Source organism: Acidovorax sp. (assembly GCF_046314175.1).
GTDB lineage: Bacteria > Pseudomonadota > Gammaproteobacteria > Burkholderiales > Burkholderiaceae_C > Acidovorax.
Map to the genome: position 1 here is coordinate 1 of NZ_JBKBXG010000048.1, position 42,022 is coordinate 42,022.

Sequence of the window (42,022 nt, forward strand, 5' to 3'; positions counted from 1 at the left end):
TCGGTTATTCATCGGGCCAGGCGCAGGCCGCCATCGAGCGCATTGCCGCAGAGACCCTGCCCCAGGGCATCACGTTCGAGTGGACCGAGCTGACCTACCAGGAAATCCTGGCGGGCAACTCTGCCGTGCTGGTGTTCCCGCTGGCCATCCTGCTGGTGTTCCTGGTGCTGGCCGCGCAGTACGAAAGCCTCACGCTGCCCATCGCCATCATCCTGATCGTGCCCATGGGCCTGCTGGCGGCGATGACGGGGGTGTGGCTGAGCAACGGCGACAACAACGTGTTCACGCAGATCGGGCTCATCGTGCTGGTGGGGCTATCGGCCAAGAACGCGATCCTGATCGTGGAGTTTGCGCGCGAGCTGGAGTTTGCCGGGCGCACCCCCGTGCAGGCCGCCATCGAGGCCAGCCGCCTGCGGCTGCGCCCCATCCTGATGACGTCGCTGGCCTTTGTGATGGGCGTGCTGCCCCTGGTGCTGTCCACCGGTGCCGGCGCAGAAATGCGCAGCGCCATGGGCGTGGCGGTGTTCGCCGGGATGATCGGGGTGACGGCCTTCGGCCTGTTCCTCACGCCCGTGTTCTATGTGCTGCTGCGCAAGTTGGCAGGCAACCGCCCGCTGGTAGAGCATGGCACGCATGTGGCGCCCATCTCGCATGCACCGGGCACCGGTGGCACCGCCCACCCCGTGCTGGCCGCGCCGCGCAAGGAGCACGAATGATGCGTACGACCACAACCCCCTTTGTAGCTCTGGGTGCTCGCACCACGCTGCCGAACGCAGCGGGCGGAGCGATCCGGGCAGGAGATCAGCCATGACCGATTTGCTTTTGAAAAACTCCGCTGACGCTGCCCCGGCAACGCGCAAGCGCAGCCTGCTGGCGCCCCTGGCCGCCGCCCTGGTTCTGGCCGGCTGCATGACCCAGCCCGTGGTCCCCGCGCCGCATGCAGGTGTGCCTGTACCCACCAGCTTTACCGCCGGTGGGGACGAACTGCCCATGGCACCCTGGACGGTCGCAGCCCCCGCTGAGGCACAGCCGCGCGGTGAGTGGTGGCTGGGCTTTCGGGACCCGGTGCTCGCCGATCTGATCACGCGCGCTGGCAACGCCAACACCAGCATCCAGCAGGCCGTAGCCCGCTTGGCTGAAGCGCGGACCTTGCTGCGCTCTGCAGACGCCGCCCGCTCCGTGCAGGTGGGCGCCTCAGCGGGCGTGACGCGCCAGGGCGGTTCCAACACCACTGGCAGCAGCGCGCCCGCTACGCTGGGCACGGCAGGGCTCAACGCGTCGTACGAGCTGGACCTGTTTGGCCGCCTTTCGCAAACCAGCGACGCCGCGCGCCTGGACGCCGACACGCGCGAAGCCCTGCTGCAAAGCACGCGCCTCATGGTGCAGGCCGACGTGGCGCAAACCTATCTGCAACTGCGCGCCGTGCAGGCCGAACAGGTGCTGGTGCAAGAGAGCCTGGCCGCGTATGAAGGAACGCTGCGCCTCACACAGCGCCGCCTGCAGGCAGGCGACGTGGCCGAGCTGGATGTGGCCCGCGTGCAGACCGAAGTGGCGGCCACCGAATCCGACGCCCTGGCCTTGCAGCGCCAGCAAGCCCTGCTGACCAACGCCTTGGCCGTGCTGGCGGGCGAGGTGGCCAGTGGCTTTGTGTTGCCCCCCGCCACGGGCGACGCCGCGCTGCCGGTCATCCCGCCCGGCGTGCCCGGCACCGTGCTGGCCCGCCGCCCAGATGTGTCTGCCGCACAAACCGCCGTGCTGGCCGCGCAGGCCCGCGTGGGCGTGGCGCAGAAGGCGTGGTTTCCGGCCGTCACGCTCACCGGCAACGCGGGGCATGCGTCGCCCGAGTTGGGCGATCTGTTCAAGTGGTCGGCCCGTGCCTGGGGTGTGAGTGCGCTGCTATCGTTGCCGATCTTTGATGGCGGCCAGCGCGATGCGCAGATCGAGGGTGCCAAGGCCCGCCTGGAGGCCGCGCTGGCCGACCACCGGGGGCAGGTGCTCAACGCTTTTCGTGACGTGGAGGATCAGCTGACCTCGCTGCGTTTGCTATCTGGCCAGGCCGAGGCACAGGGGCGGGCGGTGACGGCTGCGCGGCGCGCTACGCAGTTGTCGGATGTGCGGTATCGCAATGGCTTGGTGAGCCAGCTGGAGTTGCTGGACGCGCGCCGCAGCGAGCTGCGCAACCGGCGGCAGGAGCTGCAGGTGCGGACGGCGCAGTATGTGGCGACGGTGGGGTTGATTCGGGCGCTCGGAGGAGGGTGGGGGGATCAGCCTGCGGTGAAGGTGGCGCAGGTGGCCCAGTAGTTTTTGGGTGATTTTGGCTGCTAGCGCTTATCTATAAAGCGTTTGCAGCTATTGTTTTTGTAGGTTCAGATATCCATCTCTCCGTTCGGGCTGAGCCTGCCGAAGCCTGGGCTTGTGTGCTGATCTGGCCGCGTGCCTTTGCAAAAGGCGCATGCCGGGCGACTCCCGGCCTCCGCCCTCAACACAAGCATACTTTTCAAACCAGCACGCCCAGGCTGCGACAGGCTCAGCCCGAACGGGTGGATCAAGAACTACTCACTATAAAAAAAATAGCTGCTACCGCTTATCCCACAAGCGCCAGCCGCCAAAATGTTTAGAAATCCCTCTCCATCACCCCTTCAACCACCCCCTCAACCTCCCCACCCCTTCCTCCAGCCTCCCCACATCCCGGCTCGCAAAACACCACCGCAACCACCCCTGTGCCTCACCCCCAAACGCACTGCCCGGCGCCAGCCCCAGCCCCGCCTCGCGCACCAGCCGCTTGGCCAGCGGCAGGCACTCGTCATGCCCCTCAATGCGGAAAAACGCATACATGCCCCCCAGCGGCGTTGCCACCGACACTCCCGGCACATCCGCCAGCAACGGCACCAGCGTGTCGCGGCAGGTCTTGAGGTGCGCCACCAGCGCAGGCGTCACCTCATCTGTGCGCTGCAGCGCCACCGTGGCGCCGCGCTGCACAAACACGGGTGCGCACGAGGTGTTGAACTCGATCAACTTGCCCACTGCGTGCGTCAGCGAAGGCGGCAGCACCAGCCAGCCCAGTCGCCAGCCGGTCATCAAAAAGCTCTTGGAAAAGCTGTGCGTCACGATCAGCCGGTCTTCCGGCTCGGCAACATCCAGAAAGCTGGGCGCTGCACCGTTGGCCGTGTCGCCTGCGTAGTACAGCCGCTCGTACACCTCGTCCGCCAAGATCCAGGTGCCCGTACGGCGGCAGTGCGCCAGGATGATGGCTTGCTCCTCGCGCGTCAGCGTCCAGCCGGTGGGGTTGTTGGGCGCGTTGACGACCAGCAGTCGCGTGCCGGGTGTGATGGCGGCCAGCAACGCATCCATGTCCAGCCGCCACGCGCCGTGTGCGTCGGCCACCAGCGGCACGGTGCGCACCTGCGCGCCTAGAATGCGCGGCTGCGCCACCAGGTTGGGCCACACGGGGGTGACCAGCACCACCTCGTCGCCCGCGTCCACCAGCGCCTGCACGGCCACCATCAGGCCGTTCACGCCGCCGGACGTGACCGCAATGCGGTCAAACCACGCATCGGTGTGCTGCTGCGGGTGCAGGCCGTGCATGTAGCCGGCGATGGCGTGGCGCAGCTCGGGCAGGCCCAGGTTGTGGGCGTAAAAGGTTTCGCCTTTTTGTAGCGAAGCAATGGCCGCCTCGCGGATGAAATCGGGCGTCACCTCGTCGCTCTCGCCAAACCAGAACTTCAGCACATCGCTGCGCCCCAGGCCTTCGTTGGCCACCTCGCGGATGCGCGACTCTTCGAGGCTTTGGACTACTTCTCGCATGCAATCTCCTTGCGTCAACAACCTTCCCATCATCGCAGCGATTCTCCAATCTGCTGACGCCGCTACGACTGATAGAAGGCTGCGTAGCAGGCCCGGCGAGCAGACACCGTGGAGCAGGCTTTGCCTGGCCACGGGCGTTGTCCACCGGCGGGGGAAGGGCGCCGAGGGCGACTCAGGGGGATTGGGTCGCTGCAGGCGTATAGTCGTTTTTTTGATTTTTTTGGCTGACCCCCGACGCACATGACCTATCCCAATACCCAGCTCTTCATCGCAGGCCAGTGGCAAGACGCCGCCGAAGGCAAGACCCTCGCCGTATTCAACCCCTCCACCGGCAAAGAAATCGGCCGCGTGGCCCACGCCACCAAGGTCGATCTGGACCGCGCGCTGGATGCCGCACAGAAGGGCTTTGAAGCCTGGCGCGACATGCCCGCCGCCGAGCGCGCCAAGACCATGCGCCGCGCCGCTGCGCTGATGCGCGAACGCGCCGAGGCCATCGCCGCCATCATGGTGCAAGAGCAGGGCAAGCCCCTGGCCGAAGCCAAGGTCGAAACCATGGCCTCGGCCGACATCATCGAATGGTTTGCTGACGAGTCGCTGCGCGTGTATGGCCGCATCGTGCCCTCGCGCAACCTCAAGGCCACGCAGATGGTGCTCAAGGACCCCGTGGGCCCCGTGGCTGCGTTCACGCCGTGGAACTTCCCCATCAACCAGGTGGTGCGCAAGCTGGCCGCCGCGCTGGGTGCAGGTTGCTCCATCCTGGTGAAGGCACCCGAGGAAACCCCCGCCAGCCCCGCCGAGCTGATCCGCGCGTTTGCGGATGCGGGTGTGCCCGCAGGCACCTTGGGCCTGGTGTACGGCGACCCGGCGGAAATCTCCAACTACCTGATCCCGCACCCCATCATCCGCAAGGTCACCTTCACTGGCTCCACACCTGTGGGCAAGCAGCTGGCCGCGCTGGCTGGCAAGCACATGAAGCGCGTGACGATGGAGCTGGGCGGCCATGCCCCGGTCATCATTGCGGAAGACGCCGACCTGGAACTGGCCATCAAGATCGGCAGCGGTGCCAAGTTTCGCAACGCGGGCCAGGTCTGCATTTCGCCTACGCGCTACCTGGTGCACGAAAGCATCCGAGCGGAGTTTGTGGCCGCGTTCGGCAAATATGCGGCGGGCCTGAAGGTGGGCGACGGCCTGACCGCCGGCACGCAGATGGGCCCGCTGGCCAACCCCCGCCGCATCACCGCCATGGCCGACCTGATGGCCGACGCTGTGCAGCAGGGCGCCAAGCTGGTGACAGGTGGCGAGCGCATCGGCACTGAGGGCAACTTCTTCCAGCCCACCGTGCTCGACAACGTGCCCCTGTCGGCCCGCATCGTCAACGAAGAACCCTTCGGCCCCGTGGCCGCGATTCGTGGCTTCGAAAAGATCGAAGACGCCATTGCAGAAGCCAACCGCCTGCCGTTCGGCCTGGCCGGCTATGCGTTTACCTCGTCGCTGAAGAATGCACACCTGCTGGCCCAGCGCCTGGAAGTGGGCATGCTCTGGATCAACCAGGCCGCTGCACCGGCAGCCGAGCTGCCATTTGGCGGCCTGAAGGACTCGGGCTACGGCTCGGAAGGTGGCCCAGAGGCCATCGAGGCGCATCTGAATACGCGCCTAGTGTCAATCATGAACGTGTGATGGTGTGACGGCAGGCGCCACTGGGCGGAGCGTGCAACGCGCGCTGCCCGTGGCGCTTGCTTTTGGCGTTTGCCTTTTCGCTGACTAGCTAGCACCGTGTAGGTCGGCTCGTTGGCGGTTTCGTAGTGTTGGTCGGCTGCTTGCGGCCAGGAGCAGCCGGTCACCGCACACGAAAGCGGACGTTGAACGATGAAACTCACCTGTCCAACCACGTCACTGAGTGCAGTGCGACTCAAATCGCATGGCCCGGTTAGGCGTGACTTGCATTGCTACTGCGCCCGATGCGTTTGTTCCGCCTGCCAGTCATCGAACGTGTATGTCCGCTCCTGAGTGTTCTCGACCCAGCTCGACACACGCCGCTCTTGGTCGTAGTTGAACCGCTTCCGGTAGGCCAGTGACCAAGAAAAGGAGACTGTGGCCCAGCCAACGACGCCCAGCAAAACCGGGACAGCTAGCAGCCACAACAGCGGCCAGCGGAACGAGCCAGAAAAGCCCGCGTAAGCTAGGTATACCGGCATCCCGAACAGGGCGAGAAGCCCAACGAACCCCGTGAGGTCGCCGATCCCTTGAAGCGCGTACCCAATTGGCGTGCATCGCTGCTTCCCGATGCGTTCCACCTCGTCGGACCACATCCGCGGAATGAACATAGCCTCTCTTCGCTTAAAGTAATTTAAACGGCATAACCTGCGGGATATTCTGTACCGTGCGGGTTGGTCTGGACATTGAATCCTCCTGGAAGGAGGCTTGCAGCCTGAGTTTGCAAGCGCCAGACTGTTCAAAAAATTCAGGCAAACCCGGCAAGCATCTCCTCTGCAAACTATAGCTTGCCATTGGGCAGGGACCGGGCACTTAGACAGCGCGGTTTGGACTGTAAGCCAGTGGGTAGTGAATCAACGGCAGCTTTGGGGTAGTTTTTTCCAACGGCGGCTTCGGGCCCAAAGCTGCCTTTGTGCAAAGCCGCCAACCATCGCGAATTGGTTCCACAAACCGTACGCGTCTATCTGACTTGCAGCGCTGCACGCACTCTTCACACGCTGTGACAGCGCTTCAACAGGGAGATCTATCCCCCGCCAGAGGCCTTGCACACAGGGCGCTAGCATTCCCTTCATTCCGGAGGTGCCCGCCCATGCTGCTTTTGCGATTGTCTGCCCCCTTGCTGGCCCTGGCCTGTGTGTTGCCTGCCGCCGCAGGCATGGAAAAAGAAAGCCACAGCACCCGTGGTGGGCTGTTCTTTGCCATGCTGACGCCAGACGTGGAGCGGGTGATGGTGCGGTTCGACGACAAGGCCCAGCTGCAGCAGCTGGCGCAGCACTGCAACACGGGCAAGGCGGTGTTTGCGCTGCAGGCGGGGGGCAAGTACCAGTGCAAGGCAGAAGTGTCTAAGACCCCTTCAGGCGCTGACGACTGGGAGGGCGCAGGCGTCACGGTGCAGGGCCCTGTCCGAGAGAGTGACCGCCGGGAATACGCGCTGTTCTCAATCTCGCCGCCCGCCACGCCGCGGTGGGAGGTGCGCAAGTTGGATACCGAAGGGCGCAACGCGCTGCACACCTTTCTGCAATCAGATAAGCGCCGCTTTGGCGGGCTGCTGCGCCAGTTGAAGCTGGACGACGCCACGGCGATTCGCCAGCCGCAAGGTGTTGCAGGTGCTGCCGGTGCTCCACTTGCACCGCGTGCTCAAGGCGGACGTGAGACGCTGGTAGTGCCCGGCAAGCGGGTGCGCGATGCGGATGCGTTCTATGACGCGCAACGGCACCATGTGTTTGTGCGCAATCAGGGTGCTTACGCCTACATGGGCGAGGTGCCCGGCGCGCCCGCCAGCTATGTCGACATTGATGGCAACGACCTGCCCGGGCTGGTGGTGGGTGAAGGGTGCGACGGCTGGTGCATCAGCTTGTGGGGCCTGACGGGCGGGTTGCGGCAGGTGGGCACGTTTGGCGGGCACTGAGCTTCCTCGTACGCTTGATTCGCCATGAGCGACAGATAAACGGGCATGGCCTGCCCGTCAGCGCTGCTTGGGCGGGTCGTACACACAGCGAAATCCGATGTACACCGCATAAAAGTCCGCAGCCTTCCAGGCCTCGACATCCGCGCGCATCTGCGATGCGGGGTACCACCAGGACCCACCCATCGTGCGGCGCTCGTCGCCGCGCGCATCGGCCGCCCATTCCCACACGTTGGCGCCCATGTCGTGCAGACCGTTCACCCCGGCAGCCGTGGCGGTGACCGGCGCGGCGCGCGGCCAGGGGTCAGTGTCGCTGGTGTTTGCGCCCTGGGGGCTGTGGCCGGTGGTCCAGGGGTAGGTGGTGCCGCGCATCCAGGGGGCTGGCGGTTGGCGGCGCAGCTCGGTGAACCCGGCGGCGCGCCACTCAGCAGCGGTGGGCAGGCGGCCGTTGGCCCATTGGCAATAGGCCTGGGCTTCGGCGTGTGTGATGTGCACGGCGGGCAGTTGGTCGCTATCGGGCGGCGTTCCGTCAGGGCGCTGCCAGGTCCAGCCCGGCCGCCGCTGCCAGCCGCCCGCATATTCAAACCCGCCGCCTTCGCGCTCGGCGCGGGTGGTGGCGCGGTTGGCCTGCGTGTAACGGGCGAACTGGGCGATGGTGACTTCGGTCTTGTCGATGCGAAGGCCGCCCAGGTCATCCAGCACCACGTGCGTGTCCGTTTGTGCCGTCGCACACAACGCCCAGAAGGTCATGCCGAAAGCGGCAGCCCATCGTTGAATTTGCATATCCTCGGCTCCTGTGGGTTGAAGTCTGCCACCTGAAGGCAGGACTGAGGGCCGCAGTATCGGAGGTCTCCAATGTCTTTTTGCGGCGGTGGGCAATTCTTACTTTGCGCAAGGTAGGGGTGCACGCGGCTCGGACCTCGTGGCGACGGCTGGGCACGCTGCAGCGGGGGATACTTCGCCAACAGATTTCACCTTGAAGGGACTGCCCGTGCTTTTGATCGTCACTGGGGCCACGTTTTGCTCTCGACCGCCGGGCCTCGCTTCGCCGACGTCATGCGGCTTGCTTTTTGACAACCCGGGCTGCGCATGTCCGTGACCTTTCGGTTTTACCTTGGCGCGTTTCTGGCCCTGTGCGGAAGCGCTTGTGTTTACCTTGGCGCGTTGGCCAACGTCGTAGCCCTTGGGGGAACCTGGGGAGATACATTCTTTCTTCCCGGAATTGCATTGATCGGCCTCGCGCCAGTCCCTGTAAGAGACGTCACGCTGCAAACGTGGCAAGCCGTTCTTCTGCGTGGGCTGCGTTGTCTTTCGCTCCCCGTATTCCTGCTCAGCATCGTCACGCTTGCGCCAGCCCTCTGGTCCACAGTCGAAGCACCAGGTGACGAGGTCTACGGTGTATGGGACGCAGCGGTTTTGGCAGCGTCATGGCTTCTTGCGATGGTGTGGCCGGAGGCAATGCGGCTTGTGAAGCACTGCCTTCGTACCTGCTGAGGCTATATAGTCAACGCGCCTGCCCCTCCAGGCACTTATTTCAACGGCTTACCCACGGGTTGCCGGGCTCCATTTGCAAGATTCAGACCGTGAGAATGCGTTTGTTCGATATCTCAACGCCAGCCGTGATCGTGCTTGGCCTGTCTGCTGTAGCGTCGGCCGCAGTGATTGCAACCATCTGGCGCAAGCGCGACCCGCCTTTTCTGAAATGTGCCACCACGCTGGTGGCATTGACTCCGGTAGTGGGGCCACTGGTCGCGTGGTGGGTGGTCAGCTTTCCTGAGCCGATGCACCCTGACCTCCAGGCCAAAGGCAAGAGAACGGTCAACGAGTATTCCGTTCCTCGTGAATTCATCCGCGAAAAGGTGAGGCGGGACAGGGGTGGTGATGAGGCTTAGCGATGTTGCCACCGCTGGCGATTCTGTCGGGTTTTCCGCTTGACCAGGGCTGAATGTTTCTGACGGTCATTTTTACTTCTGGACATCGACCGTTTTCCACGGTCTATTGGGTCTTTTCTTGATGGGTACTGGCTCATATGTCGTGCATCGGAGCCATAAGCCTGCTGTCTAACTGCGAGATTCCATGGATGCGCTGATAGACCTTTTGATGCTGCTGATTTTTCACTGGCGGTTGGGCCTGTCCGTCCTCGGTACGCTGGCTGTAGCTATTTTCCTTGCAGCCTGGATCCCGTGGTTCACGGGAGCGTTTGGACTTGCCATGGTGATCGCCTCAGCCGGAGCTGGGGTGTGGTGGGAAGCGGGGGCGGACCGACGGCGTATGGCGCGCATCGCGGCTGGGAAGTAAAGCGCTGCGCTCGCAATAAAAGCCCCGGGTCATGGCGCGCCGAGGCTTGTTTTGATTCGGGATTTGATATTTTTTTGATAGCTGGAAGCGCTTGCTATAAAAGCGGTAGAGACTGTTTTATATGAAATTTTGATGCCGCAACGCACCCGGAGAATCCCGGCCGGTTGCGGCGGTCCGGTCAAAACCGGTATGTCGAAGTCAGCGTATACGTCCGCGCCTGCCCATAGAAGCAATCGCCCCGTGCCAGGCACTGGGTGATGTGCACCTTGTCCGTCAGGTTGACCACGTTGAAGGCCACGCGCCAGTCGCCTGCGTCATACGCCACCATGGCGTCAGCCAGCGTGGCGGCCGGGGTGCTGATGGCGGTGGTGCCGCTCCATTGCGATCCTGTGTAGCGCACGCCCGCGCCCACCGTCCACCCGCCGCGGCCTTCGCTGGCGAAGCGGTGGCTCAGCCAGGCTGATGCGGTGTGCTTGGGCACGCTGGCCACGGGTTGGCCTTGGTCGCCGGTGTTGCTACGGGCGATCTTGGCGTCGGTAAAGGCGTAACCCACCGTGAAGTCCCAGTTGCGCGCCAGGCTGGCTTGCACCTCGGCCTCGAAGCCTTTGACTTTGACCTCGCCGATCTGCAGGCTGTTGATCGGGTTACCGGGGTCGGTGGTCTTGCGGTTCTTTTCGCGCAGCTGGTAGACAGCGGCAAAGGCGTTGATGCCCTGGCCGGGCGGTTGCCACTTCACACCGGCCTCCCACTGCTCGCCGCGCTGGGGTTTGTAGGCTGCGCCGTAGGCATCCACACCGCCCAATGGCTGGAACGATTCAGAGTAGCCCGCATACGGTGCCCAGCCGCCGTCCATCTGGTAGGTGACGCCAGCGCGTTTGGTCCAGGCCTTGTCGTCCACGGCTGCGGCGGGGCGGCCCTCGGTGTCGGTTTTGGCACTGTCGTGGCGCAGGCCCAGCGTGGCGGTCCAGCGGTCCCACTTGATCTGGTCCTGCACGTAAAAGCCCAGTTGCTTTTGCTCTACGCTGGGTTGGCGCACCAGTTGCGATGCCGTGGGCGGAGTGAAGTTGCCGTAGACGGGGTTGTAGACGTCGATGGATGAAGTGACAGAGCTCCAGGACAGTTGCCCCGTGTGGTTGCGCTGGATGTCGACGCCCGCAAGCAGGGTGTGGCTGGTGTCGCCCGCCTTGAGCTTGCCTTCAAGCTGTGTGTCGATCAGCAGCATGCGGCCAGTGTTGAATTGCCACACCGCATCGCGCACCACCGTGCGGCCGTCGCTGTTGAAAACGGGGCGGGCAGGGCGGCCCGTAGCCGCGTTGGCCCTAAAGCTGGTGTAGATGGTGCGGTAGTCCACCTCGCTCACCGTGCGGCGCAGGTTCTGGCGCACGGTCCAGTCCGCGTTCAGGCTGTGGCTGAAGAGGTAGCCCCACGAGTTGTTGGTGGTGTCAAACGCGTCCCAGCCGGGCTCGCTGATGAAGGTGTTGCGCGGGATCTGGCCGTACTGGCTGGGCAGCTGCGTGCCTTGCCAGGGGAAGAAGCCAATGAGTGAGCCGCTCTTGTCCTTTTGGTGCAGGGCCTGCAGCGTCAGCGAGGTGTTGGCATTGGGCTTCCATGTCAGCGATGGCATCAGCACCATGCGGTCGTCGCTCACATGGTCCACCTGCGAGCCGCTGTCGCGTCCCACGGCCACCAGGCGGTAGAGCCAGTGGCCGTCCTGGTCGAGCGCGCCGGTCAGGTCGGCGGCAATCTGCTTGCGGCTGTTGTTACCCAGTTGCACCTGCACTTCGCGCAGCGTTTCGGCCTGCGGGCGTTTGCTGGTGAGGTTGAGCACGCCACCCACGCTGCCCTGGCCATACAGCACCGACGTGGGGCCGCGCAGAAACTCCACCCTCTCCAGTGTGTACGGGTCGGGGCGGCTGGTGTTGTAGGTGCCGTAGGTGCGCAGCAGCCCGTCCTGGTACTGGCTGACGGTGCCGCCGCGGGCGTTGAAGCTGTCCACGCGGCTGTCGAAGTAGTTGGACACCGCACCCGCCGTGTACGCCGTGACCTGGCGCAGCGTCTGCACGCCCTGCGCTTCCATCTGGTCGCGCGTGATCACGCTAATGGCCTGGGGTGTTTCGATGAGGGGCGTGTCGGTTTTGGTGGCGCTGAGCGCACGCTTGGCCACAAAGCCGGTGACCGGCGCGGTGGGGTTTTGCTGCTCGGCACCTGACGTGACGGTGACGGGCGCCAGGGCCCGTTCAGCCGTGGGTTCCTCCGAGCCGGGCGTGGTGACGGATTGCTGTGCGGTTGCCGCGCCGCACAGGGCCAGCAACGCCGCATGCGCGATGGCGGTGCGGCAAAGGGTGGTGCCAGATGTCATGGTGGTGGTTCCAGGTTTTGAGAAAGAAAAAGGTGTTCAGGGACGCGCTGGTCAGCGGGTGCAGCGGTGGCGTCAGAACGCATAGTCCAGCGCCACCTGCAACGCACGCGGCTGGCCGGGTGTTACCGCGCCAAAGCCGGCAGCGGTGGCCGTGCCGTCCAGGTAGTAGCGGCGGTTGCTCACGTTCTTCAGGTTGGCCTGCAGCCGCACGCCACCTGCAAACTGGTAGCCCACGGCCAGGTCGAATACCGTGTAGCCGGGCAGGCGCCATTGGTTGTCGTTGGCTGTGAACTTGTCGCCCTGGTGCACCAGGCCGCCGCCCACCCACAGGCCCGGCAGCTGGGCTATGCGGTATTGCGTCCACAGCGATGCGGTGCGGCGCGTAGCCAGCGCAACACGGTTGCCCACGTTGGCGCCCGCCGTGGTGTCAGACAGCACCTTGGGGTCCATGAAGCTGGCCTGGGCCGTCACCGTCCAGCCCGGCGTGATGCGGCCCTGCAGCTCCAGCTCGATGCCCTTGATGCGCTGGCGCGCGGTCAGCACCGAATAGCCGGGGTGCTGCGGGTCGGTGGCGGGCGCGTTGGTCAGCTGCAGGTCAAACGCCGACACGGTGGTCATCAGGCGCTGGTTCAGCCATTCCTGCTTCCAGCCCACTTCCAGTTGTTTGCCTTCAGACGGCGGTGCAGCGCGGTCGCCCCACAGCAGCGTGCCGGTGTTGGCCTGGAACGACCGCGCGTAGCTGGCGTACACCATGCTGCCCGGGCGCAGCTCCCAGCTCAGCGCGGCGCTGGGCTGGGTCTGGCTCAGGTCGGTGACGGGCGTGGTGTACGCGTCCTTGAGACGGTCGTGGCGCAGGCCCAGCAGCAGGCCGAAGTCGCCCAGCACCATGCGGTCTTGCACAAACACGCCGGCGTTGCGGGCATCGGACGAGAGCCGGCCCACGCCGGTGGAGGCCACGGGTGGCACCAGGCCTGTGACGGGGTTGTAGAGGTCAACGGCGCCCAGGTTGCCCGTGGTGCGCGCGCCATAAAAGCCCGCAATGGCGCGCCAGTCCAGGCCCGCCAGCACCGTGTGCTTGACCGGGCCGGTTTGCAGCTGCGCACGGAGTTCGGCCAAGGCCGTGTCCGACGTGTATTTTTGCCCCGGCGCCATCCAGTAGGTGCGCGCCACGCGGCCATTGGTTACCGGGCCCATGGGCGACACGATGTTGACGTTGCGAAAGGTCTCGTTGCGCGACAGGTGCACGCGGGCTTCCAGCTGGTCCGAAAGACGGTGCTGCAGCTCGGTGGAATAAAAGCGCAGGTGTCCGTCGGTGTTCAGCCAGGGCTCGCCGTAAAACGCGCCCACCGGCAACACGTCGGCGCTGCGTGGATTCTTGGGGTCGGGCACTGCCAGACCTGACGTAGAGGTGCCGTCGATGCTTTGGGTCTCGGCCTGCGCGCGCCAGACGGTGTCGGGCGTGATCTGCCACTCCAGGCTGCCTGCAATGCCTTGCTTGCGAGGGGTGTTGCCATCCACAAAACTGCCGCCCCGGCTGGCGCCGCCGTCCAGGCGGTAGCGCAGCGTGCCATCGGTGTTGAGCGGGCCGGTCAGGTCAAACTCGGCACTGCGCCAGCCGTGGCTGCCGGCGCCAATCTTCACGGTGCGCAGCGGATCGGCCTGGGGCCGCTTGCTCTCGTAGTTGACGAGGCCCCCAGGCGCCACCTGGCCAAACTCCAGCGCGGCAGGGCCCTTGATGACTTCGACGCGTTCGATGTTGAACAGCGGTGGGTCCAGCAGGTGGACGAACTTGGCGCCGTCACGCAAGAAGTTGAAGGTGTTGTTGGCCCACAGCCCGCGGATGGTGAACTGCGAGTACGAGCCGTAGTACTCGCTGCGCGTGGACACGCCCGACGCATTGCGCAGCACGTCGCGTTCGGTGGTGGCCATCTGCTGGCCCAGCAGTTCGTTGTCGATCATGCTGACCGAGCGGGGCGTCTCCAGCACTGACAGCCCCAGGCGGGAGCTGCTCTGCGCGCGCCGCGCGGGCGTGGCGGCTTCGCCTGCCGTGGAGTCGATGACATCGACCTGGCGCAAGGAGGGGGCGGTTGCGGGCGTGTCGGCGGGGGCGGGCGCGGGCGCTGCGTTGGTCTGGGCCAAGGCAGCGCCGCACACTGTGAGCAGTGCTGCTTGGGCTACAGCGGTGCGCAGAAGATTTGGATGAATCATGGTGCTATGTTTTTGGTAGCTATGAGCGTTTGTTCAGTAAGCGCTAGAGGCCAATTGGGTGTATGAAATGGACTGCGCAAGCGGGCGCACCCAGCCAGCACCTGGCACGGAGCGGGTCAGAGAGCGCGTGGCAGCGCTGCCCGCTTCGACCGTCCGCAACCGGCTGCAACAGTCCAGTGGCTGATACGGGGTGCGGATCGGTAGAAGCGTTGGCCTTGGTGGCCTGCGGATCAGTGGGCCTTGGGCGGCTCGGGCAGGGCGGGCGACGCCATGCCGTCGGCCAGCACAAACGTGAGCGTGGTCACGTAGCTGGCTTCGCCGTACTTCTCGCCCTGCGCTTCGCCGGGGGTCTTGTCGCTGTGCTTCACTTCGGCCACGTACTGGCCCTTCCACGGCGTGACAAAGGTCACGGTGCCGTCTTCACCCGCCTCGGCCTCGCGCGTCCAGCCCGACGGGGCGGCCAGCTGCACCTTGGCCTTGGGCAGCGGCGCGCCCTTGTAGACCACCTTCAGCTCGCCGGGCTTGCCGGTGGGCACCAGGTCCAGCGGGGCGGTGGGCGCCACGGGCTGCGCCAGGCTGGCCACCCAGCGGGCCGAGGGCTGCCAGACCATGGCAGGCAGGTTGCGCTTGCTGCGGTCGATCAGCGGGTAGGCGGGCGCCACGAACAGGGTCTGGGGTGTGCCCGCCACGGTGTAGTTGAAAGCGTCCTTGCCCAGCTGGCCTTGCACGGGCTGCGCGGCGGCACCGGTGCGCTGCTGTTCCAGCGTGGGCACGCCCTTGAACTTGTCCAGCGCACCGGGCGATGTCTCGCGCAGGTTCTCGTTGAACTCGCCAAAGTGCAGGCGGGCTTGGCCACCCGCGTTTTCCAGCCACACCTGGTGGGCGTGGGCGGTGTTGACTGCGGTGACACAGGCGCAGGCGAGCATGGCGGCCAGCAGCGGTGCATTGCAGCGTTGGGTAGAGGACATGGACGTTTCCTTTCGGTGGTTTCAACAAAAATCAAAAAAGCAAAGGGCGTGCAGCGCCGCACCCCTGCATTTGCAGGAGCGGAAGACTCATTTATTGATAGCTGCCAGCGCTTTACGGATAAGCGCTAGGTGGCTTTTTGACCCTGAAATGGGGCTGCGCAGTGCCTGTGCGGCGCCTGTGCAGTGCAGGGGTGCCGCCTTAGAAGTCCACGCTCACGCTCCGCGACAAGGTGCGCGGCGCAACCACCACCAGGTAGCCGAGTCGGGGTGGCCGCCCGACGATGCCGTGTTGCGGTGGGTGAGGTTGTCGATGCGGGCGCGCAGCGTGACCAGGCGGCCTTGCACTGCGGTCAAGTAGCGCACGCCCACGTCCAGGCGGTTCCAGCGGGGTACGCTGATGGGGTGGCGTGGGCAAGGGGGTGAGCGCATGGCGTGGTGAAGGTGCTGGCGGTGTTCAGAGTGGCGTGGGGCTGCCGGCCGCTTCGGCGGTTTTGGTGGGGGGCTGGCCGTGGGCTCCCTGGGCGGTGGCAGCAGGCTGTTTGTGGGGCCAGCAGGTCCAGCTCATCACCGCCACCGGAATGCCCAGGCCCACCCACGACCACCAGTCGCCCCAGGTGTCGGACACCAGGGCGGTAATGAGACCTGTGGTGGTGAGCACGCCCATCACGATGGGCCATCCCCACAGCGACCAGAAGGGGCTTTGCTTCATGCGCGGCCCTCCGTGTGGGGCTGCGGGCCGCCAGTGCGCGCGGCAGCCGGTGTGGGCAGGCTGGTGTGGCCTTGCACGATGGCGGCCGCCGTGGTGCTTGTGGTGCCCCTGGTGCCGGCGTTGCTGGTGCTGCCCGCCTGTACGCCCTTGCGCAGCCACAGATACAACCCGCTGCCCAGCACCACGATGGTGGCAATGTCGAGCAGCGCCCACAGGATCTTCATCGGCATGCCGCCGTAGTCGCCAAAGTGCAGTGGCTGCGACACCAGCAGCGCCGTCAGGTACCACGGCAGCTGGGGCGATGCGGTCACCTGGGCTGTGCGTGCATCCACCAGTACGGGCTTGAGCAGCCGCGACGTGAGGGGCTCATTGCCCCGCAAAAAGAACGTGTTGTGGTGCGGGCTGGAGAACGCCGTGCCCGGGAACGCAATGAACGACAGCTTGGTGCCCGGCGCCTGGGCCTGTGCGGCCTCCAGCGCCTGCTGCAGCGGGCCGCGCTCTGTAGCGGGCACAGTGGGCTGGCCTTCGTAGGGCTTGAGCAGCACCGACAGCTGGTCGTACTGCCAATACTTGATGAGCAGATCAGCCCACGTGTTGATCATGCCCGTGCCGCCCACCACAAACGCCCACACCAGCGTGACGATGCCCAGCAGGTTGTGCAAGTCCAGCCACTTCACGCGGGTGGACCGGTCACGCCGCACCTCGCCAAAGGCCAGCTTGCGCATGAAAGGCGCATACAGCACCACGCCGGTGACGATGGCCACCAGCAGCAGCAGCCCCATGAAACCCAGAAACAGCTTGCCGGGCAGGCCTGCGAACAGGTCCACGTGCAGTTTGAACATCACGTACATGAAGCCTTCGTCAAACCGAGGCTGCGCCAGCACCTGTGCGGTGCGCGCGTCCACGGCCACAGAGCGGAAATCATCCGTGGGCGCCGGTGTAGGCGTGAGCGTCACAAACCAGACGTTGTCATCGTCCTCGGCGTGCGATGCGAACTGCACCACACGCTCGGGGTGCAGCGCCTGCGCGGTGGCCAGCACCTGGTCGAGGCTGGCGCGCGGCGTGTTGGCGGGCATGGCTGGCGCCTCGACCTCAGTGCCCAGCAGGTGGCCGATTTCGTGGTGAAAGATCAGCGGTAGGCCCGTGATGCACAGCAGCAGCATGAAGACGGTGCACACCAGGCTGGACCACTTGTGGGTCCATGACCATCGGCGCAGGGCGGTGGGGCTCAGCATGGGGTGACGTCCTTTTTGGGTGGGCTACGCCAGCAGATGCCGTTGCCGGCCTTGCGCAGCCCATGCCCGCACAGAACAGGGAGCCGCAAAACAGCGGCAACAGCCAGTTGGGCAGGGACGAAGGAGTGGTTCAAGCCAGGCAACCCGAAAACATCTGAGGACGGTGGGTGCTGGCTGCAGCCGAGTGAAGTGGCTGTGGCTTGCGGAAACGGAATTTTACAACGCAAATGGGAATGATTCCTGTTTTGGCTGTTGGGCTGTATCCATTGCGCAACCGCACTCGCGCCTTGAGTTTCATTAATGATAAAAATGAATTTGACTAAATTGATACATTCAGCAAAAATTCGCCATCTTCAAACGACCAAGGTGATATTCCATGAACCGCCAACGCATGACTGTCCGCACCAAACTGGGCCTCGCCTTTGGCTTGATGGTGACTCTGATCCTGTTGGTCGCAGGGATCGCCATCTACGGCATGAAGAAGTCGCATGAGCAGTTCCATGACTACATCAGCGGCATCAACGCCAGCGCTCATTTGGCGAAGGACGTGGAATCGGCGGTCAATCGTCGTGCGATTGCTGCCCGCAATTTGGTGATTGCCACCAAGGAATCAGACCGGGCCGCCGAGAAACTCGCCGTGACCGCCGCGCATGCCGATGTGCAAGGCCGGTTGGCCCGCCTCAAGGACCTTGCAGACGCAGCCCATTTGCCGGCCCACATCAAGGCACTGGTGGCCTCCGAGGTGCGCAATCTGGCTCAGCGCAGTGCCAGCGCCGCCAAGGAGATCAAGGTGCTGATCAGCGAAAGCGTGCAAAAGGTGGCCATGGGCACCAGTCTGGTCGACCAGGCGGGCCAGACCATGGTCGAAGTGGTGGATGCGATCAAGCGCGTGTCCGATGTCGTGGGCGAGATCAGTTCTGCTAGCTCGGAGCAAAGCTCGGGCGTATCGCAGATCGGCCAGGCAGTGAACCAGATGGACCAGGCCACGCAACAGAACGCCGCTTTGGTCGAAGAAAGCGCGGCCGCAGCCCAGAGCCTGGACACGCAGGCCAAGCAGCTGACACAGGCGGTGCAGATCTTCAAACTGGACGGACTTGCGGGCGCTGCGCGTCTTGGCGTCACGCAGCGGCCAACGCTTGGCTACGCAGCGTGATCAGAGGCGTCATCGCACAACCTGATCCAAAAAACATTTCGCTGCAGGCCCGCCGCGCACCCCAGTCCCAGGCTGTTGGCAATGACTGAAGAGTCCACCAAGCTCATCCAGCAACTGATCGCACGGCGATGGGAATACCTGCCCAAAGTAGAAAGCCCTGAACAGCGCACGGGCGCCCTGGGCATCGTGAACCTGTTTGCGTTGGCATCCCACATGCTGACGGCCATGTCCGGCACCCTGGCCATCGTTTCTGTCGACGGGGACGGCGCAGAAGGGGAGTGGAGCGACACCGGTCTCTGCGACCAAGTGCAAAGGCTGGTGGACCTGGCGGTGCAGACCTCGGCGTCATTGACCCGGCTGATCGGAATGGCGATGGTGGCGTTGCAAAGCGAAAAGATTGCCACTCAGAGCGTGATCGAGCGCGAAAGCATCCAGGAAATCATGGCGATGTGCTATGCCTACAGGCAGTCGCTGAGCGCGGTATCGCTGGAGACCACGAACATGGCGCGCTGGCGCGGAGTCTGGGGGCGTGATGGTCACGTCCCACGCTCACCGCAGTCATCGCAACAGCCCGACCCCGAGCGGGACCGGGCCAGAGAATCAGTCCGCGCCTTGATCGCGCAGATCATCGACCTGGGGCTGAGGGCAGAACTTTTCGGGGGAACGTGGAGCATGGGCTGAACGCCATCCGACGAGCGCGTAGCCGCGCACACCGGCAGCCCGCGCGGAGCCGGGGGTTTCTTCCAGCAGTGCATACAGGTGCTTCATCGTTGTGTGAGATTTGCTATCTATTGAATAGCTGCTAGCGATTTATGGATAAGCGCTAGAGGCCAATTTGATCAATATTTTTGCGCTTATCCGCGCTCAGGGTGCCTGGGTTTTGGCGGGTGGTTGTGCTTCGTCGGCGGTGGTGTACGCGAGCAAGGTCATGAGGTGGGTCAGCGAGGTGAAGCAGGCCCCGCACATGCCTCGCGCTGCCGCCTATCTGCAAGGGGTGACAGTAATGCCGAGGGCCGCTGCGCTACAACAGGCCGGCACCCGTCATGCGAGCATAAAAAAACGGGCCGAAGCCCGTTGATGTGATGGCGGCTGAACGCCGCAGTGAAAGGCCTTACTCCAACTCGCCCATCTGCGACTGCAGATAGTTCTGCAGGCCGACCTTGCCGATCAGGTCGATCTGGGTTTCCAGAAAGTCGATGTGCTCTTCGGTGTCGTCCAGAATCTTTTGCAGCAGGTCGCGCGAGACATAGTCACGCACGGTTTCGCAGTGGGCAATGCCGTCCTTGATGGTGGCCTGGGCGCCTAGTTCAGAGCGCAGGTCGCACGCCAGAATCTCCGGCACGTCTTCGCCGACTTGCAGCTTGGCCAGGTCCTGCAGGTTGGGCAGGCCGTCCAGCGTGAAGATGCGGTCCATCAGCCAGTCGGCATGCTTCATTTCGCCGATCGATTCGGCGTATTCTTTCTTGGCCAGCTTGTCAAAACCCCAGTGCTTGAGCATGCGGTAGTGCAAGAAGTACTGGTTGATGGCAGTGAGTTCGTTCTTGAGCTGGGCCTGCAGATGGCCAATGACTTGTGCGTCGCCTTTCATGGGGACTCCTTGTAGTGTTGTGTTGATTCGGCCCCGATTGTCGTGACCTGCATCAACCCGCGCAAGGCAAACCCCTGCTTTCGCGCGCTGGCTGCGTGTGAGGTTGATAGGTGTTCGCGTTCAGCATCACACGCGCGCCGCGGGAGCGCGCAATAAATGGTTGTCGCGTCAGCAAAAACATGGCCCAGTTACCCCAAAACCTGCATAAGGATGTGAGCATGACGAAGCAAAAAGATTTTTGCCCTGCACTCTCCTCCCTGCAACCGTGGACTTGGGCATTTGGAGCGTTGATTGCTTTTCTACTCGCCGTCCTGCCGCTAAGTGCAACCTGTGCGCAGATCTCGGCGTCTGACTTAGCGACCCTGCATCAGCGAGTTCAAAAGACAGGGTGGGTTCACGTTGTGGTGACGTTGGAGCGTATTTCGTTGGGCTCAGTCGTGGAGGCCGACCGAACCCTGGTGCTCCAGCAACTGGATGCCAAAGCCCAAAAGCTCTATGCCGAACTGGGAAGCTCTGCTTTCCCCACTGGTCGTTGGCGCAGCGATTTGGGATTTATCGGGTTTTACACAGATCGCGCTGGCATCGACAAACTTGCCGCTACGTCTGCCGTCGAGTCCTTTTCGCCGGCCGTTAGCGGCAGAAGGGCGCTTGCATACCAAAACGATGGCAGCCTGGATGCCATTGATGACGCGCTCGTCGAGTCGCCCATCGTAGACGTTGATCTGGTGTTGAACACCGAAGAGCCCGCGTACTCGATACAAGGTGACGGTAGCACCCGTTTTGAGGGTCCGTCTGAAGTCAACGAAGTGCTTGACCGGTTGCTGACGGAGCCGTTTGCACAGCACATCCGTGGGATTGACCGCCGCCGTAACCCCACACTCACGCCCGTTGTGCAAGCCAAAATCAATCGTGTGGCGTTCTACGGGTTGATCAACAGCGTTCACGTTCGCGCGGTGCGGTTGCGAGGATCTGTGGATGCCAGAGCGGCGAACTGGCCGGATGAATTTTTGCAATTCGCCGACCGAATAGGAGAAGTCGACATCACGGTCCTTTTGCGTGGTGGTTCCACTTACACCCTGTCCCACACAGGTCCCAAAGCATCGCAGCATCAGGTGGACGCGAACACAAAAGCACTGCGGGAAATCCTCGCAGCTGCGGGTGTCCAGCCCTTCCCTGCGATATCCGCCACAGAGGCGCACATGGGACTGGTGTTTGTGAGGCTCTCAAAATCACAGATCTACAGGCTCTATGCCCAGCGTGACCCGCGCGTTCTGAGCGTGGATGGCAACAAGAGCTCGAACGTGACGCGCCCGGCGGCAGGCCCAACCAACTAGTTCGGCACCAAGCTTGACTCCTCTATCGGGCAGCGTTCACGCCTGATGCGCCGCCGGCGATGGCTGCCGCGTTGCCCCGTCGCTCCATCCAGTGCGCCACCCCCAGCCACACCGTCGGCACCAGCACCAGGGCCAGCGAGATGGCCTGGGCGATGGTGCCCTCCGCCAGGTCTTCGGTGGCGGCGTGCCAAGAAGCGTTGTCAATGCCAGGGAATACGCCGCCCTCTGTGAACTCATGAAACGCATAGACCACCAACTGCACCGCAAACACCGCCATGAACCAGGAGGTGACGCGGAAGAACCGCCCGAGGTTTACGGCCCGGCCGTAGCGCGTCCAGGCCCAGGCAATGGCAATGGCCAGCGCTAGGCCCGCTGCGCCGCCCCAGGCCATGTAGCCCAGTTCGGCGCTGCGGGCCAGGGCGGCGAGCATGGTGGCGGTTTCCACGCCTTCGCGGCCCACCATGAACAAGGCGAACAGGAAGACGGCCATGCCTGCGCGCGGGCCCTCCAGCACGCTGGCGCGGTCCATGCGCTGCGCAATGTCCTGGCCCATGTCCTTACCCGCGCTGCGCATGTGCACCACGCACCACATCACCGTGGCGGCGGCGATCAGCGCCATCACACCTTCGGCCGCAGGGGACACCGCGCCCACTTGTGACAGCACCCAGCCCAGCACCAGCGAGAGCAGGGCGGCTACGCCCACACCCGCGCGCAGCGGCAGCAGCAGGTGCACGCGCCCGGTCTTGCGCAGATACAAGGTGGCAATGGCCACCACCAGCAGGGCTTCCAGCCCTTCGCGGAAACATATCAGAAGTGTTTGGAACATGGTGATTCAGGTCTTTGCTATAAATTTATGAGCTGATTGCGCTTGCTAGTTAAGCGCTACAGGCCATTTTGACCAATATTCAGACGCGAAAATGTCCGCATCCTCTGCGTCGCAGCTGCGAGGGCGGCTTTGCTGCAGTGCGGCAGATAATATGACTAAATGCGAATTATTTGTATTTGAATGTTTGATATGCCGCAAGGGTTGGACCCGCGGCCTTGCAGCCCAGGCGCTGCGCGCAGAACCATTTCCATGGGCAGGCAGGGGCAAAATTTGGTGCCCCGCCTGCGAGTGGGGTGTCACTGTATAGTCACAGACAATTGATTCAATGAAATCAATTAATTGGATTGATGGCCTCGAAAGGCCTAGACTTCAGTCCTGTTCAGTCAACCAACCACCAAGGAAACAGCAATGTCCCTGATCAATACGCAAGTTCAGCCCTTCAAGACCACCGCTTTCGTCAACCGTGACGGCAAGGGTGACTTCATCGAAGTGACCGAAGCCAACCTCAAGGGCAAGTGGTCTGTGCTGATCTTCATGCCCGCAGCTTTCACCTTCAACTGCCCCACCGAAATCGAAGACGCTGCCGATAACTACGCTGCTTTCCAGGCAGCTGGCGCCGAGGTCTACATCGTCACCACCGACACCCACTTCTCGCACAAGGTCTGGCACGAAACGTCGGACGCCGTGGGCAAGGCCAAATTCCCCCTGGTCGGTGACCCAACGCACCAACTGACCAACGCTTTCGGCGTGCACATCGCTGAAGAAGGCCTGGCACTGCGCGGCACGTTCGTGATCAACCCCGATGGCGTGATCAAGACGATGGAAGTCCACTCCAACGAAATCGCCCGCGACGTGTCGGAAACCCTGCGCAAGCTCAAGGCTGCCCAGTTCACCGCCGCCAACCCTGGCCAGGTCTGCCCCGCCAAGTGGAAGGAAGGCGCCAAGACGCTGACGCCTTCTCTGGACCTGGTTGGCAAGATCTAACCCGCTTTTCGATTCGGCCCCCAAAGCCGGACAGCGTCATGGCGCCTGTGCGCCGTGCCGTCCGGCTTTTTTACGCCCGGAGTTTGATGTGCAGGCTTGATCTAAATCCCGCTTGCCATCACGCTCCTCGCATACAACTCCAAATTCAAAGGACACCACCATGCTCGACGAACAACTCAAGACCCAACTCGCCGCCTACCTGGAGCGCGTGCAGCAGCCGTTTGAGCTGGTGGCATCCCTGGACGACAGCGAGACTGCGCGCGACATGCGCGAGCTGCTGACGACCATCCAATCGCTGCGCAACGACAAGATCACGCTGCGCACCGATGGCAACGACGCCCGCAAGCCATCTTTCAGCCTGCAGCGCGTGGGCGCTACCAATTCGCTGCGCTTTGCCGGCCTGCCGCTCGGCCATGAATTCACCTCCCTCGTGCTGGCCCTGCTGTGGACCGGCGGCCACCCGCCCAAGGTAGAGCAGGACGTGATCGATTCGATCAAGGCCCTGGACGGTGATTTCAACTTCGAGGTCTACATGAGCCTGACCTGCCACAACTGCCCGGACGTGGTGCAGGCGCTGTCGCTCATGGCCATCGTCAACCCGAAGATCAAGACCACGGTCATTGAAGGCGGCGCGTTCCAGCAGGAAGTGACCGAGCGCGAAATCATGGCCGTGCCCATGGTGTTTCTCAACGGCAAGATGTTTGCCTCGGGTCACATGACACTCGAAGAAATTGTGGCCAAGCTCGACACGGGCGCAGCCGCTCGTGATGCTGCCAAGCTCAGCGCCAAGGCGCCGTACGACGTGCTCATCGTGGGTGGCGGCCCCGCAGGCGCCGCAGCGGCCGTGTACGCTGCCCGCAAAGGCATCCGAACCGGCGTCGCAGCCGAGCGTTTTGGCGGGCAGGTCAACGACACGCTGGCGATTGAAAACTACATTTCAGTGCTCGAGACCGATGGCCCCAAGTTCGCAGCGGCCCTTGAAGCCCAGACCCGCGCATACGGTGTCGAGATCATGAATCTGCAGCGCGCCGACAAGCTGATCCCCGCCGCACAACCCGGTGGGCTGATCGAAGTGCAGCTGGCCAATGGTGGCTCCCTGCAGGCCAAGACCGTGATCCTGTCCACCGGCGCGCGCTGGCGCAATGTCAACGTGCCCGGCGAAGCCGAGTACAAGAACAAGGGCGTGGCCTACTGCCCTCACTGCGACGGCCCGCTTTTCAAGGGCAAGCACACGGCCGTCATCGGCGGTGGCAACTCGGGTGTCGAGGCCGCCATTGACCTCGCCGGTATCGTGGCCCACGTCACGCTCATCGAGTTTGCCGACCAGCTCAAGGCTGACGCTGTGCTGGTCAATAAGCTCAAAAGCCTGCCCAATGTGACCATCCACACCAACGCCCAGACCACCGAAATCACCGGCGCCAACGGCAAGGTCAACGGCCTCAAATACAAGGACCGCGCCACCAACGTGGAGCACCTGGTGCCGCTGGAAGGCGTGTTCGTGCAGATCGGCCTGGTGCCCAACACCGAATGGCTCAAGGGCACGGCGGAGTTGTCCAAGTTCGGCGAAATCATCGTCGACTCGCACGGCCGCACCAACCTCCCCGGCGTGTTCGCTGCGGGCGACTGCACCACGGTGCCGTTCAAGCAGATCGTGATCGCGGCGGGCGAGGGGTCGAAGGCGGCGTTGAGCGCGTTTGATCACCTGATCCGCATGCCGGTGGTGGCGGCGACTACAGCGCCCGCTGCTGAGCCGGTGGCCGAGCTGGCGTGATTTTTGATTGAAATTAGCCTCTAGCGCTTGATGGGTAAGCGCTAGTAGCTATCAATAAATGAGCGACCGGATGTTTCGGCATCCGGTCGCTTTGTTTTTGGTGTGATCACGGGGGAGGTGATCGAGTGGTCACGGCACTCAGACCCCAACGTTCACCCTTGGCGTTTCTCATCACAAAAATCGCTACGTATTGAGAACTATTCTCATATAATCCACCCATCAGCCAGCCACAACGCCCCTCCTTCTGCGATCCCGCAGAAGCCAGGACGTCTTCATGGAGCCAGCTCTGTACTCGTCATCGTTTCAGAGAAGGACATCCATCCGTGGTGCAGGCATCCCTTTCCCCGTTGTTTTCTTCCCGGTCTGCCCTGTCGCAGCCGGGCAATCCCTCGCACCAACGCCCGCAGCGGCCGGGGCCGCTGGCCTGGCTGGTTGCTTGTGCCTGTGTGGCCATGGGCCCGGCACATGCGCAAGATGCGGCAGTCCAGCTGATTGCGGCAGGCCCGGCGCTGAAAGAAGTTGTCATCAGCGGGTCGCGCACGGAGCAAGACCCGGACGAGCTGCCGATGAGCATCGACGTGATCAACGCCCAGGCCATTGAAGAGGGCCAGGTGCGTGACATTCGTGATGTGGCGCGCGAACTGCCCAATGTGTCTGTGGCGCGCTCGCCGTCGCGTTTTACGCTGGCCAGCGGCTCCACGGGGCGGGACCAGAATGCGGGCTTCAACATTCGGGGGCTGGATGGCAACCGTGTGTTGATGATGGTGGACGGCATTCGCCTGCCACGCAGCTATGTGTTCAGCGCCAACGCGTTTGGGCGCGACTACCTGGACATCGGGCTGCTGCAGCGCATCGAGGTCGTGCGTGGCGCCACGTCGGCGCTGTATGGCTCCGACGGAATGGCGGGCCTGGTCAATTTCATCACGGCAGAGCCCTCGGCCTTCCTCGAAGGCGACAAGCACATTGGTGGCCGTGTGAGCCTGGGCTACGACGGTGACGACCATGGCAAGCGCCTGGGCGCCACGGTGGCCGGGCGTGCAGGCGACGCGGTGCAGTGGCTGATTGGCGGCAATGTGACCCGCACCCGCGAGCTGGACAACATGGGCACCAACGCTGCGGCCAATGTTGACCGCACGCTGCCCAATCCGCAAAAGGACCAGAGCGGCGCTTTGCTGGGCAAGGTGGTGCTCACACCTGGTGGCGGCCAGCGCCATGTGTTCACGCTGGAGCATGTGGACAAAAGTGCCGACTATGAGCTGCTCACTGCGCGTGCCAAGCCGCCGCTGGCCAGCACCTCGGTGCTGTCGTCCACGTCGTTCACCGACATGCAGCGCAGCCGCGCCACGTGGGAGGGCTCGTGGCGCCTGAACACGGCATTTGCCGATGACGTGAAAGCCACGCTGAGCTACCAGGACGCACATTCACGCGAATACATCACCGAAGACCGCAACACCGCTGCCGACCGCGTGCGCGACGTGACCTACGACGAGCGCACCTGGCAGGCCAACCTGCAGGGCAACAAGCTGCTGCGCATGGGATCGGGCGCCAGTGCCTGGGTGCAGAAGATTACCTACGGGCTGGACCACACGTCTGCCAAGGTCAGCAACCTGCAGACGGGGGTGACGCCGCCCGTGGGCGAGACGTTTCCGCTCAAGCGATTTCCGGACACCAACGAGACGAGCACCGCGCTGTATGTGCAGGACGAATTGGTGAACGGCGCCTGGAGCATCACGCCGGGCGTGCGCTTTGATAGCTTTCGCATCAAGGCCGACCAGACCGGGTTTGGCGCGCAGGCCGTTTCGCTGTCGGGCAATGCCACTTCGCCCAAGCTGGGGGTGCTGTACCGCGCCACCGAGCAGTGGAGCGTTTTTGGCAACTACGCGGCAGGCTTTAGGGCACCCAATGCAGGGCAGGTGAATGCGTTCTTCGAGAACGCGGTCTCCAATTACAAAACCATACCCAACGCCAACCTCAAGCCCGAAAAAAGCCAGAACCTGGAGCTGGGCGTGCGGGGCCGCATGCAGGCGCTGTCGGTGGAGGCGGCGGCTTTCACCGGGCGCTACAAAGACTTCATCGAAGACCTGCAGCAGGTGGGCGGCACCGGCGCGCCGGGCAACCCGCTGGTGTTCCAGTCGGTCAACATCGGCCGCGTGAAGCTCAGTGGGTTTGAGGTGAAGGGCCGCATGGAGTGGGGCACGGTGGCGGGCGGCCAGGTCAGCACGCCTTTTGCCTACGGCCAGACGCGTGGGCGCGACACTGCCACGGGCCGCCCCGTCAACACGGTGGACCCTGCGCGCCTGACGGCGGGTGTGCGCTATGAAACCGCGGGCTGGCACGTGCGCCTGGACGCCACCCACAGCGCCGCCAAAAAAGCCAGCGACGTGTATGTGGCCGCCAACGGCACGCAGTACCTCACCCCGTCGTTCACGGTGCTCGACCTGGCGGGCCAATGGCGCATCCGCAAAGACCTGCGCCTGAACGCCGGCATCTACAACCTCACCGACAAAAAGCATTGGCGCTGGGCTGACGTGCGCGGCCTGGCCGCCAACGCCAGCTTCATCGACGCATACACCCAGCCAGGCCGCGCGGTGCGCGTGTCGCTGGTGGCAGATTTCTGAGCGTGCGTCACTGTCCACGTTCATCCATTCACCCCAAGGAGAGACTCCATGACCCATCCCGCTCGCTCCGCCCAAAGCGCGGATCTGCCCAACGCCAGTGATGAGGAATACAGCCTGCCCTGTGCCGAAGCCCTGCTGGCGGGCACGCTGGCTCTGATGACCGGCTACGTACAGGCATGCTGCGACAGCCACCGCGCAGCCATGGGTCACAAAATCGTGACCAACCTGCAATTGCTAGGTCAGGCAGACGTGTTCACGCCGCACTTTCGCACCATGTTGTGCAACCTGCAAAGCCGCTGGGTGCAGCAATGTGGCCCAGGCCGTGCCGAGCCTGTGACCGCAGCCCTGTCTGCCGCAGAGCAGCGCCGTGCGCTGTGGGTGGCCGCACCCGAGGTGGTGCAATGAGCGCCGTGCTGCTAGACCCCGCCGCCACCGCCAGCCTGCAGACCGCACCGGGCATACGCGCCCAGTTTGCCGCAGCGCGTGCGACCGGCCTGCGGGCCAAGGACGCGGCTGAAAGCCTGGGCTTGTCGGAAGGCGCAGTGGTGGCCGCACACGCGGGTGACCACGCCCAGCCCCTGAAAGCGCTGCCGTTGCAAGGCTCGTGGCTGGAGCTGCTTCAGGCATTGGGCGAGTGTGGGCCGTTGATGGCGCTGACCCGCAACGAAGCCGTGGTGCACGAGAAGACCGGTGTATATGCCAACGTGTCTGCCACCGGCCCGGTGGGGTTGGCGCTGAGTGAAGACATTGACCTGCGGCTGTTCTTTGCGCAGTGGCACGCAGGTTTTGCCGTGACTGAGTTGGCCAACGACCCTGCGCGGCCACCGGCACAAAGCCTGCAGTTTTTCAACGCCCACGGCCGCGCTGTGCACAAAGTGTTTGTGCGCGAGGCCACCGACCGCGCTGCGTTTGATGCTGTGGTGCAGCGCTTTGCGCAGCCCAGCGCAGGTTATGTGTTTACCCCGCCGCCTGCGCCGGATGCGCCCCGGCCCGATGTTGACATCGACGCCGCAGGCCTTCGTGAAGCCTGGGCCGCCATGCAGGACACGCACGAATTTTTTGGCCTGACCCGCCGTTTTGGCGTAGAGCGCCAGCAGAGCTTTCGTTTGGTGGAAGGGCAGTTTGCATGGCGCGCTGCCCCACAGGCCATCACACGCTTGCTGGACGAGGCCGCGATGGACGGCTTGCCCATCATGGTGTTTGTGAGCAGCGTTGGCTGCATCCAGATCCACACCGGCCCGGTGCGCAACATCAAGCCTTTGGAAACACCCTCCGCCCAGTGGATCAACGTGCTGGACGAGGGCTTTAACTTGCACCTGCGCACCGACATGGTCCACAGCGTCTGGGTGGTTGAAAAGCCCACAGCCGACGGTGTGGTGACTTCGGTGGAGACGTTTGACGCCACGGGCGAACTGATAGCCATGTTCTTTGGCGCGCGCAAGCCAGGCCAGCCCGAGCTGCAAGCCTGGCGCGACCTGGTGGCGCGCCTGCCCGGTGTGCAGGAGGCGGCCGATGTTGCCGCGTGATTCGAAGCGACCCCTGCAGCCGCGGAGCGCCTTGCGGCGCCGGGTGCTGCGAGGCTTGGGTGCGCTACCGCTAGGGGCTGTCCTGAACGCTGGCGCAGCCCCGTCCGCAGCGCGCATCGTGTCGCTGGGCGGCGCGCTGACCGAGGTGGTCTACCTGTTGGGCGCCCAAGGCCAACTGGTAGGCACCGACACCACCAGCCTGTTCCCAGAGGCCGCACTCAAGACTGCCAAGGTCGGCTACATGCGCCAACTGTCAGCCGAAGGGCTGCTGTCGCTCAAACCTGACGCTGTGGTGGGCACCACCGAGGCGGGGCCGCCCGTGGTGCTGGCCCAGGTGCGCAGTGCCGGGGTGCGCGTGGAGCTGGTGACGGCCGACCATTCGTGGGACGAGGTGCGTCGCAAGGTGGCCACGGTGGGCCGCGTGACCGGGCGCGAGCGCGAAGCCCGGGCACTGCAGGCCGATCTGGACACCCATTGGTCCCGCGTGCAGCAGTCTGTGTCCAATGCGACGCGGCGCCCGCGCGCGCTGTTCATCCTGTCGCATGGTGGCAGCCCCATGGTGGCAGGCACGGGCACGGCGGCTGATGCGTTGATCCGGTTTGCAGGTGGCATCAACGCCATCACCCAGTTCGCGGGCTACCGGCCGCTCACGGCCGAGGCCATGGCCAGTGCGGCGCCGCAGGTGCTGCTCAACAGCACGCAAGGCATTGAAGCGCTGGGCGGCGAGGCGGCCTTTTGGCAACGCCCCGAGCTGGCACTGACCCCCGCCTTTGGCCGCAAGGCCCTGGTGGTGATGGAGGCAAGCCACCTGCTGGGCTTTGGGCCACGCCTTCCGGGGGCGGTGCAAGAGCTGCATGCGCGCATGCAGGCGACCACGGCGTGAGCGATTTGGCGCTGACATCAAGCGGTGGCGACACCCGGCGGATGGGCCGTCTGCCGCCGCGCACGGCATTGCTGCTGGGTGGGGCGCTGGTGCTGACGACGTTGCTGTGGGCCAGCACCCGGGGCGCCTACGCCATTTCACCTGCGCAGCTGTGGCAGGTGCTGGTGCAGGCCGTGGGCGGTGCCCCTGCTGACGTTGCCGCAGCAACGGCGGCACCCGAATACCTGGTGTTCATGAACATCCGCCTGCCGCGCTTGCTGATGGGCGTTGCCGCGGGCGCAGGCCTGGGGCTGGCGGGCGCGCTGATGCAGGGGCTGTTTCGCAACCCGCTGGCCGACCCGGGTCTGATTGGGGTCAGCAGCGGGGCCGCGCTGGCCGCTGCTTGCGCCATCGTGCTGGGCAGCCAGTGGTTTCCCGATCTGCCCCGCACGCTGGGCAGTTGGCCGCTGGTGCTCATGGCGTTTGGCGGCGGTTTGCTGGTGACTGGGCTGATCTACGCGCTGGCGCAGGCAGATGGCGGCACGCGCATGGGGCTCATGCTGCTGGCAGGCGTGGCGGTCAACGCGCTGGCGCTGTCGGGGCTGGGCTATCTCAACTTCATCTCGACCGACGAACAGCTGCGCAACCTGCAAATGTGGCTGCTGGGCAGTCTGGGCGGCGCCCGCTGGAGCGCCGTGGCGCTGGTCAGCGGCGTGGTGGCACTGGCAGGTGTGCTGGGCCTGGCGCTGGCGCGCCCGCTCAATGCCATTGCGCTGGGAGAGGCGCAGGCCGCGCTGCTGGGCGTGCCGGTGGAGCGCACCAAGCGCCTGGCGGTCATGGTCACGGCGCTGGCGGTGGGCGCAGTGACCGCAGCCACCGGCATCATCGGTTTCATTGGCCTGGTGGCACCGCACTGGGTGCGCCTGGTGGCGGGGCCGGATCACCGCGTGGTGGTGCCGGGTTCGGCATTGCTGGGCGCATCGCTGGTGCTGGTTGCCGATGGTGTGGCGCGCACCGTGGTGCAACCGGCCGAACTGCCGCTGGGGGTGTTGACCGCCTTCATTGGCGTACCGCTGTTTTTGGCCATGCTGCGCCAGTTCAGGAGCAAGGTGTGAACCCGTCTGCCGCTGACCATCCTCTTGTGTGCGACCAAGTGGGTGTGGGCGTGCCAGGGCGGCCGTTGCTGGCCACCGTGAACACGCAGTTTGCGCCGGGGCGTGTCACCGCCATCCTGGGGCCCAATGGCGCGGGCAAGTCGACCTTGTTGTCCATGCTGTCGGGCCAGCGCGCGCCGCGCGCGGGCAGCGTGCGTCTGGCTGGCAAGGTGCTGTCTGCGTTTACTGCGCTAGACCTCGCACGCCACCGCGCGGTGTTGCCGCAAGAGACGGCAGTGGCGTTTGACTTTACGGTGCAAGAGGTGGTGGAGATGGGGCGATTTCCTCACCGGCAGCGCCCCAGCCGCCACGAGGCGCGCATCGTGCACGACGCCATGGCGGCCACGGGTGTAGCTCAGCTTGCTGGGCGCAGTGTCAACACGCTGTCGGGTGGCGAGCGTGCCCGCTCTCACCTGGCTAGGGCGCTGGCGCAGATCTGGGAGCCCCTTCCAGAGGGGGCGGCACGCTGGCTGCTGCTGGACGAACCCACCGCCGCGCTCGACCTGGCGCACCAGCACCAAGCCATGGCCCTGGTACGCCGATGGGCGGTGGAGCAGGGCATTGGTGTGGTCGCGGTGTTGCATGACCTGAACCTGGCGCTGCGCTACGCCCACGACAGCCTGCTGTTGGCCCCCGGCCTCAGCGGGGTGCAGATGGTGCGGGCAACGGCCGACCTGCTGACCCCCGAAACCATCGCACACGTCTGGGGTGTGCGCAGCGTGCGGGTGAGCGCCGCCGACGGAGTGCCACAGTGCCTGGTGGCGGAGAACTTGGTGGCATAAATGCCTTTTCGCGCTTGATGGGTAACAAAAGTTGCTACAGAAATGAAAGCAATCTTGCGCGATCACTATATGCATCGGGATGCCCGTCATGTGCTGCGCGGTCTATGCCCTTTGTTGCTGAGGGCTATGGCGGTCGGCTAGGGCCGCCGCCTGCTTAGAATCCCGCTGCCTATGCGTCGCATGCTGCTCGTTTTTTTGTTGGTGTTTATGCCGCTCCAGTCGATCTGGGCGGCCGCTTCGCCGTATTGCGGGCACGAGTCGGCGCCGCAGGCATCGCACTTTGGGCACCATGTGCATGACCACCAGGGCGATGCATTCCAAGCTGATCTTTACGGGGCCGATGCAAAGGCGGCTTCTGCCGAGTCTTCCCAGGCCGGTGAAACCCCCGGCCACAAGGCCTTGACCAGTTCAGGCACGGTCGACATGGACTGTCATGCGTGCCATGGGGCCGGCAGCGGCATCGTGTGGAGCTCTGGCAACCAAGCCCTTGTGGTCTCGGTCGCGCGACCTGCGGGCCAGACAGCACCCGTCCTGGTGCACCCCCCTCTCTCCCGTCCAGAACGCCCCAACTGGCGATCCCTCGCCTGAACGGCGAGGCGGGCACCGGGTAGCCCCTTCCTGACGATTCCACGCTGCCTTGGCGGGCAGCAGCGGTGCGCACCTGCGCGCCGGGCGTCGTGCCTTGCCGATTTCAACCCCGTGGGTCACCCCACTGCAGAGGAATCGGATGCAACGAACGAGAATAAAACACACACCACGGTTGTCCATGATGGCCGTGGCGATGGGGTGGGCGCTGGTCAGCAGTGCCGCACTTTCCCAACCCACAGCAGCGCCTGCTGCCCCACCCCTCACGCTCAAGGCCTTGTTCGACAGTGCCTGGCAGCGCCAGCCCGAGGCACAGTCGGCCGCGCTGCGGCGCGAATCGGCGCATGCCGGGCGCAGCGGTGCTTCATCATGGACGGCAGACGCCGCCGCACTGGAGCTGTCCACCAAGAGCGACCGCCCCGGCAGCAACCAGGGCAGCCGCGAGTTTGAACTGGGCGTGGCCCTGCCGCTGTGGCTGCCCGGAGAGCGTGCGCGCAAGGCCGCGCTGGGCGATGCCGAGATCAAGGCCGTGGAAAGCCGCCGCCTGGCCGCGCAGCTGCAACTGGCCGCCACCGTGCGCGAAGCCTGGTGGGCACTGCAGCGTACGCAGGCGGAAATGGGCCTGGCCCAAGACCGGCTGCACAACGCCCAGCGCCTGGCGGCCGACGTGGCGCGCCGTTTCAAGGCGGGCGACATGTCGCGTGCCGACCAGACGCAGGCCGATGGCGCTGTGGCCCAGGCTGAGGCCGCCCTGGCCGAGGCCGCGGGTGCACGGGATGCCGCGCAGGCGGCCATGGCCGCATGGGGCGGCAACCTGGCGCTGGCTGATGGTGCGGAGCCCGAGTCCGAAGCCCTGCCTGCGGTCGGCCTGCCAGCCGACCACCCGGCCGTGGCCGATTGGCAGGACCAGGCCGAGGTGGCGCGCCGCGCGGCCGACCTGGCCGCCGCGCAGACGAGAGGCAACCCTGAACTGACTGTGGCCGCCACGCGGACACGCGAACAGTCGGGTGAGCGTTATCTACAAAGCTTCACAGTGGGCGTCCGCGTGCCGCTGGGTGGCGGTGATCGGTCGCGTGCCAAGGAGCTTGCTGCGCGCGCCGATGCGCTCGATGCCGAGGTGCGTGCCAACGTAGAGCGTGACCGCCTGGCCGCCGAGGTGGCTGCTGCCACGGCGCGCGTGAAAGCCGCCCAGGCCCAGCGCGACGCCATGGCCCGCCATGCAGCACTGGCGCGTGACACGCGCGGCTTCATCGACAAGGCCTTCCGCTTGGGCGAAGCCGACTGGCCCACGCGCCTGCGTGTGGAGCTGGAGTCGGTGCAGGCCGAGCGGCAACTCGCCCGCGCCCGCATCGATGCCGCAGCCGCCGTCTCCACCCTGCGCCAGGCCATGGGCCTGCTGCCGCAGTGAGCGCCTTGTTTATCCCGACACCATTTTTGTGATCACCATGCAACTCCCTTCTCTTTTTCCCGCACTGGGCCTTGCCGTGCTGCTGGGCCTCGCGCCTTCGTGGACTCTGGCTGGCGACGGCCATGACCATGGCGAGGCACCCGCCGCTGCGGGCGGACCCGCCTTGCCGCGTTTTGCAGCCACCTCCGATCTGTTCGAACTGGTCGGCGTGCTCGACGGCCAGAAGCTTGCGCTCTACCTCGACCATGCCGGCGACAACAGCCCCGTGAAGGAGGTACAACTGGAGCTGGACATTGGCGGTACGCCCGTCCCCGTCACCCGTGTGGCTGACGGCGAATTTCAGGCTGCCCTGGCCGCACCGCTGGCCGAGGGCGTGAGCCCCGTCACCGCCACCGTGGTGGCCGGCGCTGACACCGACCTGCTGGCCGGTGAGATCGACGTGCACGCTGCAGCGCATGCCCATGCCGAGCCCACAGGCGGGCGCGACGAGCTGGTGGCCGGTGCCGTGGCCGCCGTGCTGGCAGCCCTGGCCCTGGTGTGGGGCCTGCGGCGTGGCCGCGCCGCGCGCGCCCAGCGCCTGGGAGGTGCAGCATGATGCGGCTGAACGCTCTCCATTCCGTCGTGGCCCTGGCGATGGCCGCTGCGCTGTGCGCCCCGCTGATGGCGCGCGCTGGCGAAGGCCATGACCATGGCGATGCCCCGCCAGCCGCCGATGGTAGTGGCCCCAAGCGCCAGCCCGATGGCAGCGTGTTTTTGCCCAAGCCTGCACAGCGCCAGCTCGGTGTGCGCACCCTGGTGGTGGCCGAGGGGCGGCACCCCAAGGCCTTTGAGTTGGCCGGTACGGTGGTGATGGACCCCAATGCGGGCGGCAAGGTGCAGGCCACGCTGGCGGGTCGGCTGGATGCGGGCCCCAAGGGACTGCCCGGCGTGGGCCAGGCGGTGCGCAAGGGCCAGGTGCTGGCCTATGTGGTGCCCACAGAGGGCGCCATTGAGCGCTCCAACCAATTGGCCCAGCAGGCCGAGCTGCGCGCGGCGCGGGACCTGGCCGCACGGCGTGTGGCGCGCCTGGCGGACCTGGCTGACACCGTGCCGCGCAAGGACATCGAAGCCGCTGAAAGCGAGCTGCAAAGCTTCACCCAGCGCCTCGGCGCCGTGGGTGCGGGCCTGTCGACGCGTGATGCACTGGTGGCGCCGGTCTCGGGCGTGATCGCCTCAGCCAACGCCGTGGCGGGGCAGGTGGTGGATGCGCGCGAGCTGCTGTTCGAGGTGGTGGACCCCGCGCGCTTGCGCATCGAAGCCCTGGCCTACGACACGGCGCAGGCCCACAGCGTGGCCGGTGCCGCGCTGGCCGTGGGCGGGCAGCGTGTGCCGCTGCGCTTTTTAGGCGCGGCGCGCAGCCTGCGCGACCAGGCGCTGCCGCTGCAGTTTGCCGGTGACTCGGCCGCGCTGGGCACCCTGGCCCTGGGTCAGCCGGTGCGCGTGTTCGTGCAGTCCACCGACCAGGCTGCTGGCGTGCAGGTGCCAGTGGCCTCGCTGCTGCGCAACCCGGCTAACCAGACCATCGTCTGGGTCAAGGAGTCGCCCGAGCGCTTCGCGCCCCGGGTGGTCACCTTCGTTCCGCTAGACGGTGCCTCGGTGGCCGTGACCTCGGGCCTTAAGGCCGGTGACCGCGTGGCCACGCAGGGCGCCACGCTGATCAACCAAGTCCGCTAGGAGCCACCACCATGTTCAAGTGGCTACTCGAAAACAGCCTGGCCAACCGGTTGCTGGTGCTCATCGCCGCTGGCGTGCTCATGGCCTATGGCGCCTTCACGCTTTCGCGCACCCCGGTGGACGTGTTCCCTGACCTCAACAAGCCCACAGTCACGCTCATGACCGAGGCCGGCGGCATGGCCGCCGAGGAAGTGGAGCAGCTCATCACCTTCCCGCTGGAGACGACCATGAACGGCCTGCCCGGCGTGGAGAGCGTGCGCTCCACCTCCAGCGCGGGGCTGTCGTTCATCTACGTCACCTTCGACTGGAGCACCGACATCTTCCGCGCACGGCAGATGGTGTCCGAGCGCCTGTCGTCCATGGAGGAAGGGTTGCCCGCAGGCGTCACGCCGCGCATGGGTCCCATCAGCTCCATCATGGGCGAGATCATGCAGGTGGCGATCCCCATCGACGTGGCGCGCACCACCCCCATGGCCGTGCGCGAGTACGCCGACTGGGTGCTGCGCCCGCGCCTCTTGGCGATTGCCGGCGTGGCGCAGGTGATAGCCATCGGCGGCGAGGTGCGCCAGTTCCAGGTGCAGCCCAACACGGCGCGCATGGCGGAGTTGGGCATCACGCATGACCAGCTCACGGGGGCGCTCAAGGGCTTCTCGGCCAATACCTCTGGGGGCTTTCTGGAGCTCAACGGGCGCGAGTACCTGATCCGCCACCTGGGCCGCACCTCGCGCCTGGAAGACCTGCAGGACCTGGCGCTTACCGCGAAAAATGGCCAGCCGGTGCTGCTGCGCCAGGTGGCCGAGGTGACGTTCGCCGCGGCCCTCAAGCGCGGCGACGCGGGCTTCGAGGGCAAGCCAGCCGTGATCCTCGGTATCCAGAAGCAGCCCACGGCCGACACGATTGCGCTCACGCGCAGCATCGAGTCTGCGTTGGGCGACCTGACAAAGTCGCTGCCCGATGGCATGGACGCTCCGCGCGTCACCTTCCGCCAGGCAAGCTTCATCGAGGCCTCGGTCACCACCTTGCAGGGCAAGCTCATGGGCGCCTCGGTGTTTGTGGCGGTGATTTTGTTCGTGTTCCTCGGCACGCTGCGGCCCACGGTCATCGCGCTCACGGCCATCCCGGTGTCGATCTTCATCACGGCGCTGGTGTTCAAGTACTTCGGCCTGTCGATCAACACCATGACGCTCGGTGGCCTGGCCATTGCCATTGGCGGCCTGGTGGACGATGCCGTGGTGGACGTGGAGAACGTGCTGCGGCGCCTGAAGATGGACCGCGCCAAGCACCCCCACCACCGCCTGCACCCCATCGAGGTAGTCAAGCTCGCGTCCATGGAAGTGCGCTCGGGCATCCTGTATGCCACGGCCATCATCGTGCTGGTGTTCTTGCCGCTGTTTGCGCTGCCGGGCATCGAGGGGCGGCTGTTTTTGCCGCTGGGCATTGCGTTCATCGTGTCCACGCTGGCCTCGCTCTTGGTGTCGGTCACCGTCACGCCGGTGCTGGCTTTTTACCTGCTGCCGCGCATGAAGAACCTCGACCATGGCGACACGCGTGTGGTGGCCTGGCTCAAGGCGCGCTACCGCAGCGGGCTCATGGGCGTGCTGGCGCGGCCGCGTACGGCCATCGCGGTGAGTGCGGTGGCGGTGGTGCTGTCGGTGGTGGCCGTGCCTTTCTTTCCGACCACCTTTTTGCCGCCGTTCAACGAGGGCACCCTGCTCATCGGCATGCGCCTTAACCCGGGCGTGACGCTGGCCGAGTCGGCCGCGCTGGCCAGCCAAGCCGAGGTGCTGGTGCGCCAGGTGCCCGAGGTGACGCACGTGGGCCGGCGCAGCGGCCGGGCCGAGCTGGACGAGCACGCGGAGGGCGTGCACGTGAGCGAGCTCGACGTGGGCCTGCTGCCCGCCGCCGAGCTCAAACGCAGCATGGCTGAGGTGCAGGCCGACATCCGCAGCCGCCTGGCGCAGATGCCGGCGGCCATCGCCATCGGTCAGCCGATCTCACACCGCATCGACCACATGCTCTCGGGCGTGCGCTCGCAGATCGCGATCAAGCTCTTTGGCGAAGACCTCGACACCCTGCGCGGCCAGGCCGATGCGTTGCGCGCGCGCCTGGCCAGCATCGACGGCCTGGCCGACCTGGAGGTGGAAAAGCAGGTGCTGGCGCCGCAGATCACCGTGCGCGTGGACCATGCCGCAGCCGCCCAGTACGGCGTGCCGGCCGCACAGGTGCTGGCCACGCTGCAGGGCCTGGTGGAGGGCGAGAAGGTCACGCAGATCGTGGAGGGCAGTCGCCGCTTTGCGCTGGTGGTGCGCCTGCCCGAGAGCGCGCGCTCACTAGAAGGCCTGGCGCAGATCATGATCGAGACCCCGCGCGGGCGCGTGCCGCTGTCGCGCCTGGCCAGCATCGAGGACGGCGACGGTCCCAACCAGATCAGCCGCGACGACGGCAAGCGCCGCATCGTGCTCTCGGCCAACGCGCAGGGCAGGGCGCTGTCCGACGTGGTGGCCGACATCCGCAAGGTGGTGGCTGACACGCGCTTGCCGGACGGCTACTTCATCACCCTGGGCGGCCAGTTCCAGGCGCAGGAAGAGGCCAGCCGCCTGGTGGGCATGCTCGCCATCGTCTCGCTGGTGCTGATGTTCGTGGTGCTGTACACGCGCTACCGCTCGGCCACGCTGTCGGCGCTGATCATGGCCAACATCCCGCTGGCGCTGGTGGGGGCCGTGCTGGGGCTGTGGATCTCAGGGCAGCCGCTGTCGGTGGCGGCGCTGATCGGCTTCATCACGCTGGCGGGCATCTCGGTGCGCAACGGCATTTTGAAGGTGAGCCACTACCTGAACCTGATGCGCGTGGAGGGCGAGAACTTCGACCACGCCATGATCGTGCGCGGCTCGCTCGAACGCCTCTCCCCCGTGCTCATGACCGCCCTGGTCACCGCCTTTGCGCTGGCGCCGCTGCTGCTGGAGGCAGAGCGCCCCGGCACCGAGATATTGCACCCGGTGGCGGTGGTGATCTTCTCGGGCCTGATCAGCTCGACCCTGCTCGATACCTTCCTGACCCCGGCCCTGTTCTGGCTGTTTGGCCGCCGCGATGCCGAGCGCCTGCTGGACGACAAGAACGCCGAGGCGTTCTGAGCTTTTTCCGGTTCTCTATGTTTTTGTTTCCATCCACCCTTTGAAAGGACCATCATGAAAACCACAACACATCTCTTTGCCGCCCTGGCCCTCTCCGTCAGTGTCTCCGGCACCGCCTTCGCCGCAGGCGACCACACCCATGGCCACGACCACAAGCCGCTACACGGCGGTATCGTGGTCGAAGCTAACGACATGGACTACGAACTGGTAGCCAAGCCCGACACCCTCACCCTGCACCTGCGCGACCACGGCAAACCCGCCAAGACCGAAGGCGTAAGCGCCAAGCTCACCCTGCTGAACGGCACCGAAAAATCCGAAGCCATCCTGGCGCCTGCAGGGGAGGGCAAGCTGGAGGCCAAGGGCACGTTCAAGGTGGCCGCAGGCACCAAGGTGGTGGCGCTGGTGACACTACCCGGCAAGAAGGCGGCGAATGTGCGTTTTGCGGTGAAGTGAGCGGAGAGGAGGGCAGGGAGCTGCCCTTCGACTCTGTTGGGGCAGTAGTGCCAATTTTGAATAAAATTGGGCTCTAGCGCTTATCTATAAAGCGCTGGTAGCTATCAAATTAGTAGTTTCCTGTTGGTCGCAGGATTGGTGTTTTGGCTCGCTCTTGTCGGCCAGGAGCAGCCGGTCGCTGCAAATGAAAGCGGACGCTCAACGTCGGCCGTGAATGGGCCGCAGCGGCGCACTCAGCGTTGAAGAATGGCGACAATGCTGGCCGCCGTTGTGGGTCCATTCGACGAACTGTTAACCCGCCGCGCTATGAAGCAAAAGTCGACCTCACGCATACACGACCTCAACTTCACAGGCGCGATCACTGCGCCAAGTTTCCGCAAAGGAAATAACTTCCTCAATCGACTCATCCGGATGTGAAGTGGTAATGATGAAATGGATGCTCTCGCCTTCCGGGCCGATGCAGAGCCAGTCCAGCGCGTCCTCCCAATTCGCAGTATCTACGCCAACAGCACAGAAGAGTTCGATTTTGTCTTCCACAAGCTGGCGTAGCAATGTTTCACCGATTTCTGGCGTGTACGCCGACTTTGATACCAGAACAATTTTTCCAGCGTGCATGGTTGCGGGTTAACGTTTGAGATGAGAGGAATGACCCGGCTTGCCGGGGCATGTCCTCTCGATTGAAGGGTTAGACGCCATGTGGGACTACACGCACTGTCTTTGCTTCGACGTTGCACTCCACGATTTCGACGCCCTCGGGAATGAGATGACCGTAGTTCCTTGCGTAGCAGGTGGCCAACGTTTCCCGTTGGCGCGCATGCTTCGCCTCTAGGACGAAAAGTATCTTGCGATACCGAGCGGGTGCAAGGTGAAAAAAGTACATAGCTTCGTTCCACACAGTGATCTTCGCGCTAGGTATGTTGCCTGTAACCGTGAAGTTGTGAGACTTGCACTCGATGAGTATTGGAGGATCTTCGCAACCAAGATCGAATCGGTGCGCCTTCTTGGAAGAGCCGACTCCTACCTCGACCCTAAAGTTTGGAAGCAGTTTCCATGTCTCGGTGCCGAGATAGTGTGTAGCGGCCAGCGCTTCGAACTCTCGGCCGGCGTGCGCGTTCGAGACCGCACCAATGCGCTGATGGTTTGTCATGGCGTCTAACGTGCAAGCTCAGCGGGCGGCGAAGCCGTCCGCTGCAGCAAAAGATTAGACATTGGACTTTGCCAAGCGGTACTGAACGCTGGCTCCCGATTTGCGCTTGGCACTGACAACGTCCCCTTGAATCTTTGGTGTCACAAGTTCCTCCACCCCTTGCTGCCCGGGTGACTCCGAGATGACGAGAGACTGGCCATCGACTCGCCAGTAGAAGAGCGGCGCGGTAACAGCTCCACCCTTTGTTCCGAAGGTTGCGGCGACAAGACCTTGCTCGATAAACCTGTAAGTCTCAATCTTCGAATCGTCAATTAGATCCAGCGTCTGGCCTTGGAGCCCCAACGTCGACCAGTCTGTTGGCTGTCCTTCCTGGGCACGCGAGCACCCGGCGAGAAGCGCCGCGAAGGCCAATGGCAGGACGATTGAGCGCATGTGCATCTGGTAAGTAGAAATGTCTAACGTTGGAGGCCACCGGCACGCAGCAAGCGCCGCGCAGCGGCAACCTGCTGCTGTGTGTCCGTGTGGGCCGACCAGTTAAAACGCTTCATGGCCAAGCAATGTTCTGCTGTCCGCCGAGCTGCTGAAAAGCTTGGCGCATTGCGTCTGACGTGGCCTGCCTGAATGTCGAATAACTTGAACCTATTTCGTCGGCGATGACTGCTATCACGCGCACCGACACGCCGAGGATTGGCACCGTGTAATGGGTTAACAGCTCAGAAAATATGGCATCCTCAATTGCGCTCCGGTAGTCGAGTTCGCTTGGTTCGACATTGAACTCGATGGAAAGCTCTTTGGCGGGAGCGAGTGCCAAAGTAACGGAGGCGTACAGGGTTCTTCCTCCGGTTTGACGTTTGAACTCACTTGTAACCGTGCGCTCAACATACAACGTGGCCTGTTTGCGCTGTAACTTTCGATCAATCCATTGTTTTGTCGGATGCATGATGGGTTCAGCGTTTTAACGTTGGCGCTGAACGGCGGGCAACACCCGCCGCGTAGCGGCCTCTTTTTGTTGGCCGTCCGCTTCGAGCAACGGGTTAAATTGGCGGGGGGCCGTCACTTCAAAGCCAGCAATTGCGCATGGTTGAATCATTTGGAGGCGGCGAACCAATGTTGATTCATTTTCTTCAGGAACTCCTGCGTGATCGGGAAGCCCGACGTATCACCGATAACCGAGTCAATTCCGCAATACGGACACAACGCAGTGGTTCCAAGATCGAGTTCGTCATCCCCTGCTGCGCCCTCCGGAAAATCCACCCAGTCAGTGATTTTCCCAGGCGAAAACATGCGGAGGCAATAGAAACACCCACACGCGTCGCTAGCGAATATCTGCTCGCGATGGCTCGATGAATGCTTGTGTGCAAGCAAAACGTCCGAACTTATTGAGGAGGACAACATTGAGGCAATTTAACGTAATTTAGACCGCAAAACCTGCGGGATAAACTGGACCGTGCGGGATAATCTGGACACTGATTCCTCCTGGAGGCCGCTTGCAGCATAGCTTTGCAAGCGATTAGCTGTTCAAACGTCCAGGTATAAAAATTCCATGAAACCCGGCACACATTAAGTCAGCAAACTATAGTTTGCCGTAGGCAGACACCGTGATTTCCAGCAGCCGCTGCAGCAAGTCAATGGCGGCTTTCAGGCGGCACTTCTGAACGGCAGCTCTGGGCCGAGGCTGTGTGGAAACGCGCAACGAGCATGTGAACCCGCCCCGTGCCGCGTCATTGCACCGTATTTTCGACCAGCACTGTTGCAGTGCCGTTTCTGGTGCACCTGGAGCCTTTTGA

General features: G+C 64.3%; 36 protein-coding genes and 1 pseudogene. 22 read left to right on the top strand and 15 right to left on the bottom strand.

The window, feature by feature from the left end:
• Both ACK4OE_RS14685 and ACK4OE_RS14690 read left to right on the top strand, forming a co-directional pair.
• On the top strand, nt 1–716 hold a 716-nt coding region (locus ACK4OE_RS14685), incomplete at its 5' end, for an efflux RND transporter permease subunit (RefSeq protein WP_409885550.1).
• Nucleotides 717–807: 91 nt separating this feature from the next.
• Nucleotides 808–2,301 carry an efflux transporter outer membrane subunit gene (locus ACK4OE_RS14690; RefSeq protein WP_409885551.1) on the top strand — a complete coding sequence of 498 codons (1,494 nt, stop codon included), beginning with the start codon at nt 808–810 and terminating at the stop codon, nt 2,299–2,301.
• A 330-nt stretch (nt 2,302–2,631) separates the two neighbouring features.
• Here the strand turns inward: ACK4OE_RS14690 and ACK4OE_RS14695 are convergent, their stop codons facing one another.
• Nucleotides 2,632–3,804 (bottom strand): pyridoxal phosphate-dependent aminotransferase, encoded by a 1,173-nt coding sequence (locus ACK4OE_RS14695; protein ID WP_409885552.1) that lies wholly within the window; start codon nt 3,802–3,804, stop codon nt 2,632–2,634.
• Between the two features lie 240 nt (nt 3,805–4,044).
• Here ACK4OE_RS14695 and ACK4OE_RS14700 point away from each other — a divergent pair, with 240 nt between their 5' ends.
• Nucleotides 4,045–5,481, top strand: a complete 1,437-nt coding sequence (locus ACK4OE_RS14700) for an NAD-dependent succinate-semialdehyde dehydrogenase (protein ID WP_409885553.1) — start codon at nt 4,045–4,047, stop codon at nt 5,479–5,481.
• A gap of 269 nt (nt 5,482–5,750) precedes the next feature.
• Here the strand turns inward: ACK4OE_RS14700 and ACK4OE_RS14705 are convergent, their stop codons facing one another.
• Nucleotides 5,751–6,128, bottom strand: coding sequence for a hypothetical protein (locus ACK4OE_RS14705; protein WP_409885554.1), 378 nt, complete (start codon nt 6,126–6,128; stop codon nt 5,751–5,753).
• A 479-nt stretch (nt 6,129–6,607) separates the two neighbouring features.
• Here ACK4OE_RS14705 and ACK4OE_RS14710 point away from each other — a divergent pair, with 479 nt between their 5' ends.
• Nucleotides 6,608–7,426, top strand: coding sequence for a hypothetical protein (locus ACK4OE_RS14710; protein ID WP_409885555.1), 819 nt, complete (start codon nt 6,608–6,610; stop codon nt 7,424–7,426).
• Nucleotides 7,427–7,483: 57 nt separating this feature from the next.
• On the opposite strand, the gene ACK4OE_RS14715 is transcribed toward ACK4OE_RS14710, so the two are convergent.
• Nucleotides 7,484–8,206: a formylglycine-generating enzyme family protein gene (locus ACK4OE_RS14715; protein ID WP_409885556.1), complete on the bottom strand. Its 723-nt coding sequence runs from the start codon at nt 8,204–8,206 to the stop codon at nt 7,484–7,486.
• Between the two features lie 806 nt (nt 8,207–9,012).
• Between ACK4OE_RS14715 and ACK4OE_RS14720 the strand changes: the two genes are divergently transcribed.
• Nucleotides 9,013–9,315: a hypothetical protein gene (locus ACK4OE_RS14720; protein ID WP_409885557.1), complete on the top strand. Its 303-nt coding sequence runs from the start codon at nt 9,013–9,015 to the stop codon at nt 9,313–9,315.
• Between the two features lie 184 nt (nt 9,316–9,499).
• Nucleotides 9,500–9,721 carry a hypothetical protein gene (locus tag ACK4OE_RS14725; protein ID WP_409885558.1) on the top strand — a complete coding sequence of 74 codons (222 nt, stop codon included), beginning with the start codon at nt 9,500–9,502 and terminating at the stop codon, nt 9,719–9,721.
• A gap of 178 nt (nt 9,722–9,899) precedes the next feature.
• Here the strand turns inward: ACK4OE_RS14725 and ACK4OE_RS14730 are convergent, their stop codons facing one another.
• From ACK4OE_RS14730 to ACK4OE_RS14755, 6 genes and pseudogenes are all read right to left on the bottom strand, one after another.
• Nucleotides 9,900–12,080, bottom strand: coding sequence for a TonB-dependent siderophore receptor (locus tag ACK4OE_RS14730; RefSeq protein WP_409885559.1), 2,181 nt, complete (start codon nt 12,078–12,080; stop codon nt 9,900–9,902).
• A 72-nt stretch (nt 12,081–12,152) separates the two neighbouring features.
• Nucleotides 12,153–14,288: a TonB-dependent siderophore receptor gene (locus tag ACK4OE_RS14735; protein ID WP_409885560.1), complete on the bottom strand. Its 2,136-nt coding sequence runs from the start codon at nt 14,286–14,288 to the stop codon at nt 12,153–12,155.
• Between the two features lie 230 nt (nt 14,289–14,518).
• Entirely contained in the window at nt 14,519–15,256 is a 738-nt protein-coding gene (locus ACK4OE_RS14740) for a TonB-dependent receptor (RefSeq protein WP_409885561.1), read from the bottom strand.
• A gap of 199 nt (nt 15,257–15,455) precedes the next feature.
• Nucleotides 15,456–15,655: pseudogene (locus ACK4OE_RS14745) on the bottom strand (hypothetical protein); the annotation flags it as partial.
• A gap of 55 nt (nt 15,656–15,710) precedes the next feature.
• Entirely contained in the window at nt 15,711–15,965 is a 255-nt protein-coding gene (locus tag ACK4OE_RS14750; protein WP_409885562.1) for a hypothetical protein, read from the bottom strand.
• On the bottom strand, nt 15,962–17,200 hold the full coding sequence (locus tag ACK4OE_RS14755) for a PepSY-associated TM helix domain-containing protein (protein ID WP_409885563.1): 1,239 nt from the start codon (nt 17,198–17,200) through the stop codon (nt 15,962–15,964). Before ACK4OE_RS14755 ends, ACK4OE_RS14750 begins: the two co-directional genes overlap by 4 nt.
• A gap of 391 nt (nt 17,201–17,591) precedes the next feature.
• On the opposite strand from ACK4OE_RS14755, the gene ACK4OE_RS14760 reads away from it, so the two are divergent.
• Together ACK4OE_RS14760 and ACK4OE_RS14765 are read left to right on the top strand one after the other, a co-directional pair.
• On the top strand, nt 17,592–18,353 hold the full coding sequence (locus ACK4OE_RS14760) for a methyl-accepting chemotaxis protein (RefSeq protein ID WP_409885583.1): 762 nt from the start codon (nt 17,592–17,594) through the stop codon (nt 18,351–18,353).
• Between the two features lie 81 nt (nt 18,354–18,434).
• Nucleotides 18,435–19,034, top strand: a complete 600-nt coding sequence (locus ACK4OE_RS14765; RefSeq protein WP_409885564.1) for a hypothetical protein — start codon at nt 18,435–18,437, stop codon at nt 19,032–19,034.
• 430 nt (nt 19,035–19,464) lie between these two features.
• Here the strand turns inward: ACK4OE_RS14765 and bfr are convergent, their stop codons facing one another.
• A complete protein-coding gene (gene bfr, locus ACK4OE_RS14770) occupies nt 19,465–19,941 on the bottom strand; it encodes a bacterioferritin (RefSeq protein ID WP_409885565.1) in 477 nt (158 codons plus the stop codon).
• 218 nt (nt 19,942–20,159) lie between these two features.
• On the opposite strand from bfr, the gene ACK4OE_RS14775 reads away from it, so the two are divergent.
• A complete protein-coding gene (locus tag ACK4OE_RS14775; RefSeq protein WP_409885566.1) occupies nt 20,160–21,275 on the top strand; it encodes a hypothetical protein in 1,116 nt (371 codons plus the stop codon).
• A 22-nt stretch (nt 21,276–21,297) separates the two neighbouring features.
• Here ACK4OE_RS14775 and ACK4OE_RS14780 read toward each other — a convergent pair whose 3' ends face one another.
• Nucleotides 21,298–22,101: an FTR1 family protein gene (locus ACK4OE_RS14780; protein ID WP_409885567.1), complete on the bottom strand. Its 804-nt coding sequence runs from the start codon at nt 22,099–22,101 to the stop codon at nt 21,298–21,300.
• Nucleotides 22,102–22,509: 408 nt separating this feature from the next.
• Here ACK4OE_RS14780 and ahpC point away from each other — a divergent pair, with 408 nt between their 5' ends.
• From ahpC to ACK4OE_RS14845, 13 genes are all read left to right on the top strand, one after another.
• Nucleotides 22,510–23,085 carry an alkyl hydroperoxide reductase subunit C gene (gene ahpC, locus ACK4OE_RS14785; protein WP_409885568.1) on the top strand — a complete coding sequence of 192 codons (576 nt, stop codon included), beginning with the start codon at nt 22,510–22,512 and terminating at the stop codon, nt 23,083–23,085.
• A 160-nt stretch (nt 23,086–23,245) separates the two neighbouring features.
• Nucleotides 23,246–24,856, top strand: a complete 1,611-nt coding sequence (gene ahpF / locus ACK4OE_RS14790) for an alkyl hydroperoxide reductase subunit F (protein ID WP_409885569.1) — start codon at nt 23,246–23,248, stop codon at nt 24,854–24,856.
• 452 nt (nt 24,857–25,308) lie between these two features.
• Entirely contained in the window at nt 25,309–27,474 is a 2,166-nt protein-coding gene (locus ACK4OE_RS14795; protein WP_409885584.1) for a TonB-dependent hemoglobin/transferrin/lactoferrin family receptor, read from the top strand.
• Between the two features lie 48 nt (nt 27,475–27,522).
• On the top strand, nt 27,523–27,879 hold the full coding sequence (locus ACK4OE_RS14800) for a hypothetical protein (RefSeq protein ID WP_409885570.1): 357 nt from the start codon (nt 27,523–27,525) through the stop codon (nt 27,877–27,879).
• Nucleotides 27,876–29,000 (top strand): hemin-degrading factor, encoded by a 1,125-nt coding sequence (locus tag ACK4OE_RS14805; protein ID WP_409885571.1) that lies wholly within the window; start codon nt 27,876–27,878, stop codon nt 28,998–29,000. Before ACK4OE_RS14800 ends, ACK4OE_RS14805 begins: the two co-directional genes overlap by 4 nt.
• Nucleotides 28,987–29,883: a hemin ABC transporter substrate-binding protein gene (locus ACK4OE_RS14810; protein ID WP_409885572.1), complete on the top strand. Its 897-nt coding sequence runs from the start codon at nt 28,987–28,989 to the stop codon at nt 29,881–29,883. Before ACK4OE_RS14805 ends, ACK4OE_RS14810 begins: the two co-directional genes overlap by 14 nt.
• Before the next feature lie 41 nt (nt 29,884–29,924).
• Nucleotides 29,925–30,977, top strand: a complete 1,053-nt coding sequence (locus ACK4OE_RS14815) for a FecCD family ABC transporter permease (protein WP_409885585.1) — start codon at nt 29,925–29,927, stop codon at nt 30,975–30,977.
• On the top strand, nt 30,974–31,798 hold the full coding sequence (locus tag ACK4OE_RS14820) for a heme ABC transporter ATP-binding protein (RefSeq protein ID WP_409885573.1): 825 nt from the start codon (nt 30,974–30,976) through the stop codon (nt 31,796–31,798). The genes ACK4OE_RS14815 and ACK4OE_RS14820 overlap by 4 nt, the downstream gene beginning before the upstream one ends.
• Before the next feature lie 727 nt (nt 31,799–32,525).
• Nucleotides 32,526–33,791 (top strand): TolC family protein, encoded by a 1,266-nt coding sequence (locus tag ACK4OE_RS14825; RefSeq protein ID WP_409885574.1) that lies wholly within the window; start codon nt 32,526–32,528, stop codon nt 33,789–33,791.
• A 37-nt stretch (nt 33,792–33,828) separates the two neighbouring features.
• Nucleotides 33,829–34,386 (top strand): hypothetical protein, encoded by a 558-nt coding sequence (locus ACK4OE_RS14830; protein ID WP_409885575.1) that lies wholly within the window; start codon nt 33,829–33,831, stop codon nt 34,384–34,386.
• Nucleotides 34,383–35,504 (top strand): efflux RND transporter periplasmic adaptor subunit, encoded by a 1,122-nt coding sequence (locus ACK4OE_RS14835; RefSeq protein WP_409885576.1) that lies wholly within the window; start codon nt 34,383–34,385, stop codon nt 35,502–35,504. Before ACK4OE_RS14830 ends, ACK4OE_RS14835 begins: the two co-directional genes overlap by 4 nt.
• An 11-nt stretch (nt 35,505–35,515) precedes the next feature.
• Nucleotides 35,516–38,635: an efflux RND transporter permease subunit gene (locus ACK4OE_RS14840; protein ID WP_409885577.1), complete on the top strand. Its 3,120-nt coding sequence runs from the start codon at nt 35,516–35,518 to the stop codon at nt 38,633–38,635.
• 54 nt (nt 38,636–38,689) lie between these two features.
• Complete coding sequence (locus ACK4OE_RS14845; RefSeq protein ID WP_409885578.1) at nt 38,690–39,088, top strand: hypothetical protein; 399 nt, start codon at nt 38,690–38,692, stop codon at nt 39,086–39,088.
• Nucleotides 39,089–39,412: 324 nt separating this feature from the next.
• Here the strand turns inward: ACK4OE_RS14845 and ACK4OE_RS14850 are convergent, their stop codons facing one another.
• From ACK4OE_RS14850 to ACK4OE_RS14865, 4 genes are all read right to left on the bottom strand, one after another.
• Nucleotides 39,413–39,703 carry a hypothetical protein gene (locus tag ACK4OE_RS14850; protein ID WP_409885579.1) on the bottom strand — a complete coding sequence of 97 codons (291 nt, stop codon included), beginning with the start codon at nt 39,701–39,703 and terminating at the stop codon, nt 39,413–39,415.
• Between the two features lie 586 nt (nt 39,704–40,289).
• Nucleotides 40,290–40,667 (bottom strand): hypothetical protein, encoded by a 378-nt coding sequence (locus ACK4OE_RS14855; protein WP_409885580.1) that lies wholly within the window; start codon nt 40,665–40,667, stop codon nt 40,290–40,292.
• A 112-nt stretch (nt 40,668–40,779) separates the two neighbouring features.
• Nucleotides 40,780–41,175, bottom strand: a complete 396-nt coding sequence (locus ACK4OE_RS14860) for a hypothetical protein (protein WP_409885581.1) — start codon at nt 41,173–41,175, stop codon at nt 40,780–40,782.
• 146 nt (nt 41,176–41,321) lie between these two features.
• On the bottom strand, nt 41,322–41,519 hold the full coding sequence (locus ACK4OE_RS14865) for a hypothetical protein (RefSeq protein WP_409885582.1): 198 nt from the start codon (nt 41,517–41,519) through the stop codon (nt 41,322–41,324).
• Nucleotides 41,520–42,022: the final 503 nt, after the last annotated feature.

Bases quoted from the DNA above. Each gene is read 5' to 3' on its own strand.
- ACK4OE_RS14825 (WP_409885574.1), top strand. From the start codon at position 32,526: ATGCAACGAACGAGAATAAAACACACACCACGGTTGTCCATGATGGCC.
- ACK4OE_RS14760 (WP_409885583.1), top strand. From the start codon at position 17,592: ATGACTGTCCGCACCAAACTGGGCCTCGCCTTTGGCTTGATGGTGACT.
- ACK4OE_RS14835 (WP_409885576.1), top strand. From the start codon at position 34,383: ATGATGCGGCTGAACGCTCTCCATTCCGTCGTGGCCCTGGCGATGGCC.
- ACK4OE_RS14810 (WP_409885572.1), top strand. From the start codon at position 28,987: ATGTTGCCGCGTGATTCGAAGCGACCCCTGCAGCCGCGGAGCGCCTTG.
- ACK4OE_RS14780 (WP_409885567.1), bottom strand. From the start codon at position 22,101: ATGTTCCAAACACTTCTGATATGTTTCCGCGAAGGGCTGGAAGCCCTG.
- ACK4OE_RS14695 (WP_409885552.1), bottom strand. From the start codon at position 3,804: ATGCGAGAAGTAGTCCAAAGCCTCGAAGAGTCGCGCATCCGCGAGGTG.
- ACK4OE_RS14830 (WP_409885575.1), top strand. From the start codon at position 33,829: ATGCAACTCCCTTCTCTTTTTCCCGCACTGGGCCTTGCCGTGCTGCTG.
- ACK4OE_RS14735 (WP_409885560.1), bottom strand. From the start codon at position 14,288: ATGATTCATCCAAATCTTCTGCGCACCGCTGTAGCCCAAGCAGCACTG.
- ACK4OE_RS14705 (WP_409885554.1), bottom strand. From the start codon at position 6,128: ATGTTCATTCCGCGGATGTGGTCCGACGAGGTGGAACGCATCGGGAAG.
- ACK4OE_RS14740 (WP_409885561.1), bottom strand. From the start codon at position 15,256: ATGTCCTCTACCCAACGCTGCAATGCACCGCTGCTGGCCGCCATGCTC.
- ACK4OE_RS14860 (WP_409885581.1), bottom strand. From the start codon at position 41,175: ATGCATCCGACAAAACAATGGATTGATCGAAAGTTACAGCGCAAACAG.
- ACK4OE_RS14690 (WP_409885551.1), top strand. From the start codon at position 808: ATGACCGATTTGCTTTTGAAAAACTCCGCTGACGCTGCCCCGGCAACG.
- ACK4OE_RS14840 (WP_409885577.1), top strand. From the start codon at position 35,516: ATGTTCAAGTGGCTACTCGAAAACAGCCTGGCCAACCGGTTGCTGGTG.
- ACK4OE_RS14815 (WP_409885585.1), top strand. From the start codon at position 29,925: ATGGGCCGTCTGCCGCCGCGCACGGCATTGCTGCTGGGTGGGGCGCTG.
- ACK4OE_RS14720 (WP_409885557.1), top strand. From the start codon at position 9,013: ATGCGTTTGTTCGATATCTCAACGCCAGCCGTGATCGTGCTTGGCCTG.
- ACK4OE_RS14730 (WP_409885559.1), bottom strand. From the start codon at position 12,080: ATGACATCTGGCACCACCCTTTGCCGCACCGCCATCGCGCATGCGGCG.
- ACK4OE_RS14715 (WP_409885556.1), bottom strand. From the start codon at position 8,206: ATGCAAATTCAACGATGGGCTGCCGCTTTCGGCATGACCTTCTGGGCG.
- ACK4OE_RS14795 (WP_409885584.1), top strand. From the start codon at position 25,309: ATGGGCCCGGCACATGCGCAAGATGCGGCAGTCCAGCTGATTGCGGCA.
- ACK4OE_RS14865 (WP_409885582.1), bottom strand. From the start codon at position 41,519: ATGTTTTCGCCTGGGAAAATCACTGACTGGGTGGATTTTCCGGAGGGC.
- ACK4OE_RS14750 (WP_409885562.1), bottom strand. From the start codon at position 15,965: ATGAAGCAAAGCCCCTTCTGGTCGCTGTGGGGATGGCCCATCGTGATG.
- ACK4OE_RS14700 (WP_409885553.1), top strand. From the start codon at position 4,045: ATGACCTATCCCAATACCCAGCTCTTCATCGCAGGCCAGTGGCAAGAC.
- ACK4OE_RS14845 (WP_409885578.1), top strand. From the start codon at position 38,690: ATGAAAACCACAACACATCTCTTTGCCGCCCTGGCCCTCTCCGTCAGT.
- ACK4OE_RS14765 (WP_409885564.1), top strand. From the start codon at position 18,435: ATGACTGAAGAGTCCACCAAGCTCATCCAGCAACTGATCGCACGGCGA.
- ACK4OE_RS14710 (WP_409885555.1), top strand. From the start codon at position 6,608: ATGCTGCTTTTGCGATTGTCTGCCCCCTTGCTGGCCCTGGCCTGTGTG.
- ACK4OE_RS14725 (WP_409885558.1), top strand. From the start codon at position 9,500: ATGGATGCGCTGATAGACCTTTTGATGCTGCTGATTTTTCACTGGCGG.
- ACK4OE_RS14850 (WP_409885579.1), bottom strand. From the start codon at position 39,703: ATGCACGCTGGAAAAATTGTTCTGGTATCAAAGTCGGCGTACACGCCA.
- ACK4OE_RS14800 (WP_409885570.1), top strand. From the start codon at position 27,523: ATGACCCATCCCGCTCGCTCCGCCCAAAGCGCGGATCTGCCCAACGCC.
- ACK4OE_RS14805 (WP_409885571.1), top strand. From the start codon at position 27,876: ATGAGCGCCGTGCTGCTAGACCCCGCCGCCACCGCCAGCCTGCAGACC.
- ACK4OE_RS14775 (WP_409885566.1), top strand. From the start codon at position 20,160: ATGACGAAGCAAAAAGATTTTTGCCCTGCACTCTCCTCCCTGCAACCG.
- ACK4OE_RS14855 (WP_409885580.1), bottom strand. From the start codon at position 40,667: ATGCGCTCAATCGTCCTGCCATTGGCCTTCGCGGCGCTTCTCGCCGGG.
- ahpC (WP_409885568.1), top strand. From the start codon at position 22,510: ATGTCCCTGATCAATACGCAAGTTCAGCCCTTCAAGACCACCGCTTTC.
- ahpF (WP_409885569.1), top strand. From the start codon at position 23,246: ATGCTCGACGAACAACTCAAGACCCAACTCGCCGCCTACCTGGAGCGC.
- bfr (WP_409885565.1), bottom strand. From the start codon at position 19,941: ATGAAAGGCGACGCACAAGTCATTGGCCATCTGCAGGCCCAGCTCAAG.
- ACK4OE_RS14755 (WP_409885563.1), bottom strand. From the start codon at position 17,200: ATGCTGAGCCCCACCGCCCTGCGCCGATGGTCATGGACCCACAAGTGG.